The 55,439-nt window shown below is 62.4% G+C and carries 53 protein-coding genes and 1 tRNA gene (2 of these 54 only partly in view); 23 read left to right on the top strand and 31 right to left on the bottom strand.

Annotated features, from left to right (window positions below; all coding sequences use genetic code 11):
* Window positions 1-726, bottom strand: the 5' portion of a protein-coding gene (locus tag QMG84_RS06890; protein ID WP_434085977.1) for a zinc-dependent alcohol dehydrogenase. The gene continues 282 nt to the left of window position 1, outside the view; only the first 726 of its 1,008 coding nucleotides appear in the window; the start codon lies at window positions 724-726; the stop codon falls past the left edge of the window.
* Window positions 727-815: 89 nt separating this feature from the next.
* On the opposite strand from QMG84_RS06890, the gene mdoH reads away from it, so the two are divergent.
* Together mdoH and QMG84_RS06880 are read left to right on the top strand one after the other, a co-directional pair.
* On the top strand, window positions 816-2,594 hold the full coding sequence (gene mdoH, locus QMG84_RS06885; protein ID WP_281931361.1) for a glucans biosynthesis glucosyltransferase MdoH: 1,779 nt from the start codon (window positions 816-818) through the stop codon (window positions 2,592-2,594).
* 692 nt (window positions 2,595-3,286) lie between these two features.
* A complete protein-coding gene (locus QMG84_RS06880) occupies window positions 3,287-4,099 on the top strand; it encodes an IS5 family transposase (protein WP_202074029.1) in 813 nt (270 codons plus the stop codon).
* 304 nt (window positions 4,100-4,403) lie between these two features.
* Here QMG84_RS06880 and fae read toward each other — a convergent pair whose 3' ends face one another.
* Window positions 4,404-4,913, bottom strand: coding sequence for a formaldehyde-activating enzyme (fae, locus tag QMG84_RS06875; RefSeq protein WP_202072520.1), 510 nt, complete (start codon window positions 4,911-4,913; stop codon window positions 4,404-4,406).
* Between the two features lie 859 nt (window positions 4,914-5,772).
* Here fae and QMG84_RS06870 point away from each other — a divergent pair.
* The 3 genes from QMG84_RS06870 (at window position 5,773) to dusA (ending at window position 9,790) form a co-directional block, all read left to right on the top strand.
* Entirely contained in the window at window positions 5,773-8,100 is a 2,328-nt protein-coding gene (locus QMG84_RS06870) for a TonB-dependent receptor (protein ID WP_281931359.1), read from the top strand.
* A gap of 49 nt (window positions 8,101-8,149) precedes the next feature.
* On the top strand, window positions 8,150-8,395 hold the full coding sequence (locus QMG84_RS06865; RefSeq protein ID WP_281931357.1) for a hypothetical protein: 246 nt from the start codon (window positions 8,150-8,152) through the stop codon (window positions 8,393-8,395).
* A 429-nt stretch (window positions 8,396-8,824) separates the two neighbouring features.
* Window positions 8,825-9,790 carry a tRNA dihydrouridine(20/20a) synthase DusA gene (gene dusA, locus QMG84_RS06860; protein ID WP_281931939.1) on the top strand — a complete coding sequence of 322 codons (966 nt, stop codon included), beginning with the start codon at window positions 8,825-8,827 and terminating at the stop codon, window positions 9,788-9,790.
* A 3-nt stretch (window positions 9,791-9,793) separates the two neighbouring features.
* On the opposite strand, the gene cobS is transcribed toward dusA, so the two are convergent.
* The 10 genes from cobS to QMG84_RS06810 all read right to left on the bottom strand — a co-directional run bounded on the left by cobS (window position 9,794) and on the right by QMG84_RS06810 (window position 19,546).
* Window positions 9,794-10,567 (bottom strand): adenosylcobinamide-GDP ribazoletransferase, encoded by a 774-nt coding sequence (cobS, locus tag QMG84_RS06855; RefSeq protein ID WP_281931355.1) that lies wholly within the window; start codon window positions 10,565-10,567, stop codon window positions 9,794-9,796.
* A gap of 55 nt (window positions 10,568-10,622) precedes the next feature.
* Window positions 10,623-11,600, bottom strand: coding sequence for a type II secretion system F family protein (locus QMG84_RS06850; protein WP_202072516.1), 978 nt, complete (start codon window positions 11,598-11,600; stop codon window positions 10,623-10,625).
* A gap of 41 nt (window positions 11,601-11,641) precedes the next feature.
* The gene (locus QMG84_RS06845; RefSeq protein ID WP_281931351.1) at window positions 11,642-12,616 is read right to left on the bottom strand and encodes a type II secretion system F family protein; all 975 of its coding nucleotides are present in this window, start codon (window positions 12,614-12,616) and stop codon (window positions 11,642-11,644) included.
* Between the two features lie 18 nt (window positions 12,617-12,634).
* The gene (locus QMG84_RS06840; protein WP_281931349.1) at window positions 12,635-14,077 is read right to left on the bottom strand and encodes a TadA family conjugal transfer-associated ATPase; all 1,443 of its coding nucleotides are present in this window, start codon (window positions 14,075-14,077) and stop codon (window positions 12,635-12,637) included.
* Window positions 14,078-14,120: 43 nt separating this feature from the next.
* Complete coding sequence (locus QMG84_RS06835; RefSeq protein WP_281931348.1) at window positions 14,121-15,371, bottom strand: CpaE/TadZ family protein; 1,251 nt, start codon at window positions 15,369-15,371, stop codon at window positions 14,121-14,123.
* 2 nt (window positions 15,372-15,373) lie between these two features.
* Window positions 15,374-16,141 carry a CpaD family pilus assembly protein gene (locus tag QMG84_RS06830; protein ID WP_281931347.1) on the bottom strand — a complete coding sequence of 256 codons (768 nt, stop codon included), beginning with the start codon at window positions 16,139-16,141 and terminating at the stop codon, window positions 15,374-15,376.
* Between the two features lie 30 nt (window positions 16,142-16,171).
* Window positions 16,172-17,653 (bottom strand): type II and III secretion system protein family protein, encoded by a 1,482-nt coding sequence (locus QMG84_RS06825; RefSeq protein WP_281931346.1) that lies wholly within the window; start codon window positions 17,651-17,653, stop codon window positions 16,172-16,174.
* A 53-nt stretch (window positions 17,654-17,706) separates the two neighbouring features.
* Window positions 17,707-18,513, bottom strand: coding sequence for a Flp pilus assembly protein CpaB (cpaB, locus tag QMG84_RS06820; RefSeq protein ID WP_281931345.1), 807 nt, complete (start codon window positions 18,511-18,513; stop codon window positions 17,707-17,709).
* A gap of 194 nt (window positions 18,514-18,707) precedes the next feature.
* On the bottom strand, window positions 18,708-19,214 hold the full coding sequence (locus tag QMG84_RS06815) for an A24 family peptidase (RefSeq protein WP_281931343.1): 507 nt from the start codon (window positions 19,212-19,214) through the stop codon (window positions 18,708-18,710).
* A 167-nt stretch (window positions 19,215-19,381) separates the two neighbouring features.
* Window positions 19,382-19,546 (bottom strand): Flp family type IVb pilin, encoded by a 165-nt coding sequence (locus QMG84_RS06810; protein WP_281931341.1) that lies wholly within the window; start codon window positions 19,544-19,546, stop codon window positions 19,382-19,384.
* Between the two features lie 387 nt (window positions 19,547-19,933).
* Between QMG84_RS06810 and QMG84_RS06805 the strand changes: the two genes are divergently transcribed.
* The 4 genes from QMG84_RS06805 to QMG84_RS06790 all read left to right on the top strand — a co-directional run bounded on the left by QMG84_RS06805 (window position 19,934) and on the right by QMG84_RS06790 (window position 24,574).
* On the top strand, window positions 19,934-20,425 hold the full coding sequence (locus QMG84_RS06805; protein WP_281931340.1) for a pilus assembly protein N-terminal domain-containing protein: 492 nt from the start codon (window positions 19,934-19,936) through the stop codon (window positions 20,423-20,425).
* 140 nt (window positions 20,426-20,565) lie between these two features.
* Window positions 20,566-21,099, top strand: a complete 534-nt coding sequence (locus QMG84_RS06800) for a TadE/TadG family type IV pilus assembly protein (protein ID WP_281931338.1) — start codon at window positions 20,566-20,568, stop codon at window positions 21,097-21,099.
* Window positions 21,096-21,827, top strand: a complete 732-nt coding sequence (locus QMG84_RS06795; protein WP_281931337.1) for a TadE family protein — start codon at window positions 21,096-21,098, stop codon at window positions 21,825-21,827. The genes QMG84_RS06800 and QMG84_RS06795 overlap by 4 nt, the downstream gene beginning before the upstream one ends.
* A 494-nt stretch (window positions 21,828-22,321) precedes the next feature.
* Window positions 22,322-24,574, top strand: a complete 2,253-nt coding sequence (locus tag QMG84_RS06790) for a TonB-dependent receptor (RefSeq protein ID WP_281931937.1) — start codon at window positions 22,322-22,324, stop codon at window positions 24,572-24,574.
* A gap of 191 nt (window positions 24,575-24,765) precedes the next feature.
* On the opposite strand, the gene QMG84_RS06785 is transcribed toward QMG84_RS06790, so the two are convergent.
* The 4 genes from QMG84_RS06785 to QMG84_RS06770 all read right to left on the bottom strand — a co-directional run bounded on the left by QMG84_RS06785 (window position 24,766) and on the right by QMG84_RS06770 (window position 30,829).
* Complete coding sequence (locus QMG84_RS06785; RefSeq protein WP_281931335.1) at window positions 24,766-26,265, bottom strand: phosphomannomutase/phosphoglucomutase; 1,500 nt, start codon at window positions 26,263-26,265, stop codon at window positions 24,766-24,768.
* A 93-nt stretch (window positions 26,266-26,358) separates the two neighbouring features.
* Window positions 26,359-26,901, bottom strand: coding sequence for a retropepsin-like aspartic protease family protein (locus tag QMG84_RS06780; protein WP_281931333.1), 543 nt, complete (start codon window positions 26,899-26,901; stop codon window positions 26,359-26,361).
* A gap of 85 nt (window positions 26,902-26,986) precedes the next feature.
* The gene (gene hrpB / locus QMG84_RS06775; protein ID WP_281931332.1) at window positions 26,987-29,551 is read right to left on the bottom strand and encodes an ATP-dependent helicase HrpB; all 2,565 of its coding nucleotides are present in this window, start codon (window positions 29,549-29,551) and stop codon (window positions 26,987-26,989) included.
* Window positions 29,552-29,827: 276 nt separating this feature from the next.
* Window positions 29,828-30,829 carry a Tim44 domain-containing protein gene (locus tag QMG84_RS06770; RefSeq protein ID WP_281931331.1) on the bottom strand — a complete coding sequence of 334 codons (1,002 nt, stop codon included), beginning with the start codon at window positions 30,827-30,829 and terminating at the stop codon, window positions 29,828-29,830.
* Window positions 30,830-31,148: 319 nt separating this feature from the next.
* Here QMG84_RS06770 and QMG84_RS06765 point away from each other — a divergent pair, with 319 nt between their 5' ends.
* The 6 genes from QMG84_RS06765 (at window position 31,149) to QMG84_RS06740 (ending at window position 34,068) form a co-directional block, all read left to right on the top strand.
* Window positions 31,149-31,955, top strand: coding sequence for a thymidylate synthase (locus QMG84_RS06765; RefSeq protein ID WP_281931329.1), 807 nt, complete (start codon window positions 31,149-31,151; stop codon window positions 31,953-31,955).
* Window positions 31,956-31,986: 31 nt separating this feature from the next.
* Complete coding sequence (locus QMG84_RS06760) at window positions 31,987-32,400, top strand: HEPN domain-containing protein (protein ID WP_202072500.1); 414 nt, start codon at window positions 31,987-31,989, stop codon at window positions 32,398-32,400.
* Entirely contained in the window at window positions 32,379-32,777 is a 399-nt protein-coding gene (locus QMG84_RS06755) for a hypothetical protein (RefSeq protein WP_202072499.1), read from the top strand. The genes QMG84_RS06760 and QMG84_RS06755 overlap by 22 nt, the downstream gene beginning before the upstream one ends.
* Entirely contained in the window at window positions 32,774-33,292 is a 519-nt protein-coding gene (locus QMG84_RS06750) for a dihydrofolate reductase (protein WP_281931328.1), read from the top strand. The genes QMG84_RS06755 and QMG84_RS06750 overlap by 4 nt, the downstream gene beginning before the upstream one ends.
* A gap of 85 nt (window positions 33,293-33,377) precedes the next feature.
* Window positions 33,378-33,454, top strand: a tRNA-Pro gene (locus tag QMG84_RS06745).
* Window positions 33,455-33,885: 431 nt separating this feature from the next.
* A complete protein-coding gene (locus QMG84_RS06740; RefSeq protein WP_281931327.1) occupies window positions 33,886-34,068 on the top strand; it encodes a hypothetical protein in 183 nt (60 codons plus the stop codon).
* A gap of 43 nt (window positions 34,069-34,111) precedes the next feature.
* On the opposite strand, the gene QMG84_RS06735 is transcribed toward QMG84_RS06740, so the two are convergent.
* Window positions 34,112-34,300, bottom strand: a complete 189-nt coding sequence (locus QMG84_RS06735) for a hypothetical protein (RefSeq protein ID WP_281931326.1) — start codon at window positions 34,298-34,300, stop codon at window positions 34,112-34,114.
* 129 nt (window positions 34,301-34,429) lie between these two features.
* Between QMG84_RS06735 and QMG84_RS06730 the strand changes: the two genes are divergently transcribed.
* Window positions 34,430-34,843 (top strand): DUF4326 domain-containing protein, encoded by a 414-nt coding sequence (locus QMG84_RS06730; RefSeq protein WP_281931325.1) that lies wholly within the window; start codon window positions 34,430-34,432, stop codon window positions 34,841-34,843.
* 310 nt (window positions 34,844-35,153) lie between these two features.
* Here the strand turns inward: QMG84_RS06730 and QMG84_RS06725 are convergent, their stop codons facing one another.
* The 3 genes from QMG84_RS06725 to QMG84_RS06715 are packed head-to-tail and all read right to left on the bottom strand — an operon-like array spanning window position 35,154 to window position 37,490.
* Window positions 35,154-35,882 (bottom strand): SDR family NAD(P)-dependent oxidoreductase, encoded by a 729-nt coding sequence (locus QMG84_RS06725; protein ID WP_281931323.1) that lies wholly within the window; start codon window positions 35,880-35,882, stop codon window positions 35,154-35,156.
* Window positions 35,879-37,258 (bottom strand): class I adenylate-forming enzyme family protein, encoded by a 1,380-nt coding sequence (locus QMG84_RS06720; protein WP_281931321.1) that lies wholly within the window; start codon window positions 37,256-37,258, stop codon window positions 35,879-35,881. The genes QMG84_RS06725 and QMG84_RS06720 overlap by 4 nt, the downstream gene beginning before the upstream one ends.
* Complete coding sequence (locus tag QMG84_RS06715; RefSeq protein WP_202072492.1) at window positions 37,242-37,490, bottom strand: phosphopantetheine-binding protein; 249 nt, start codon at window positions 37,488-37,490, stop codon at window positions 37,242-37,244. Before QMG84_RS06715 ends, QMG84_RS06720 begins: the two co-directional genes overlap by 17 nt.
* A gap of 141 nt (window positions 37,491-37,631) precedes the next feature.
* Here QMG84_RS06715 and QMG84_RS06710 point away from each other — a divergent pair, with 141 nt between their 5' ends.
* Window positions 37,632-38,465: a GNAT family N-acetyltransferase gene (locus QMG84_RS06710; RefSeq protein WP_281931319.1), complete on the top strand. Its 834-nt coding sequence runs from the start codon at window positions 37,632-37,634 to the stop codon at window positions 38,463-38,465.
* A gap of 7 nt (window positions 38,466-38,472) precedes the next feature.
* Window positions 38,473-40,146, top strand: a complete 1,674-nt coding sequence (locus QMG84_RS06705) for a thiamine pyrophosphate-binding protein (protein WP_281931318.1) — start codon at window positions 38,473-38,475, stop codon at window positions 40,144-40,146.
* Window positions 40,147-40,173: 27 nt separating this feature from the next.
* Here the strand turns inward: QMG84_RS06705 and QMG84_RS06700 are convergent, their stop codons facing one another.
* The 4 genes from QMG84_RS06700 to QMG84_RS06685 are packed head-to-tail and all read right to left on the bottom strand — an operon-like array spanning window position 40,174 to window position 43,721.
* Window positions 40,174-41,070 carry a branched-chain amino acid aminotransferase gene (locus QMG84_RS06700; protein WP_281931316.1) on the bottom strand — a complete coding sequence of 299 codons (897 nt, stop codon included), beginning with the start codon at window positions 41,068-41,070 and terminating at the stop codon, window positions 40,174-40,176.
* A 16-nt stretch (window positions 41,071-41,086) separates the two neighbouring features.
* Complete coding sequence (locus tag QMG84_RS06695) at window positions 41,087-41,548, bottom strand: cupin domain-containing protein (RefSeq protein WP_281931315.1); 462 nt, start codon at window positions 41,546-41,548, stop codon at window positions 41,087-41,089.
* Between the two features lie 20 nt (window positions 41,549-41,568).
* The gene (locus QMG84_RS06690; protein ID WP_281931314.1) at window positions 41,569-42,492 is read right to left on the bottom strand and encodes an amino acid--[acyl-carrier-protein] ligase; all 924 of its coding nucleotides are present in this window, start codon (window positions 42,490-42,492) and stop codon (window positions 41,569-41,571) included.
* Window positions 42,493-42,518: 26 nt separating this feature from the next.
* On the bottom strand, window positions 42,519-43,721 hold the full coding sequence (locus tag QMG84_RS06685; RefSeq protein ID WP_281931312.1) for an acyl-CoA dehydrogenase family protein: 1,203 nt from the start codon (window positions 43,719-43,721) through the stop codon (window positions 42,519-42,521).
* Between the two features lie 198 nt (window positions 43,722-43,919).
* On the opposite strand from QMG84_RS06685, the gene QMG84_RS06680 reads away from it, so the two are divergent.
* Window positions 43,920-44,168 carry a phosphopantetheine-binding protein gene (locus tag QMG84_RS06680; protein ID WP_202072486.1) on the top strand — a complete coding sequence of 83 codons (249 nt, stop codon included), beginning with the start codon at window positions 43,920-43,922 and terminating at the stop codon, window positions 44,166-44,168.
* 38 nt (window positions 44,169-44,206) lie between these two features.
* Here the strand turns inward: QMG84_RS06680 and QMG84_RS06675 are convergent, their stop codons facing one another.
* Together QMG84_RS06675 and QMG84_RS06670 are read right to left on the bottom strand one after the other, a co-directional pair.
* Window positions 44,207-45,154: a homoserine O-acetyltransferase/O-succinyltransferase family protein gene (locus QMG84_RS06675; protein ID WP_281931310.1), complete on the bottom strand. Its 948-nt coding sequence runs from the start codon at window positions 45,152-45,154 to the stop codon at window positions 44,207-44,209.
* Window positions 45,151-46,449 carry an O-acetylhomoserine aminocarboxypropyltransferase/cysteine synthase family protein gene (locus QMG84_RS06670; RefSeq protein WP_281931309.1) on the bottom strand — a complete coding sequence of 433 codons (1,299 nt, stop codon included), beginning with the start codon at window positions 46,447-46,449 and terminating at the stop codon, window positions 45,151-45,153. Before QMG84_RS06670 ends, QMG84_RS06675 begins: the two co-directional genes overlap by 4 nt.
* 238 nt (window positions 46,450-46,687) lie before the next feature.
* On the opposite strand from QMG84_RS06670, the gene QMG84_RS06665 reads away from it, so the two are divergent.
* A complete protein-coding gene (locus QMG84_RS06665) occupies window positions 46,688-48,469 on the top strand; it encodes a long-chain-acyl-CoA synthetase (RefSeq protein ID WP_281931306.1) in 1,782 nt (593 codons plus the stop codon).
* Window positions 48,470-48,539: 70 nt separating this feature from the next.
* Window positions 48,540-49,706: an amidase gene (locus QMG84_RS06660; RefSeq protein WP_281931304.1), complete on the top strand. Its 1,167-nt coding sequence runs from the start codon at window positions 48,540-48,542 to the stop codon at window positions 49,704-49,706.
* 23 nt (window positions 49,707-49,729) lie between these two features.
* Here the strand turns inward: QMG84_RS06660 and QMG84_RS06655 are convergent, their stop codons facing one another.
* A complete protein-coding gene (locus QMG84_RS06655) occupies window positions 49,730-50,107 on the bottom strand; it encodes a winged helix-turn-helix transcriptional regulator (RefSeq protein ID WP_281931303.1) in 378 nt (125 codons plus the stop codon).
* Between the two features lie 117 nt (window positions 50,108-50,224).
* Here QMG84_RS06655 and QMG84_RS06650 point away from each other — a divergent pair, with 117 nt between their 5' ends.
* On the top strand, window positions 50,225-50,638 hold the full coding sequence (locus QMG84_RS06650; RefSeq protein WP_281931301.1) for an MAPEG family protein: 414 nt from the start codon (window positions 50,225-50,227) through the stop codon (window positions 50,636-50,638).
* A gap of 196 nt (window positions 50,639-50,834) precedes the next feature.
* Here QMG84_RS06650 and QMG84_RS06645 read toward each other — a convergent pair whose 3' ends face one another.
* The 4 genes from QMG84_RS06645 to QMG84_RS06630 form a co-directional block, all read right to left on the bottom strand.
* Entirely contained in the window at window positions 50,835-51,272 is a 438-nt protein-coding gene (locus tag QMG84_RS06645) for an arsenate-mycothiol transferase ArsC (RefSeq protein ID WP_281931299.1), read from the bottom strand.
* Between the two features lie 63 nt (window positions 51,273-51,335).
* Window positions 51,336-51,815 carry a UPF0262 family protein gene (locus tag QMG84_RS06640; RefSeq protein WP_202073762.1) on the bottom strand — a complete coding sequence of 160 codons (480 nt, stop codon included), beginning with the start codon at window positions 51,813-51,815 and terminating at the stop codon, window positions 51,336-51,338.
* 4 nt (window positions 51,816-51,819) lie between these two features.
* The gene (gene hisD / locus QMG84_RS06635) at window positions 51,820-53,121 is read right to left on the bottom strand and encodes a histidinol dehydrogenase (protein ID WP_281931296.1); all 1,302 of its coding nucleotides are present in this window, start codon (window positions 53,119-53,121) and stop codon (window positions 51,820-51,822) included.
* A gap of 519 nt (window positions 53,122-53,640) precedes the next feature.
* Window positions 53,641-54,114 (bottom strand): DUF2948 family protein, encoded by a 474-nt coding sequence (locus QMG84_RS06630; RefSeq protein ID WP_202073764.1) that lies wholly within the window; start codon window positions 54,112-54,114, stop codon window positions 53,641-53,643.
* Between the two features lie 360 nt (window positions 54,115-54,474).
* Here QMG84_RS06630 and QMG84_RS06625 point away from each other — a divergent pair, with 360 nt between their 5' ends.
* A protein-coding gene (locus QMG84_RS06625) for an undecaprenyl-phosphate glucose phosphotransferase (protein WP_281931294.1) crosses the window boundary here: on the top strand, window positions 54,475-55,439 show its 5' portion. It continues 367 nt past the right edge of the window; the window shows 965 of its 1,332 coding nt (coding positions 1-965); the start codon lies at window positions 54,475-54,477; its stop codon lies off the right edge, out of view.

Raw genomic sequence — 55,439 nt, 5'->3', positions numbered from 1 at the left:
CACGACCGCCGCCTCGAGCCCCGCGCTTTCGAGCGCGAGCGCCAAGCCTTGCGCGCTCGCACTCGTGTGAAAAACGACATCCGCCTGTATTTTCGAGTCGCGTAGCTGGCTCGGCGAGATAAACGTGGCGCCAAGGCGGCTCGCAATGCCTTCGCGCGACGGCTCGACATCCACAACGCTAACCTCCGCGCCTGGAAGCCGCGCGGCGACGGCCGAAATCAACAGGCCGAGAACGCCGGCGCCAATGACAATGATGCGATCGCCCGGCCCTGCGCCCGAGTCCCAGATGGCGTTCAGCGCCGTTTCCATGTTCGCAGCAAGCGTTGCGCGTCGCGCCGGCGTTGAAGCCGGCACGGATCGCAGCATTGCAGTCGGCGCGACGAAGCGGTCTTGGTGCGGATGCAGGCAGAACACGATCTTGCCGAGCCAATCCGCCGGGCCCTCTTCCACCTGGCCGACGGCGCAATAGCCGTATTTCACCGGAAAAGGGAAATTGCCTTCCTGCATCGGCGCACGCATGCGGTCATATTCGGAAGGCGGGACGCGGCCTTCGAAAACCAGACGCTCCGTGCCTCGGCTGATGCCGCTCCATAGCGTCGCGACGAGGGCCTCATCTGCGCGGGGGGCGCGTATCGGCGCGGCGCGAATCCGCGCGACCCGCGCTTCTTCAGCCCACAAGGCTCTCGCACTTTTCCGACTTTGTGAGTAGGGAATTCCCTCGACCATCGCGCACTCAATCGTTACTGTACAGCTAAATCTAGCCGATCCCTGCCAGTCTTGCCAGCACGTATCCGCTTCATCCAGTAGGAAATCGCATGGTTGTACAGGACACTCCCGCCAGGCTCCAAAGCCCCGTAGAACTCTTTCGGCGCCGTCTATTTGTCGCTGTGCTTAATTTGATCGTCTATGTGGGGCTTCTGCTCTGGCTTGGATGGATCCTGTCCCACGGCGGATGGGACGCCCCCAAACTGGCCATTCTGATAGCATTCGCAGTTGCGGCGCCGTGGACTGTTCTTGGCGCTTGCAACGCCGCGCTCGGTTATTGGCTCCTCCACCTGCGTCGTGACGGGTTAGAACAGGCTGCACCGTTTGTCGCGGCTTCACGGAATGGACAGCCTTTGAAGAATCGCGTCGCCGTACTGATGACGATCCGCAATGAGGACGCCAACAGAGCGATCGTGCGTTTGCGCGCTGTGAAGGCGAGCGTCGACCGCACGGGAAGCGGAGATCTGTTCGATTGGTTCATACTCAGCGATAGCTGTGAGCCGTCAATTATCTCGCGGGAAGAGGAAGCGTTTGCGGCATGGCGCGCCGATTCCGGCGTCGACGCCGATCGGTTGCATTATCGACGTCGCCTTCAAAACCTCGGTTACAAGGCGGGAAACATCCGCGATTTCTGCGAGCGCTTTGGCGCCGCCTTCGAGTTCATGATCCCCCTCGATGCTGACAGCCTCATGGATGGCGAGACAATCCTGCTGATGTTGCGAATCTGCGAGGCCTATCCTGCTATCGGCATTCTTCAAAGCCTCGTCGTCGGCGCGCCGTCACGCTCGGCTTTCGCGCGAATTTTCCAGTTCGGCATGCGTCACGGCATGCGAAGCTACACGATGGGCGCGAGCTGGTGGGGCGCCGATTGCGGGCCCTATTGGGGGCACAACGCTGTAGTGCGGGTCGCGCCCTTTACCCGTTACTGCGAGCTGCCGAAGCTGAATAACGGCGGCAATATTCTGTCCCACGATCAGATCGAGGCCGCCTTCATGCGCCGCGCAGGATTTGAAGTGCGCGTGCTGCCGATCGAAGGCGGCAGCTTCGAGGAAAACCCACCGACCCTTTCTGATTTCGTCGCGCGCGAATTGCGGTGGTGCAGAGGCAATATGCAATATGTCCGTCTCTGGGGACTGCGCGGCCTTCTGCCGGTGAGTCGTTTCCAGCTCTTTTGGGCGGTCAGCATGTTCATCGGAGCTCCCGCCTGGACAGCAATTATATCGCTTGCGCCAGTCGCAGCGGCCGGAGCAGCCGATGGATTCCCGAGCGGGTCTTTGAAAGCGTTTTACGCCTTGTTTCTGACGTTGCATTTTGCCCCGAAACTTGCCGGTTTCCTGGATGTCGCCATGACGCGCGGAAGCGGAGGTCTGAGGCGCTATGGCGGGGCGTTTCGATTCCTTCTGGCGGCCGTCGTCGAGACTTTCAGCTCCTTCGTCATCGGTGCTGTAACGTCATTGAATGTTAGCTTGCTCCTGATTGCCTTGCCTTTCGGGCATTCATACGACTGGAGCGGACAACGGCGAGACGCCTACGGTCTATCATTCAGCGATGCAACGCGGGCATTTTGGCCGCATACGCTGTTCGGCGTCGTATTATTTGCCGTTGGGGCGCATCTAGCGCCGACGCTCCTGCTTTGGTCTTTGCCAGTCACGCTTGGCTATGTGGCGGCTGTGCCTTTTGCGATGGTCACGGCCTCCACAAGCCTTGGCGCTTTCTTTGTCCGAACTGGATTGTTTTCGATCCCCGAAGAACTCGTCGATGATCCTGAGCCGGCTCTCGATCTGGATGGGGCTCCGGAACGGTCCGAAGCTTCAGTTCCTGCCGAATAAAAGGCTTTCTATTTCCTACTATTTTGGTATAGTTATGCTGATGAGGCCGCCGACGGGGATGCCGGGCATGAGACCAAACGATCGTTCAAGCCATTCCCGAGGCACTGTGATTTGGATGGCGGCCGCCCACCGACACTGCCCCGAGCCGCCATCTTTAACTCTGCAAATAATGGCGACGGCGGGATTTGCGGCTTCAGCAGTCCTTCTTGTCTATATGCTTACCGAAGCCATTGTCGCTTGGGTGGGCAATGATCGTGGCATCGCTTTGGCCTTTCTCGTGTCGCTTTGATCTTCGCAACCGCGATAGGCGGGCTCGGCCCTGCGAAGCTGCGCCAGACCCAGACGACAGCGTTTCGCGACGAAGGGGACGAAACCGTTTCTGTTTGGTATTTCGATCTTCGGTAGCGAGCGCGCTCGACGGCATGGCGCGGCGCACGTAGTCGAAAAACGTCGTCGAGGTACGGCCAATAGCTGCCAAGTGGTTCGACCGCAGGCTGGTCTCTTTTGAGCGTGCCGAAGCCACCGACGAGCTTGGTCATTTGGCTTTCCGGCGCCCTTCTCGCCATAGCAGCAAGGCATTTGGCTTCATAGATGGATTTGCCCAAGCAATGCCGTTGCGCTACCTAGCGGAAGGCCTGAGCCGTCTAGAGGGTGTTATGTACTTTGGTAGTTGATTATCTTAATGGAATCGGATGTCTCCGATTCGCAAACCGTATCCGTCTGATGTCAGCGACGAGGAATGGTCGCTGGTTGCGCCGTATCTGACGCTGATGGACGAGGGCGCTCCGCAACGTCAGCATTTGCTTCGTGAGCTATTCAACGGCCTGCGCTACGTTCTGCGTTACGGCATAGCATGGCGCGCCATGCCCAACGATCTGCCGCCCTGGTCCGCAGTGTATCAGCAATCGCAGCGCTGGCTGGCGGCGGGCGTGTTCGAAGAGCTTGCGCAGGACCTGCGCGCCTTGTTGCGCGTCGCCTCCGGTCGCGCCGAGGAGCCAACCGCGGCGATCATCGACAGCCGCACGCTGCGTTCGACGCCGGAAAGCGGTCCACGGGCCGGCTATGACGGCGCCAAGCGCAAGCGCGGCTCCAAGCTGCACATGGCGGTCGACACGCTGGGGCACTTGCTGGCGCTGCACGTTACGCCAGCGAATGTCGACGACCGCGCCGAGGTCGGCAAGCTCGCCGCCGCTGTGCAGGACGCCACAGGCGAGAACGTCGAGCTTATTTATGTCGATCAAGGTTATACCGGCGAGAAAGCCACGGAGGCGGCCAAAGCGCAGGGCGTCGAACTCTGCGTGGTCAAACTCTCCGAAGCGAAAAAAGGCTTCGTGCTGTTGCCCAAACGCTGGGTTGTCGAACGATCCTTCGCTTGGGCGACCCGATGCAGGCGGCTGGTCAAAGACTACGAACGCTACGCCGACACACTCGCTGGCCTCCACGTCGTCGCTTTTGCCTGCCTCATGCTCAAACGCGCAGCCGACTTCGTAATACAGAGTGCATAACACCCTCTAGCATGACGCTGATAGGGCGCGATCACTTCGAACATAGGCGACAGCCAGCCCAGGGCTCTCGGCGGCGACCGGGGCAGCGGCTAAGAATGATGATGCGGCGAAGAAGAGACGCCTAGGCGTAGACATGCGTCACCTCGCCTCTATCGCCGACTTTCCAATTCGTGATGGTTGAAATGATAAAGCGCGCGCGCCCCGCCGGGCGAGCAGCGCCGCGCGCGTCGTGGCATTATTGTCTCGGATGTTGGGCGACTGCCAGCTTGGAGAACACCAGCAGTCGCCCGCCGCCGCGGGGTGGTCAGTTCGCGGCGAAAGGATGCTTTACCTCGTTGCGGCTGGCGACGACGTCGGACGCTTTGGGTTCGCCTGCCACGGCGCGCGCGATGGCCTCTTTCGTAGCCTGATAGTTGTAGTCTTGAATCTTCTTGTCGTCGTTGGCTTCCCAATGGATAAAAACGCCGACCGAAATGAAGAGATCGTCGGCCTCCTCGATCGGAATGACGCCCTCGGCGACAGAGTCCGCGACAGCTTTTGCGACGCCATGCTGGGCGGGACCAAAGAGCTGGACAGCTTGCTTTGCGCCCTTGATCGTCACCTTGTTGAAGAGGATGGTATTCGGTTTCGCCAGAAGATTCGGCGCGATAACCGCGAGCAGGGTCGTGAAGCCATCCTTATTGTTGACAAGCGCATTGGCGAAAGCCAGTTCCGCCGCCGAGCCGCGCGGCCCGATGATCAGATCGATATGCGCGACTTCATTGCCTTCGCCCACCAGCGACTCGCCGACCAGAAGCTTTGTGATCTTCGCCATGTGTCTTTCCTATTCGTCGGGATCTCCGCGGGTTTAGGAAGAGCCCGCACAGGCATACTACTCCATATATCCTACCGAACAAGTGGATTATTAGCCGGATCGATCCGGAGGCGTTGCTGCAGCACAGAGCATTCCGCCCGTGAGGATAAGCGATGGCCCTTGGCGCATTTCAGAATCTGGCGCTCGGGGTTCGTAACCGTCATGCCACGTTGATTGAAAGCGGTCGCGTTATCCCCTTCCAAAAGATGTCGCACGCGCCGCGCTTTCTTTGAGCTCATTGAGTGCGCGTCGGCATCCGAGAATGGCGGCGCGCGCTTTCTTTGAAGCTCATTGAGTGGCTGGCGCGAAGAACCGATGGCGCCTGGTAAGGCATAACCATACCATACAAATAGCTTAATAACAGAATCAGACAGCCGCTTGAGCTGGTCAGGCTGTTCGGCGCGAATCTACCCGAAGGCCGCCATGACTAACAACACAACGTACCAAATCGTTTTACAATCATATAGATGAATTGCACCGACACCGTCAGCCGCCACTCGGCTCATCCCCACCACCCGTGGCTGAACGCCAACCTCTTCAAATTCGATTGACCTATAAACTCTACCTATTTTATATATTTATATGGACGATGCTGAACCCGCGCTCGATGCGCATCCGGGTGTTAACGAGAGGGTCCGACATGGTGGGGCAAGTTTCTATTAGATCGCGCCTGTTCTCTGGAGCGTCTCTGGCGTCAATCCTGGTCAGCTTGTCGATAAGCATCCCGCGTAATGAAGCGCTTGCTCAATCCCCAAAATCGACGCCATCCCAACACTCAGGCGCTCAAAATCCGAGCGAGGCGCCGAATGAAACATTGCATGTGAATGATATCCAGGTGAGCGGCCCCAATGGCGCCGGTGAAAAACTACAGGAGAAAGTGCTGACGCGAACCCCGCGCTCCGGCAGCGTCGTCACGGGGACGACGATCGAAGAGCAGCAGGTCGACAATGTGACCGACCTCTCGAGGCGGGTGCCAAATTATCGTCCGAACATCGCGCAGCCCCGCCAGTCGCGTATGGCGATCAGAGGCGTCGGCGTCGCGGCAGGGTCAGCAGGAACCGGCTCGCCGTCCGACACCGGGTATATTGTCGATAACGTCTATTGGAGCTTCGCTGGCTTCCAATGGGGCGACCTCGTGGATCTGAGCTCGGTCGAACTTCTTCTCGGTCCGACCGGCACTGCCGGCGGCAAAAACACGAACGTCGGTTCTATAATATTTCATACTCAGCCGCCCTCATTCGAGCCGAAGACCACGGTGCGGACGACTTACGGGAACTACAATCACTTCAAGCAGACATTCAACTCTACGGGCACGCTCATTGAAGATCAGCTCGCCTATCGCGCCTCTGTTTATCTCGATCGTGGCGACGGCTGGATCAAGGACGCGAAAACCGGATCGACCTATCTCGACACGAATCGTCTCGGACTGCACTTTCAGCTTCTCGGCGTCGGCGACGGATGGAGCGACCGTGTCAGTTTCATCTACAATGCGTCGAATGAGCACAATGATTATCTCACCGGAACGATCGGCGATACGAGCCTGATATATGCCAATGGCGCACGACTCACGCCGACATTCTTTCAGCAGGTATGGTCGAAACTCAAAAAGCCCATCTGGACCATCGACCCGAATACGCCGTACATCGCCCGAAACGGTCGCGACCCCACGCATGTGCTGATGCTCTCGAACGAGCTGAACTACCAGTTCGGCGACAATATGCTGACCTCGATCTCTGCGATCGGCTACGGTTCGTTCCGCAACAACGGGTTCTCCGATAACCAATTGCTGCAGCTCGGGTTCGGCTCCGGCGGCATGGACACTTATGTGTTGCAGAGTTCGCAAGAGCTGCGGCTGTCGTCGCCCAAGGAACAGGATTTCGAATGGACGACTGGCCTTTACGGTTATTATGAGATCGCGCAGGATCGCATGCACCACGAAACCTTCGGCGTCGACTCGGCGGCTTGGCTCGGGAGGCCGGCGGCGTTGCCCGGTCTCACCACTTGGTGGCTCAACAATGCCGGGGATTTCCAAATCGCGGCATATGGACAAGGAACCTGGCACATCGACGAGCAGGCGTCGATCACGTTCGGCCTGCGCGACAGTTACGATATCCGTTATGGCTCGAATAAATTTCGCCCGAATTATTTCTATGGCGTGCCCTACAGCGTCCTTCAGCAGGACGCCGCTCTCGTCTCGGCGTCGGGTGGATATGGTTGGTCCGACACAGGCGGCGCAACGAACCATCACAATGGCGTCATCGGAATTATCAATCCGCAGTATCAGCTCAACGAGAACATTTTGCTTTACGGCCTGCTTGGGCGCGGGGACAAGCAGCCGGCTGTAAACACGCAGAACACGCCAATTTACATCGGCGGCGTTGCGCAGGGCTTCAAACCCCCGTTCAATAAGCCCGAAACCTCATGGGACTATGAGATCGGGGCAAAAACGAACTGGTTCGATGGCTCGCTGATATCTAACGTCAACTTGTATTGGAACGACCTCTATGACTTCCAGATCAGCCAGCAGAAAACCTATGCTGACAGCAATGGCGTCACATCGAATGTGACCTATCTTGGCAATGCGCCGCATGTGCGCCTTCGAGGCATCGAGTTCGTGCAGCGCTGGGTTCCCTTCGAGGGCCTCGCTCTAAACCTCTCGGGGGCATATACGGAAGCGCGCTACGTCAACTACAAGGACGCGCCCGCGCCGCCGGATTGGAGCTACAAAGGGGGGCCTTCGACGATGTCCCTCAGCAATACGCGCATCACCGGCTTGCCCTGGTGGCAAATCAATGGCGGGTTCAACTACGAGCGCCCGCTTGGCGGCGCTTTCGCGAGTTCGACCGATTGGAAAGGCAAGCCGCTGAACGGATTTATTTATGCAAACGCGGCCTGGTTCAGCAAGGCGCAATATACGAACCCGCTTTCCTTGATCCAATATTGGCAGAGCGCCTATGTGATGTTCGACGCCGGCCTTGGCGTGCGCACGGATGATCGCAAATACAGTTTGACCCTATGGGGCAAGAACCTTTTCAACAATCGTCCCTGGACGACGTGGGCTCAAGGAAGCTCTACGGCCCCGACAACAGTGGGCATCTCGACTCAGGGACCGCGAACTTTCGGCGTCACCTCGTCGATTACGTTTTAAGCCGGACCTGCCGCGGCTCCGACGCGCCATCTTTTGAGGAGAAAACGCAGTGAAAATACGAATGCTCATCTTCTCGCTCGCTAGTCTGCCTGCTATGTCGGGCTGCAATTCCACCAGCTCGGCCAACCCCGCCAATTCGCTGGATCCCGCCGTCTACACCAAGCTCGGCGGCGTTCACGCTCATCACACGCCGGAACAACATGCGGCGTTCCTCAAGCGCGTCGGGCAATTGCCTACCGACGAAGACGCGACTAACGGCCCCGGTCTGAGCGGTGGCGGGGGACACCACCATTAAAGATCCATTTTCGGCTTCTCAGATGAGCAGCTCGTGGCCGCTCCACCACGGATGACCTCGGGCAAAATGTGAATTTTGCGGTCAAAATTTATGGCGCCCGGCCTTTCAAGCTCGCGCTCGCGCTTTTCGAGCCACGCTGATGCGGCCTGATTGCGATCGAAGGTCTTTGTCTCAGGATGCACATGGCCGTCGCGTCGCATCGAGATTTGGGCCATATAGCCAGTCGAGCCGTCCTTGCGCCTTCGCGGAATGATGGTTCCCATTTACAGCATGAGCACCAAAGTTACAGCAATGCTGTAGCCTGGGGCTCAAAATGATGCAGAATCGGAATAAAACCGGAACAAATTGGATGATTTCCGAGAGAGACAAGTGACTGAAGCAAAACAAAAAAAAATTAAAAACAGCGACATCCGCTTCTCTGTCGCGCCGATGATGGATTGGACGGATCGCCATTGCCGCTTCTTCCATCGGCTGCTGACGCGCCGCGCGCGCCTTTACACCGAAATGCTGACGACCGGCGCCGTCATCCACGGCGATCGCGCGCGTCTCATGCGTTTCGACCCCTTCGAGCAGCCGGTCGCCTTTCAGCTCGGCGGCTCCGATCCGGCGGAGCTGGCGCGCGCGGCGAAGATTGTCGAAGACTTCGGCTACTGCGAGGTCAATCTCAACGTCGGGTGCCCATCCGATCGCGTGCAGAACGGAGCCTTCGGCGCCTGCCTCATGCTGCGCCCTGCCCTCGTCGCCGATTGCGTGAAGGCGATGAAAGACGTCATCGCCGCGCCAGTGACCGTGAAATGCCGCATTGGCGTCGACGACCAGGAACCAGAGCCCGCGCTCTTCGCGATGGCGCGACACTGCATCGAGGCAGGCGTCGACGCGCTTGTCGTCCATGCGCGCAAAGCCTGGCTCAAGGGGCTCTCACCCAAAGAGAACCGCGACGTTCCGCCGCTCGATTACGCCCTCGTGCACAAGCTCAAGCGCGCATTCCCCCAGACGCCCATGGCGATCAATGGCGGATTGACCACGCTTCCCCAGATGCACGCGCAGCTCGAGAGAATGGATGGCGTGATGATCGGCCGCGCCGCTTATCACGACCCTGGCCTCCTCCTGCGAGTCGATCCCGAGTTCTTCCAGGAGGACGCGCCCTATCCGGATATGTTCGCGGCCGTCGACGCCTATATCCCCTACATCGAGCGCGAGCTCGGCAAAGGAGAAAAGCTGTCGAATATGACCCGCCACATGCTCGGTCTTTTCACCGGTCTTCCCGGCGCCCGCGCCTTCCGCCGACGCCTGGCGCTGGAAGCCGTGCGGCCGGGAGCCGGCGTCGAAGTTCTGACCGGCGCGATTTCTGAAGTCCGAAGCGCCATGGCGCGACTGCGCGACGCCGCGGCCTGATTTTCAAGCCGCCGAAACAGCGATGAGCAGCGCGATTTCTGCAACCTGTTGCGATGCGCCCAGCACGTCGCCCGTATAGCCGCCAATCTGCCGCCGGGCCAGATTCGACACGCCGAGCGCCCCCGCCATCGCGGCCGTTTGCGCGACGACCGTCTGCGCCAAAGAGGCGCCGCAAAGCCATGGCGCAAGCGCGATCACGCCCCCGATGATAAGCGCCAGACGCATGGCCGAGGGCGACGGCGTCGGAGCCGATGCGCCGGCGCCGTCGCCGCGTGCGGGCAGAAGCATCATCATCGGAATGAGCCCCACGGCCCGCGAGAGCGCCGACGCCGAGACGATGGCGAGAGCCGCCAGCAGAACGCTTCTCTCGAACGTCGCCGCCACCGCCGCGACGCGCAGCAACGCCGTGAGGCAGAGCGCGAGCGCGCCATAGGCGCCGAGGCGACTGTCGCGCATGATGGCGAGTTTCTGTTCACGCGTTGCGCCGCCGCCGAAACCATCGGCGAGATCCGCGAGACCGTCCTCATGCAACCCGCCCGTCGCCAGAGTCAGCGCGCCCACTGCACAGGCCGCAACGACGAAGCTCGGCAGATGCAAAAAGCCCCCGATCAAGACGACGCCGGCGCCGATCGCGCCGATGACGCCGCCCGCCAGAGGCGCCGCCCAGCTCACACGCGCGAAATCAGGCATCGCATGGCCGTCGTCTCCCGGCGGAACCGGAAGACGGGAATAGAACCGCAGACAAGCGCGAATATCGCGGGCAAAGGTCGAGACCATGAGGGCTTCATGGACGAGGCGCCGCGCTTTGTCGAGCGCCTCACGTTGTCGAACGTCAACCGGTGGTCTGCATCACCTGAATGGCGGCGGGCGCCAGAACGACAACCATCAGCACCGGCAGAAAGAAGATGATCATCGGCACGGTCAGCTTGGGCGGCAAGGCTGCGGCTTTCTTCTCGGCCTCCATCAGGCGATTGTCGCGGCTTTCCTGCGCCGTGATGCGCAGCGCCTGACCGAGCGGCGTGCCATATTTCTCGGCTTGGATCAGAACGGTCGAGATCTGCTTCACGCCGTCGAGGCCCGTGCGCGCCGCAAGATTGATATAGGCGGTGCGCCGGTCGGGAAGATAAGAAAGCTCGGCCGTCGCCAGCGCGAACTCCTCGGCGAGCGGAAGCGACTGAACGCCGATCTCCTGGCCGACCTTGCGAAATGCATGCTCGATCGACATGCCCGATTCGACGCAGATCAGCATCAAATCGAGGGCGTCCGGAAAGGCCCTTTGCATCGACTGCTGACGGTTGGCGATCGTATTGCTGATGAACACTTCGGGCGCCTTGATGCCGAGATAGGTCGCGGCGATCACGGCGCCGGCCTTGAACAGCATGCCCGTCTCAGGGTCGCTGAAAACAACAACCCAGAGAAGCGCAGCAAGGAAAAATCCGATCGGCGTCACCAATCGGAAGAACAGAAAAGCAATTTCCGCCTGCGGCCCACGGAAGCCCGCCGACGCGAGCTTCATTTTCGCGTCCTCCGTGTTCAGCCACGTCGACAACGAAAATTTCTCGACGATATTCTTCATATAGGTCTTCGACTCGTGGCGAAGCCCCTTGACCTGCTGCTGGCTTTTTGCGAGCGCGCGTTCACGCTGACGAATTCTCTCGCGCTCGCTGGAGACGCTTTTCATTCGCTTGGCGAGGGAGTCGTCGCTCAACAGCGGCATAGCCAGCGTTATGATCGTCGCGATCACGGCAATCGCGGTCAATGCGCTGACGACGAAATGCGTGTTTGTGATCTTCTCTACTAGCTCGTCCATTTCGCCGGCCTCGCCAACCCCGCCTTTACCGCTCAGTATTTCTATATGTCGAAGTTGATCATCTTACGCATGATGAACACGCCGATCGCCATCCACAAAAGGCATCCGGCGATAATGATCTTGCCGAGCGTCGAGGTGAACAGGATCATCATGTAGGAGGGGGTGGTGAAAAACACTGCGCCGCCGACGAGGAAAGGCAGACTGCCGATGATGCCGGCGGACGCCTTTGCTTCGGAGGACATCGCCTGCACCTTTCCCTTCATCTTTTTGCGGTCACGAAGAACCGCCGAAAGATTGGACAAAGCTTCGGAAAGATTGCCGCCGGATTTCTGCTGAATGTTGATCACGATGGAAAAGAACGAAACCTCGGGCACCGGCACGCGCTCGGCGAAGCGCTCGGACGCTTCGCCGATCGAAAGGCCGATCGCCTGCGATTCGACGATACGTTTGAATTCGCCGCGCACAGGCTCCTGCCCTTCCGCAGCGATCACGCGAAAGCAATCTCCGACCGGCAAGCCAGCCTTGACGCCGCGGATGATCACTTCGATGGCGCCCGGAAATTCGTCGATGAACTTTGCGATACGACGCTTGCGTAAGAAAGACAAAATCCAGTTCGGCAATCCGAACATGCCGACAGCAGCGGCGCCTAACGCCACCAGCATGTCGCCGTTGACGACGAAGACGAGAAATCCAATAAACAGCCCGAACCCCACCGAGGCCCCGAGAAAGGCCTCCTTGGACCAGGTCAATCCGGCTTGAGCGATGCTCTGCTCGAGCGTGACCCGCTGCTTTTTGTTCTTTTCCTCGACTTCCTTCAGGCTGTCCGCGATGGCTTTGCGACGCTTCGCCGGATCGCCGCCTCTCGCATTGCTCGACCGTTCGGCGGGACCAGTCATCAGCGCCGCTTGGCGCTTCTGGGCTTTGATGTCGCCCGAGAGATAGGGATAGACGAAGACGTACATCAGCGCCGCAACAGCGAGCACGATCAACGCCACGACAATAATCTGCCGATCCATACCCTGGCCCTCGACCTCTTATTTTTCCAGATCGCCCACATCCGCGGCGTCGAGCGCTGCAGCGAGACGCTCGTCTTCGCCATAGTAGCGCGCACGCTCCCAGAATCTTGGACGGCCGATGCCGGTCGAACGGTGCCGGCCGACGATCTTCCCATTCGCATCCTCGCCGAGGATCTCGTAAACAAAGAGATCCTGCATGGTCACGACATCGCCTTCGAGTCCGAGAACTTCACTAATGTGCGTGATCCGGCGAGAGCCGTCGCGCAGGCGGGCGGCCTGAATGATTACGTCGATCGACGACACGATCATGTCGCGGATGGTTTTCCCCGGCAGCGCGAAACCGCCCATGGTGATCATCGACTCGAGGCGGCCGAGCGCTTCGCGCGGCGAGTTGGCGTGGAGCGTCCCCATCGAGCCGTCGTGGCCGGTGTTCATCGCCTGCAACAGATCGAAAGCCTCCGGTCCGCGCACCTCGCCCACGATGATGCGTTCCGGACGCATACGCAGGCAGTTCTTGACCAAATCGCGCATCGTCACCGCGCCCTGCCCCTCGAGGTTCGGCGGTCGCGTTTCAAGACGCACGACGTGCGGTTGTTGGAGTTGCAGCTCCGCCGCGTCCTCACAGGTAATGACCCGCTCGTCGACGTCGATGTAATTGGTAAGGCAGTTCAGCAGAGTCGTTTTACCCGAGCCGGTGCCGCCAGAGATGAGCACGTTGCAGCGAACGCGGCCGATAATCTTGAGCACCTCGCCGCCCTCTGGCGAAATCGCGCCAAAGCGCATTAGCTGGTCGAGGGTCAGCTTGTCCTTCTTGAACTTACGAATGGTGAGCGCCGGACCGTCGATCGCAAGCGGCGGCGCAATCACATTGACGCGCGAGCCGTCGAGCAGACGCGCATCACAGATCGGCGACGCCTCGTCGACGCGACGGCCGACCTGGGACACGATACGCTGACAGATGTTCATCAGTTGCGCATTGTCCCGGAAGCGAATGTTCGTAAGCTGAATCTTGCCGCCGACTTCGATATAGGTCTTGAACGCGCCATTGACCATGATGTCCGCAATATCGTCGCGCGCGAGCAAAGGCTCGAGCGGGCCATATCCGAGAACGTCGTTACAGATATCGTCGAGCAGCTCCTCCTGCTCGGCGATCGACATCACGACATTTTTGATGGCGACGATTTCGTTGACGATGTCGCGAATTTCTTCGCGGGCGTTTTCGGGGTCGAGCTTCGAGAGCTGCGCGAGGTCGATCGCCTCGATCAGCGCGCCGAAGATGACGCTCTTCGTCAGATAATATTCTTCGGACTTCTTTTGCTCGGGCGCTGGCGCCGGCGCCGGGACCGCTGGCTCGTAACTCGGCGCCACAGGCAAAGGCAGTTGCGGCTTGACCATGGTCGCTGCAGCCGGTCCCCGGGGCCGCTGCGCCATATCGCCGACACTCGTACGCTTTCCGAACATTGCCGATTATCCCTGGCCGATGCGGTAGATGCTGCGACGGTCTTCAGCTCGCCTTCTTACGCACGAAATGATCGAGGAGCGGCGAAAGCAGAGTCTTCTTGGCGCGCCGCACCACGACGCGCCCCATCAATTGCCGCGCGATGTCGTCGAGCGCTTCGACGATCTTGGAGCCCGCCTCCACCTCCGCGAGCATCTGACCGTTATTCGCCGCGGTCCCGAACAGCTTCGGCTCGAATGGCACGACTCCGACAGGCTCCACCTCGATCGCCTTCGCAAATTCTGGAAGGGCGATTTCCGGGCGGCGCGGCACGCCGACCATGTTGAGCACGAGCCGAGGCGCCGGATCATTGACGCGCTGGGCGCGAAGCGCATCCATCAGCGTCTTCGCGTTTCGCAAATTGGCGAGATCAGGCGAAGCGACCAAAACCACCTCGTCGGCCGCGACCAGGACGCGCTTCGTCCAGGCCGTCCATTGATGGGGGACATCCAAAATGGAGCACGGCGTCGTGGAGCGTAGAATGTCGAGCGTTGCGTCGAAAGCCTGCTCCTGAAGATCGTAAAGCCGCTCCACCGTCGCCGGCGCGGCAAGAATGCTGAGGGTGTCGCTGCATTTCGACAGAAGGCGATCGACGAAAGCCGTGTCCAATCGCTCGGGCGAGAAGACTGCGTCCGCGACGCCCTGCGGCGGGTCCTGGTTGAAATCGAGACCCGCTGTGCCGAACGGCAGATCGAGATCGACGATCACCGTCTGGCACTCGAGCTGGCGCGAGATCGACCAGGCAAGGTTGTGGCAGATCGTCGAAGCGCCGACGCCGCCCTTGGCGCCGACCACCGCGATCAATTTGCCGATCACCTCGGCGTGCGGACCATTATAAAGGTGAGACACCTGCCCGATGAAAGTGAGAACGTCGAGCGGCGCGACGACATAATCGCTGACGCCGCGCGCCGTCAACTCGCGATAGAGCGCGATGTCGTTTTCATGGCCGATGACCATCACCTTGGTCCCCGAGTCGCAAAACTCGGCCAGACTATCGAGCTGCTCCATCAGCACCGTCCGATCCGCATAGGTCTCGAGGACGATGAGATTAGGCGTCGGCGCGGTACGATAGGCTTCGACGGCCGCGGCAATCCCGCCCATGTGAACCTTCACATGCGCCTTGCTCATGCGCCGGTCTGTTGCCGCGTTTTCGATCACCTGCGCGACGTCCTGAGACTCGCAGAAGCCCTGCACCGAAATCCGTGGAACCGGCGCGATCTGAACCGCAGCATCGCGTTCGCCGTGCTTGTCGGACATGATCAGCTTCCCCCGACCTGGCTGATGTCGCTCGCCTTGAGCCGCCACATCGTGCTCGGTTCTTCGCCGCGACGCATTTTGTTGATATTGCGCATGCGCAGCTCGATGTCGGACGGCGTTTCGCCGCGCGGATTCGCAAGGTCACGCGGATCGGCGACCTGCGCGGACAGCGTCGCCTGCGAGGCGCAGCCAAAATTCCAATAGGTCTGATTCTCCCAGCCATCGACGGACGAGCCGGAGGCAAGGTCCCTCGGCCATTCGCCGCAGCGACCAGCCACTTTCGCCTTCAAGGATTGGAAAGACAGACGAATGGGCGCGGCGAGCTTGGGATCGGTTACCGGATACGTTCCGCCGATGATGTTTCCGCCAATTCCGGCATAGGCAAGCGCACGGCGCACGGCATTCGCCTCCGCGGCGCTCGCCGCAGCAGCCGGGCTTCCAACCGGGGTCAACATGGTGATCTGGCCGTGGCCAAATTCCCTGTAACGCGCCACAAACTCGTTGATGCGTCCCTGCGTGTCGTTGTCGATGCGCCCGCGAAAAGACGACGGGAACACATCGAGCACCTGCGGCGCGTCGCTCAGCACGACCGGGTGGCGATCATGATAGTCGTGAGGCGTCGCGGGCGGCGGCAGAGTTCTCTGGACGCCGCATGCTCCGAGCGGCGCCAGGAGAGCTGCGGCCAAAACTCTGGCGAGACGTCGCGTTCGGGGCCTGGTTTTCTTTGCGAAGACGCCGAGCGGCTCCGCTATCTGCATTTGCGTGGGCATATTTCTCATCCTTCGCGGCCGTCGCGCGCGTCAGTCGTGAATGAATCCGATACGACCTTTGAAGTTCTGCATCATTTGCGGATTGCTGCGGGTCGAATAAATGCGGTTCACGCGCCCCAGCAACCAGGCCTGCGGGTCCGAAGCGTCCGCGAAGCCGTCATCAGGCCGCGAAATCTCCTGTTGCGTGAGCGCTCGCGCCGCATAAGGCGTGACGATGATGAGCAGCTCCGACTCGTTGCGCTGATAGTCCCGCGATCTGAACAAGGAGCCGAGAATCGGCAGATTGAGCAGACCCGGAACGCCGTTGATTGCTTGCTGGGTCGTATGCGTGAGCAATCCCGCCGTGGCGATCGAGCCTCCCGAGGGAAGCTCGACCGTCGTTTCGTTCTTGCGGCTCTTGAAGCCGGGAACGGTCACATTGGCGTAAGTGTAGGAATTCTGCTTGTCGACCTCGGTGACTTCGGTCGACAGGCGCAACGAGATGCGGCCCTCGGATAGAACGACCGGAATGAAGTTCAACGAGACGCCATATGGCTTGAACACGATGCCCGGGTTCACGCAAAAGCCGCTCGACGTCGCGCCGCAGGAACCTGGCACGGGGATTTCGCCGCCGACAAGCATCTTCGCCTGCTCGCCCGAAATGGCCGTGACCGTTGGTTCAGCGAGCACGCGCGAAACGCCGTACCGTTCGAAAGCCTTCAGCGTCGCGGCGGTGTTGTTGGGACCGTTGATCGTGAGCGCAGTGGCGCTCAATCCCCCGTTCACGGCGAAGGGATTTTCCTGGACGAATTTACCCCAGCCGCCGTTCAACAGCAGATCGCCGCCAGACTGCGGAGAGAAACCGAGCTGCTTGATGATGTTTCGGTCGACTTCCGCGACCGTGACCTTCAGCATCACCTGTTCTTCGCCGCGGATCGTCATCGCGTTGACGACATATCCATCGGCGCCCGCGGCGCCGCCCTGCGCGCTGGTCGAAGCTGCGCCCCCCGCGCCCGCGGAATTCATGACTCGCGAGGCGAAGCCCTTGGCGATGTCCACGGCGCGCTGAGCCTCGCCAGCGGAGCTGACATTGCCGGTGAGGATAATGACGTCATTGACCGTGCGGGCGATGATGTTCGATTTCGGCAGCGCGGCTCTCAGAAGCGGCATCAATTCGCCGACGTCGCGGCCGACGCTGATTTCGAGATTGGCGACCTGCCGCCCATTCGCATCGAGCCCGATAACAGTTGTCTGGCCGTTCTCGCCGCCGATCAAATAAAGCTTGCGCGGCGTGCGAACGACAGCGTCGGCGACCTTCGGATTGCCGATGATCACTTCGGAGACGTCGCGCGGCAAATCGACGATCATGGATTTGCCGACGCCCATCATGATGCGTCGAGCAAGCGTCGCGCTGGCGTCCGCTTCGATTCCGCCGGGGAATGGCCCCTGCGCCTTGGCCGGCGCGGTCACCGCGGCGGCGATCGCAAGCGCCGCCACGGCCGCGCCGATCAGATTATGGGTCAAACGGCTCATGGGCGGCCTTCGGAAAAACGGGGGAAACAGGGTCGCGGATCGCATCGAGGCGCTCACTTCGTTCGAAGATTTGCGGGCACGCCATGCTTGACGACGGTCAGCGTGTCCTCGCCGGAACCGTCATTGGGCGCCTCGGCGGAGGCATCCTTTGCGATCGCGTCGGTGATGGGTCGCAGGGAAAGGACGAGCTGTCCGGTGCGCTGGGCGAGAACGATGAGTTCGGCTTGACGGGGATCGAGCTCGAGAGTGGCGGTCGAACCGGTCACAACGGGCTCCGCGCCTTTTTTCTCGATCGTCTGCCCCATCGCGAGGACGCGCACATTCGAAAGAACGACCTCGGAGCCATAGACCTCATGCCCGAGATCTTTCGTGGCCTCCGGATCGCGGTACGTGCGAATGACGTCGACGCGATCGTTGGGAAGGATGAATCCGCCCGCCGTGTTGTTGAGCGTCACATCGATGGCGACAGCGCGTTTGCCCGGCGACACCATGGTCGACATCAGGCCGGCGGTAACGCCCTTGACCAAGCGTTCCTTACGCACTGGCTCATTCGCGGAAATCGGGATGCGCACATATGAGGACTTCACGTCCTCTTTGGCGTTTGGCGCCGTGCTCTTCGTCAGCGCCCCCGGCGGAAGCGCTGCGGACGGCCAATCGACCCAATTCGTGTCGGCGTCGGCGATCTCCGTGCCGTAAGGAAGATCACGGGCGGCGACGAGCACCTGATCGACATTGACCGGCGGCTGAGGCGCTGCGACCTCTACGGGCGAGGGCGGCGGACTGGATGTGTTCATCATCAAGAACGCAGCGCCGCCAGCGGCGACCGCAACGCCCAGAACTGCCATTTGTGCTTTATTCATCGTGCCCGAATCCAAGGCCCGCCACACGGCGGTCGATCGAAATTCAAGCGCAGAAAAGTCAAATTAGGGTTAATTAGTTCTTACAAGTAATGTATTTTCATAAGGTGCAGCCGCGCCCGCAACGATCTGCCCCTACCTTCGGCAGATTGTGCGAGGTTGCTTTTCATTATCGTTCCCGCGCGGGTCGCGGTCGGTCAGAGCCCGCCGAGGCGGCTCCAGAGGCCCGTCTGCGGGTAGATGAGCAGACCGGCGATCGCCAACGCAATTCCATAAGGCACGCCATTCGTCTTCTCGGCGAGACGCGCGATGAATTTTACGGAGAGCAAGCGGCTGGGCAACTCGTTCCAACGCATCATCAGGATCACGAGGGTGAGCGCGCCGCCGGCGATGGACGCGACCAGGCCGTAATCGAGGAGATTCTCCCAGCCGAGCCAAAGCGCTGTCGCAGAGGCGAGCTTGGCGTCGCCGCCGCCGACCCAGCCGCGTTGGAAAAGCACGAAAGTCAGCGCAAGAACGGCGAGCCCGCAGGAGACATGCGTTACAATCACGTTCCAGGAAAGCGGGATATAGGCCGCGAGCGCGAAAAAGACGACAATGAGAATGAGCGAGACGCGGTTGGGTATCGTCATCGTGAAAAGATCGGAGAAGGCCGCAAAAACCATGGCGGCCGGGAAGACGATGAGCGCGGCTGACTCGATCATTTAAGATGCTGCCTGGAAAAGCATGGGAGGGCGCATAAAGGCGCTAGTTGGCTAATTAAAATGAAACGATTAACCCGCCGTTAAGCAGGCGCGCTGAAATATCCGCTTGGAAACGAGGACGGCCCCATCGAGGGGCCGTCTCCAGGCTTCCATAAGAAGGAGGTCGGTCAGATCAGGTTGCCGGCAACCTTTGAAAAAGTTCCCGAGAGCTTGGTGCCGAGGGCCGTTATCGCCGCGATGATGGCGATGCCGATGAGCGACGCAATCAGGCCGTATTCGATCGCGGTGGCGCCGGATTCGTCTCTCACGAAACGCGCGAAGATCTGGTTCATATTCCTGCTCCGAATTGAGTTCACGATCCGTCGAGCCGCTCCGTGTGTCTTGGCTCAAGCGAATGTCCGCAAACTAACGCCCAAACCTTTCAAGTTCGTTGACCGTTTTCGCAGCGTAGCTTGATGTTTTTATTCGCGTCATCCGCCGCGAAGGCGGCCGATCCATTCGCTTGTATGTTCGAGAAAATTCTACCTTTTCCCGTTGCCGCTCCTCTGGCCCATCCTCTCTGAACCCCAAATCATACGCCAGAGATTCGAGACATTTTTAGCGATCCCTTCACCATTGGCTGCTTTAGTCGGTCAGCGGAGCAGCCACGCTTTTTTCGTCCACCCGAAACGCTCGGCAAGCCTCCAGCCCGCGGGAACTCGCCGCATCAGGCGCGCTGCATGGTGAACCGAATGAATCTGTCTCTGCCTCTTTTCCGCGAGGCTTTGCTTGTAATTGCCAGCGTCGCTGGATTTCACGCGGCGGCGGCATCGGCCGCGCCCGCCGACGACCGCGCAATCCGCGTGGATATCGACTATGCGCGTATCGTGAAGATTCCGCAGGGCGCGCAGACGCTCGTGATCGGCAATCCGCTCGTCGCCGACGTGACGATGCTCAAGAACAGCCAGCTCATGGTCATCACGGGGAAGAGCTTCGGGTCGACGAATTTGATCGTTCTGGATCGAAGCGGCGCGCAAGTTGGCGAGTCGATCGTCACCGTCGTCCCGTCAGAAAGCAAGGTCGTCGTTCAGCGCGGCTTTCATCGCGAATCGCTTTCCTGCAATCCCAAATGCGCGAAAGCCGTCGATCTGGCGGACGACGTGCAATATATGAACACCACCATCGACGCTGCCAAGGCCTACGACTCGGCCGCCTCGTCGGCGCGACGCTAGCTCCCGGGGTCTCCGGCCAGCTTGTTTCGCGAACAGTAAGAATACAGCTCGAATCGAACATGGCGGCTCGCGTGACGAACAGACTGCGACGATTCGTAAAGCAACTGACGCCAAGACGCTTCCTCGCGGATCGCAACGGCGTGACCGCCGTCGAATTTGCGATGATCAGCGTGCCCTTCATCGGGCTCATCGGCGCCATCTTCGAAACCGGCACGGTATATTTTCGCTCGGCTCAACTGCAGATGGCGACGGAAATGGCGAGCCGCGCTGTGCTGACACACAGCACCGACGCCAATCTGACCTATCAGCAATTCGTCGATAAGTATCTTTGTACGTGGCAGGCCAGTGGCGCGGTCCAGCGGGGCACTTTATCGACCATGTTCGACTGCTCGCAACTTTTGGTCGACATCAGCAGCCCCTCGGATTGGACGTCGGCGAGCACTGGCAACTCCTTTACGGCGGCCCCTCGCGCGACCAACATCGCCATGCCGGCGGCGGGTAAAATTGCGATCGTCCGTGTCGCCTACCCGACTTCCGTGATCATGGGCTTCCTGGGCGGCAGCACGCTCGCGGGCGGCAGCGGCTTCTCGCAAGTCCGCAGTGGGCAGACCCAGAATAACGGCGCCTGGAGCTATATGATCATGGGCATTGCCGCCTTTCGTGTGGAGCCATGAGAACGACGATGCGCTTTGTCGGACACAGCGGCCGGCCGTATCTCGACGACAGAGGCATGGCGGCCGTCGAATTTGCGTTGATCTTGCCTCTGATGCTCGTGATTTATATGGGGCTCGTCGAATTGTCTCGCGGCATGCGGACGTCGCAGAGGCTCGATCTCGTCGCGCACACGCTCGCCGATCTGACGGCGCAAAAGATCGACTGCCCCAATCCTCCAGCGGGCGTCTCCTCTACCAAATGCGCAACCGGGCAAGCGGGGTTGAGCGAAGCGGAGATCACGTCCATCTTTTCAGCGGCGAATGTGCTGATGGGGCTGCCGACCACAGACACGTCGATGAAAATGACCATTTCCGAGGTGAACATCACAGCGGTGACGGCAACTTCGTGGCAGGCGAAAACAAGCTGGTCGGTCACCCGCAACGGCGCATCGGCGCGCCCCTGCCAAGTTCTCACGCCCTCGGATGCGACGCCGGTGTCGGTCACAACGATCCCCATGAGCTATGTCAACATCACGAATGGCGTCAATCCGCCCACGGGGCCGATGATCATCGCCGACGTCGTCTACAACTACACGCCGGGCTTCCATTTCGAAATGTTCAAATGGAGCTCGTCGCCGACCTGGAGCATGCAGCGGACGAGCTATGCCCCGGTCCGCAACACATATTCGCCTCCCCATATTCAATATTACATGACCTCTGGAGCGAATTGTAACGGCTCTACGCCGTGATCATCGAGCGTTCGAGTAATCCGATACGTCTCAAGCAAATCGCTGCTGCGACAGGGGCTAAGCCCGACGGCGACGACTTCTAAAATATGCCTCACCTTATCGGTCTCCCGCATAAACTGGAGGCAGACGCCGCAGCGCCTGTCTGATCGTTCGGGAATATTCATACCGTTTCCGTTTGAATAGCTCGCATTGGCGCTTGTCATTCCCGACGGGCCAAAGGCCCGATCGGGGATCCAGAGTCACAAAAGCGCAGGTTTTGCTCTGGATTCCCAATCACTCGCTGCGCGAGCGTCGGGGAACCAATCCAGCGGATCTCGTATCATTCGCCTCCAACGCCTCTGCTGCGGCCCATGTGTGGCTGTAGCGCAACAGCGGTCGGAAAGTTCGTTCGGCCGCGACATCCCGTATTGATCCAACCGAAGACTGTAATGTTATAACATAGGCGCAAATCCGGCGCGGAGGCTTCGGTGAGATCAAAGGGCTTGGGCGAATCGATGGGCGCTTCCGCGCTGGTTGTCGGCATTTGCGCAATGTCCGCGCCAGCCGCCGCGCAACAGACGCTCCCGACGATCGAGGTCGGCGCTACAAGCCCCATCAAGCGGCGTCCGAGCGCGCCGGTGGCGCAAGCCCGCGCTCCAGGCGCCCCGCCTATCCGGCGGAGCGCGCCCACGCCGGACGAGCCTGCCTCGGCTGCGGCCGCGCAGACGGCTCCGCGCGGCGTATTGGCAATCGCGCCGGATCAATTCGCCGCCGTCACGGTCGTCACGAATGAGGAACTGCGGTCCACCACCGGGACAACTCTGGGAGACGTCGTCTTTTCCCGTCCGGGCCTCACGAGCTCGAGCTTTGCACCCGGCGCGGCCAGCCGGCCGATCGTGCGCGGCCTCAACAACTACCGCGTGCGCATACAAGAGAACGGCGTCGGCGCGAGCGGCGTCTCGGAAATGGGCGAGGATCACGCCGTGCCGCTCGACCCGATCGGCGCGAGCCAGATGGAGGTCGTGCGCGGCCCCGCCACGCTCCGCTGGGGCTCGCAGGCGATCGGCGGCGTGGTGAACGTCGCCAACAACCGCATTCCCGAGGCGCCGCCCTGCGCGCTCGACGCCGCATTCCGCGAAACCGGCTGCGCGCGGGTCGAGACGCGCGCCGCTGTCGCGACTGTCGACAATCTGCTCGAAAACGCGACGCTGCTCGACGCGGGGCGCGGCAATGTTGTCGTGCATGCCGACGCGCATGGCCGTCGCGCGAGCGACTATCGTATTCCCGGCTACCCCTATCTCGACGTCGATCCCTTCGCCGCGGAGCCGCCGCCCTATTTTGCCGGCCGCCAGCCCAATTCGTCGAACCGCTCCGGCGGCGCCTCGCTCGGCGCGAGCTATCTGATCCCCACCGGCGGCTTCGTCGGCTTCGCGGTGACGCAATACAACAGTCGCTACCGCGTTCCGGGCGTCGAGCCGACGGCGACCGACACCCGCATCGAGATGCGTCAGACCCGGGTCACCGGTAAGGGCGAGCTCCACATCGGCTCGGCCTATGTCGACGCCATACGCTTCTGGGCGGGGCTCACCGACTACAAGCACCACGAACGCGCCGACGAGGGTGGTTTCAACGGCGTGCAGCAGTCCTTCACCAACAAGGATCTCGAGGTGCGGGTCGAGATGCAGTTCATGCCGATCGCGCTTCCGTTCGGCGTGTTGACGAGCGCCGCCGGCGTGCAGGGCAATCATCAATTCCTCACCTCCCCGGGGCTGGAAGGCGGGCTCTACGATCCGAACCGGACCCAAGCCGTTGCGGGCTATCTCTTCAACGAACTCAAACTGACGGACGCTCTCAAGGCGCAGCTTGCCGAGCGGATCGAGAATGTGCAGGTGACAGGCTCCTTGCCCGATCTCTTCCTCGATCCGACAACGCCAATCGGCCGCTACAGGAACTTCACGCCGGTCAGCGGCGCTTTCGGCCTGCTCCACGATCTGCCATATGGACTCGTCGCCAGCCTCTCCGCGCAATATGTCGAGCGCGCGCCGCGCGCGCCGGAACTGCTCTCGCGCGGCATCCACGAAGCCACCGGCACCTTCGATGTCGGCAACCCGAATTTGCGGATCGAGAAAGCGAAGACGCTCGAGCTGGGCCTACGTCGTGCGGAGGGTCCGTTGCGCTTCGAGGCTGCGCTTTACATCACGCGCTTCGACGGCTTCATCTTCCGCAATCTCACCGGCCCGGTCTGTCAGAGGGATTTCGCAAGTTGCGCCATCGGTGGCGCGGGCGATCTGGCGCTTGCGCTTTATTCGCAACGCAACGCCGTCTTCCGTGGCGCGGAGTTCCAGAGCCAGCTCGACGTCGCCCCGCTGATGGGCGGAACGATCGGCGTCGAAAACCAGTTCGACGTCGTGCGCGCGAGCTTTACGAGCGGCGGCAATGTGCCCCGCATCCCACCTGTCCGGCTCGGCGGCGGTCTCTACTGGCGCGACGCCAATTGGCTCGCGCGCGCCAATCTGCTCCATGCCTTCGCCCAGAACGATATTGCGCAGACCGGCGAAACGCCGACCAAGGGCTACAATCTGCTGCGCGCCGAGCTGAGCTACCGCATGAAATTTGCGCCGAGCAATCCTTGGGGAAGCGAGATGACCCTTGGCCTCGTCGGCAATAATCTTCTGAACGACGACATCCGTAACAGCGTCTCTTTCCGAAAGGATGAGGTGCTGCTGCCCGGCGCCAATCTGCGCGCCTTTGCGACTATCGTGTTCTGATCATCCTCGCGGCGCGTGTCATTCCCGGCGGGCTGAAAGCCCGACCCTGAATGCAGAGCCACAAAAGCGCTGATTTTATTCACCGCCGTCATTGCGAGCAAAGCGAAGCAATCCAGGGCGGCGATGCGGCGCTGGATTGCTTCGTCGGCTCCGCCTCCTCGCAAGGACGGCGGTGATTTCCTATGCGTTCATCAGATCGTCTGATTATAGGCGCCGACTTCAGGATTTTCGCGCAGGATCGCGTCCACTGCGCCGAACATCTCGCGCAGGCGCGCTTCTGACACCGGACTCTCGACGACGACGACCAGCTCGGGCTTGTTGGACGAGGCGCGCACCAGCCCCCATGTGCCGTCGGCGACGGTCACGCGCACGCCATTGACCGTCACGACGTCGCGGATCGGCTGACCGATGAGTGTTTCGCCGCGCGTTTTCATGCCCTCGATGCGCGCGATCACCTTCTTCACGACCTCATATTTCTTTTCGTCGTCGCAATGCGGCGACATGGTCGGCGAGCCCCATGTCTTCGGCAGATCATTGTAGAGATCGGCCATGCTCTTCTGGGGATTGCGATCCAGCATTTCCAGAACATGCACCGCCGTCAGCAGGCCGTCGTCATAGCCGCGCCCGATCGGCGCGTTGAAGAAGAAGTGACCCGACTTCTCGAATCCTGCGAGCGCGTTGAGGTCGTTCACGCGGCGCTTGATATAAGAGTGGCCGGTCTTCCAATAATCCGTATGAACGCCGCGCGAGACCAGCTCGGGGTCGGTTGCGAAGAGACCCGTCGACTTCACGTCCACGACGAATTTCGCGCCCGGATAGACCTTGGAGAGATCGCGCGCGAGCATCACGCCGATCTTGTCGGCGAAAATCTCCTCGCCATTGTTGTCGACGACGCCGCAGCGGTCGCCATCGCCGTCGAAGCCAAGCCCGACGTCGGCGCCCGTCTCGCGCACCTTATGCGCGATGGCGTGCAGCATCTCCAGATCTTCGGGATTCGGGTTGTAGCGCGGGAAATTATAGTCGGGCTCGACGTCGAGCGGGATCACCTCGCAGCTGAGACGCTCGAGCATCTGCGGCGCGAAGGCGCCGGCCGTGCCGTTTCCGCAAGCCGCGACGACCTTCATCTTGCGCCCAAAGGCCGGGCGGCGGGTCAGATCGTCGAGATAGCGCGCGCCGAAATTCTCGATGAAGTGATACGCGCCGCCGCCGGCCTGGCGGTATTTGCCGGACAGCACGATCTCTTTCAGGCGGCTCATTTCGTCGGGCCCGAAGGTCACGGGCCGCTGCGCGCCCATCTTCACGCCGGTCCAGCCATTGTCGTTATGCGACGCCGTGACCATGGCGACGGCGGGGGCGTCGAGCTCGAATTGCGCGAAATAGGCCATGGGCGACAGGGCGAGGCCGATGTCGCGCACGCGCACGCCAGAGGCCATGAGGCCGGCGACCAGAGCGAGCTTGATGGAGGAAGAATAGGCGCGATAATCATGGCCGGTGACAATGTCCGGCGCGACGCCCATTTCATGGATCAGCGTGCCCAGACCCATGCCGAGCGCCTGCACGCCCATCAGATTGAGTTCCGGCCCAAAGAGCCAACGCGCGTCATATTCGCGAAAGCCCGTCGGCTTCACGAGCGGCTTTTGTTCATACTCGAAAGTATTGGGAGTCAATATTGAAACGGGCTTGGGCAGCATGGGCGGTCCTTGCGAGCTAAACGACGGGCTCCCTTTACACCGTCCCGCCGCGCCGGCCAAATTTGCCTCGACCGCTAAACCACGCAAGCTATCCTATTGTTTCAGCACGAGGGCTCCCGATTCCACCGAGAAGCGCGACAGCTTCGAGAGGAAAGCCATGCCCAAGAGGCTCCCCGACAGCGCGCCGCGCTCGCCGACCACCGCCTCGACATTGTGAACGACAATATTGCCGATCCGCACGTCGTTGAGCGTCGCGCGCGCGACATGGGCGACGCCATTGGCGGTGTTGACCTGATACTTATAGTCCGCCGGCGCCGGAAAGAGACCGGCAGCCGAGGCGTCCTCATAAGAAAGCGCCACAAGCGTCGCGCCCGTATCGACCAGCATGCCCGAGATGCGGGCGCCGTTGATTTCAGCGTCGGTCGAGAATTGTCCCCTCTGATCGGCGGAAATACGCGTCTCCCCCATGCGCGCAGGGAGCGCCGCGCGCACAGGCGCAACAGGCTGCGCGGCGGGCCGGATCTGCGCGGTCTGTGGCGCAGCGTCGGGACGCGGCGCAAGGCGCATGAGCTCTTTCGCGGCGATCACGCTGACGACCACGGCGATCACTGCAAATGAGATTTGCTTTCCGAGCATGACGCTTCCTGGCATGCGGCCCCGGCGCGATCCTCGCGAGAAAAGTTTGCGGGGATCTTAAGGCACACTCGGAAAACCAGCTAACTCACCCTCGCGGCTTCGCTCGCGTGGTTGGCAAGGCTTTGGCCGGCTCGTCCGGCCAGAGGTGGCGTGGATAGCGACCCTTCATCTCTTTTTTGACGTCGTTCCAGGAGCCTGACCAAAAGCTCGGCAGGTCGCGGGTGGTCTGGATCGGCCGATGCGCCGGCGAGAGCAGCTCCAACGTCAGCGGAACCTTGCCGCGCGCCAGCGCCGGATGCTGCGAAAGGCCGTAAAGCTCCTGCACCCGCACGGAGAGCAGCGGCCCGTTGGGCGCGGCGTAATCGAGCGCATGGCGGGAGCCGGCCGGCGTTTCGAAATGCGTGGGCGCCTCGGCGTCGAGGCGGCGCATGAGGTCGTAGGGCAAGAGATGGGCGAGCGCCGCGTCGAGATCGCCCGGGGCGATGTCGCCCAGCCTGGCGCGGCCGACAATATAAGGCGCGAGCCACTCCTCGACGCTTTCGGCCAGCGCCGCGTCGGAGAGATCGGGCCATTCATCGCCCTCCGCCCGGCGCAGGAAAGCCGCGCGGTCGCGAAGCTGCGCCTGGCCCTTGGTCCAGGGCAGGCGCGCGACGCCGAGCGCGGCGATCCCCCGCGCCAGCGCCTGCGCGCTCTCCGCGTCGGCCTCGACGGAGAGGTTTTGCTCGCTCAGGCGGATCGCGCCGAGGCGCCGAAAGCGCCGGCGCCGCAGGCTGACGGTCGCGGGGTCGAAAACAGTCTCATCGCGCGCCTCGATCCGCGCGCCGGCGATTCTCTCCACTTCCTCGGCGGCGAGGGCGCAGGCCGCTAGAATGCGCGCCTGCGCCGCGCGGCCCGTCAGCTCCGCGACGGCGAGAAAGGGGGCGCGCGACAGCGGGTCTTCCACAGGAAGGCTCGCGGCGCGGCCATTGGCCATGAGGAAGTCGCCATTGGCCCCGCGCGATTTGGCGATGCGGTCGGGATAAGCGAGCGCGATGAGGGCGCCGTCGGAGAGCCCCCTCCCCAGCCCTCCCCCGCTGCGCGGGAGAGGGGGCAGAGCGTGGCCTTCATCGGCAATGCTGATCGCGAGCGTCCCCTCTCCCGCTTTAGCGGGGGAGGGACAGGGAGGGGGCAACGCCGCCATCGCCATCCTCGCCCAATTCCCCGCCAGCCTCCTCGCATCCTTCGCCCGCTTCGACCCATCCGACTGCAGCCGGTCCAGCCGATGCGACAGATCCGCGTCATTCCCCCCAAGTCCGCGCTCGGAAAGCAGCATGGCAAGCTCCGCCGCCCGCTCCGCTTCCCCGCAGCGCGCGGCCTCCAGCACCATGCGGGCGAGACGCGGCGGCAGCGGAAGCGCGCGCAACGCTCTGCCTTCTTCCGTGAGCCGCCCATCGGCGCCCAGCGCCCCGAGTTCCTGGTCCAGCGCCACGGCCTCCTTCCAGGCCGGCGCCGGCGGCGGGTCGAGCCAGGCGAGCTGGCCAGGATCGGTTACGCCCCAGGCGGCAAGATCGAGCGCAAGGCTCGACAAGTCCGCCGCCAATATCTCCGGCGCCGCGAAAGCGGGGAGCGACGCCGTCTGCGGCTCGTCCCAAAGGCGGTAACAGACGCCGGGCTCCGTGCGCCCGGCGCGGCCGCGCCGCTGGTCGACGCTCGCCCGCGCGGCGCGCACCGTCTCGAGGCGCGAGAGGCCCAGATCCGGCTCGTAAAGCTGCACGCGCGACAGGCCGCTATCGACCACGACGCGCACGCCTTCGATGGTCAGCGACGTCTCGGCGATGGAGGTCGCGAGCACCACCTTGCGGCGCCCCTGTGGCGCGGGCGAAATAGCGCGGTCCTGCTCGCCGCGATCGAGCGCGCCATAGAGCGGCGCAATATCGACGCCCTCCAATCGCGCCTCTGCAAGGCGGGAGGCGGTCCGCAGGATTTCGCCCTGCCCCGGCAGAAAGGCCAGCACCGAGCCTTTCTCCTCGCGCAGGGCGCGCAGCACGGCGCGGGCGACGGCGTCCTCTATGCGCTCATTGGGGTCGCGGCCGAGATAGCGGGTTTCGACATCGAAGGCGCGGCCCTCGGAGACGACCGTCCGCGCGTCGCCCATCAAAGCCGAGACGCGCGCGCCGTCGAGCGTCGCCGACATGGCGATAAGGCGCAGATCGTCGCGCAGCCCCGATTGGGCGTCGAGCGCCAGAGCGAGGCCGAGGTCCGCGTCGAGCGAACGCTCGTGATATTCGTCGAAGAGCACGCCCGCGACGCCATCGAGCGCCGGATCGTCGAGGATCATGCGCGCGAAGACGCCCTCGGTGACGACCTCGATGCGGGTCCTGGCCGAGACCCTGGACTCGAGCCGCATGCGCAGACCCACCGTCTCGCCGATCTGCTCGCCAAGCGTTGTCGCCATGCGGCTCGCGGCGGCGCGGGCGGCAAGGCGGCGCGGCTCCAGCAGGATGAGCTTGCCGCCCCTCGCCCACGGTGCATCCAGCAGCGCGAGCGGTACGCGCGTCGTCTTGCCGGCGCCGGGCGGCGCGACGATCACGAGATTGGGAGAAGCCGAGAGCGCCGCCTGGATGTCGGGCAGCACGGCGTCGATGGGGAGGGCGTCCTGTGGGCGTGTCAACTTTGCTCAAACCGAAGCAGCCGGGCGGACGCCGGGCGCGAGCCCATCCCTCCCCTTTACGGGGAGGGTGGCGCGCGCGGCGCGACGGGTGGGGTCCGTCCCAACCCGAGTCATAGCGGCGAGAGCCCCACCCGTCGGTCTTCGACCGCCGACCTCCCCGTAAAGGGGAGGTATATCAGTGGCTCACGCCGCCGAACTGCTACTCGCCCGATCTCAGATCGCAAAAAAGGCGCCCCCTCCTCACGGAGGGAGCGCCTCTCAATAGCAGGCTTCGCGTTACGCCGCCTGCTGAATCGCCGAAAGCTTCCAGGCGTCGGGGCCAGCTCCCGCCGGGCGGCGGAACGTCCAGACCTCGGTCGCCTCGCTTGCCCCAGCGGAGCCGGGCGCCGGCTTGCCGGTGGCGCGGTCCTCCAGGACGTCGTTCAGCGAGAAGCGCATGGCGACGCTCGCATATTCGTCCGAGCCCTCGCGCCAGGCTTCCGAAAGGTCGCCCTGCAGAAGCTTGACGTCGGTCACGCGGTTGACGACGCCCTTGCGGCGGTTCGTCTCCAGCTCCTCGTCGAAATGGCGGACCATTTCCGGCGTGGCCACCTGACCCAGCGCGCTGACGTCCTCGCGGCTATAGGCGGCCTGCGACTGGCCGAGCAGGCGCTCGAAGGCGTTGAAGTCCCCGGCTGCGATCTGGATCGGCGTCGCGCGCGGACGCTGCGGCGCCTCGCCGCCGAAGCCCATGGGCCCGGCCCCGAAGCCGCCTGTCGGACGCCCGCCGAAGGGCGCGCCGCCCGTGAAGCCGAAGGTCGAGCCCTGAGGGCCGACGCCGGCCGGCGCATTGCGACGCTGCCACCAGACGAAGGCCATGCGGGCCAGGAAAACGACCAGCGCGATCTGCAGCAGGAAGCCGATGATCGACATGAAGCCGCCAATGCCGCCGAAGAAGCCGTTGCCGGTCAGCAGCCCGAAAAGCCCCGCGCCGAGCAGGCCGCCGGCGAGACCGCCGAGCAGGCCGCGGCCAAAGGAAGAGCCGCCGAAGGCAGGCCGATTGAAGCCCGGCTGGCTCGGATTAAAGCTTGGACGCGCCGTCTCGCTGCGCTCGAATGGCGAGGCCGTTCCGGGCGCCGTGCGGGTCGACGGCGGCGCCGACCAGGTCCTGGAGCCGCGCGAGCCGAAGCTCCCGCCGCCGCCCATGCGCGCCTCGGCGATCGCCGGCGCGAGCGCCAACAGCGCCGCGAGAGCCAATGAAATCAGCGATCCGCGCTTTTGCGCAAGAAACCGCAGCATATGAGTTTTCCCTCTTTCGCGGAGAGCGTCGCTCCCCTCGGGGAGAGAATATAGGGAGAGGATGACGGGGCTGCAAAGGCAGGGGCGAGGGAATCGGGGGACCGCCCTCATCCGACCGCCTTCGACGGCCACCTTCTCCCGCAAGCGGGAGAAGGAGTCGCTGCGGCGAATTTCTGGATTAATCGGCAACCAAGGGGCTCTTTCCTTCTCCCGCGCGCGATCGCACTTGCGGGAGAAGGTGGCCCTCGCGTAAGCGAGGGTCGGATGAGGGCGCGGCGCAAATCGCCCGCAACTCCATGACTCCCGCCCCGAGAGCCCCATGCGCCAATATCTCGACCTTCTCGACAAAATCCTGCGCGAGGGCGTCCGCAAGGAGGACCGCACGGGGACGGGCACGCTCTCCATCTTCGGCCATCAGATGCGCTTCGATCTCTCGGAGGGCTTCCCGCTCGTCACCACCAAGCGGGTGCATCTGAAATCCGTGATCCACGAGCTGCTCTGGTTCCTCGCGGGCGAGACCAATATCCGCTATCTCAAGGAAAACGGCGTCACCATCTGGGACGAATGGGCCGATGAGAAGGGCGATCTCGGGCCCGTCTATGGCGCGCAGTGGCGCGCCTGGCCCGCGCCCGGCGGGGAAACGATCGACCAGATCGGCTGGCTGATCGAGGAAATAAAGCGAAACCCCTTCTCGCGCCGCCTCGTCGTCACGGCCTGGAACCCAGCCGAGATCGACAAAATGGCGCTCGCGCCCTGCCACTGCCTTTTCCAATTCCATGTGGCGGAGGTGGACGGACGAAAGCGCCTGTCCTGCCAGCTCTATCAGCGCTCGGGGGACGTGTTCCTCGGCGTGCCCTTCAATATTGCGAGCTATGCTCTGCTGACTCACATGGTGGCGCAGGCCACCGGCTGCGTCGCCGGCGATTTCATCCACAGTCTCGGCGACGCGCATCTCTATCTGAACCACATCGAGCAGGCCCGCCTCCAGCTCTCGCGCGCGCCCCGGCCCCTGCCTCGCCTCGCGCTGAACCCCGATGCAGCCTCGCTGCTCGATTTCCGCTATGAAGACATTGCGGTCGAAGGCTACGACCCCTGGCCGGCCATCGCCGCGCCCATTGCGGTTTGATTGTTTTTCACTCTGGCTATTTGAGGTGAACATGCGGCTCGAGGAGCTGGAAGCGCTCGCCGAGGAACGGTTGCGAGAAGCGCTGGCGCTATTGGGCGTTCAGAGGTGGTCCGGCGCTTTCTACCTTTCCGGATATGCAATCGAGCTCGCGCTTAAAGCCGTTATCGCCGGTCAGTTCAGGGCGAACGAAATCCCGGACAAGAACTTGGTAAAGAATATCTACACCCACGACCTCGAGGACCTTTTGAGCTTGGCGCAGCTCAAGCCAGCTTTGCAGGAGCGGTCCAGGCGTTCTTCTCAGTTCGTGGCCAACTGGAACACTGTAATGGGCTGGAATGAGTCGGCGCGTTATAGGAGAATTGAAGAGACAGAGGCTCGAGCGCTACTCGAGGCCATAAGCGACCCGACAGAAGGGATTTTCGCATGGATCCGGTCACAACCATAGGGGGCGCCGAGGGGCTCCGCAGGATCGCGGAAGCGCTTAGGGCGGAAGGCATCGGAGTTGAGGGCGTCTACCTGATCAAGGTCGTTTCCGATGAGGACGATGTCGATTGGGTCATTCGGATCGTGACAAGCCGAAAAAGCCGAGAAGTCGTGCTCAAGGTCTTCGATCTTCGCCGAGCTGGCAGGATTCCCGATTTCGGAGGCAAAGTGCGAGTTGACCCCGTTCCGGCGACGCATCCGGAGGCCTCGCGGATCATCGCCTATGCCCGGCGCTTTGCTGAGCTGCCTGTCGAGATCGAGACGGTGATCCTCGATCGGATGCTCATCGAATACGCCCTCGTCGCAGACATCGAGAGAGTAGGTGCCGCCGCAGCATGACCCCCAAACTCGTCGCCGTCGTCGCCCGGGCCCAGAACGGCGTCATCGGGGTCGGCAATGGCCTGCCCTGGCGTCTCTCCAGCGATCTCAAGCGCTATAAGGCGCGCACCTGGGGCCGGCCCATGATCATGGGCCGGCGCACCTGGGAATCGATCGGCCGCCCTTTGCCCGGCCGCGAGAGCGTCGTCGTCACGCGAAGCCCCGGCTATGCCGCGCCCGGCGCCCATGTCGCGACGAGCCTGACCGAATCGCTCGCCATCGCCCAGCGGCTCGCCGCCGAAATGGCGGCGCCAGAAATTATTGTCGCCGGCGGCGCCGAAATCTATCGGGCGCTGCTCGACGAGACGCAAATGATCGAGCTCACTGAAGTCGGGCTCGACATTCCGGGAGACGCCCATTTCCCCGAGCTTTCGCCGCTGGAATGGGAGGAAATCGCCCGCGAGACGCCGCCGCGCGGCGACAGGGACGAGGCAGATTTTTCCTTCGTGACGCTGCGCCGCCGCCACGGTGGATAAGCGACAAATAAACGGCGAAACCAGTTGCGGGCCCGGCCTACTATGGCTATAAGGCCCTCGAAAGCGGCCGACACGGCCGTTGGATCGGAGTGTAGCGCAGCCTGGTAGCGCACCTCGTTCGGGACGAGGGGGTCGGAGGTTCGAATCCTCTCACTCCGACCAGTTTAAATCCCGCAAAATAGAAGCATCAGAAATGGCCCCTTTGGGGCCTTTTTCGCGTTGGAAGATAATCCGGGGCGGTTCCCGACATGGCGCAGCCACACCGCCTGGCCGATCCTTCTCATGATACGAGAGGTTCGGCGCCATCCCCGACGCTCGCGCCGTTTGGACGCACAGGGACTCACCGCCGTCATTGCGAGGAGGCGGAGCCGACGAAGCAATCCAGGGCCGCATCGCCTGCCTGGATTGCGTCGCGTCGCTCGCAATGACGGGCGCTGAACCAGCGCTCTTGCGGATTCCCGGTCGAGCTTTCAGCCCGCCGGTCTACGCCGCGCGTCTGCTTTTCCGGCAGACGGAACAGAGTCCGCTCAAGTTCGTTGCAATAGGGCGTCGACGCGACTTTGGCGTCGATCCACCCAAGCGGAGCCGTCGAAATGGAAGAACTCGACATCCAGGACTATGCGCGACGGCTGTTCGATGCGCATGGCGACAAGGCCGTCGCCGAGGCGGCGCAAAAGGCTGCCTCGTTGGAGCAAAGCGGCGAGGCTGAGCAGGCGAAGAACTGGCGACGAATCGAAGCCGCCCTCTATCAAATGCTTGGGCCGCACCAAAGCTGAGCCGTTTTGGGCACGGCCGTTGGCCGAGCAATTTGCCGTCGTTTCAGAATGTGTCTTGGAACGGCGCAGCCTTCTTTTGTTGCCGCGAGCGCCGCTGCGGAGCGTGGATTTTCAGAGCGTCCCTATTGTCCAAGGGCACGAAACGCGCACGCGGCCTCGCGGCGCCAATGTCCTGTGCGCCGCGTATCTTGATGAGAAAGTCCAGCCTGGCGATATAGAGCAAGTCGATCATGGCGCGCTCTTCGGCGAGAGATAATTGATCAAGGTGACCTGCGCCCCCCGGCCTATCAAGTTGCGTAAAATACGTAGGCTCAAATTCGCGGGAGCCAATCAGCCTTTTGCGGCGCAGGAGAATGCATCTTTGGACGATCTCTTCAAATCCAACGCGCTTCCGACAGACTATGCGGCCCGTATCCGCATTGTCTCGAAACGCAAGGGCGGGCTCCAGGCGGCGCCGGACGAAGCAATCATCGACGTGGATCGCAGCAATCCGGTTCTCGGCAATCCGCACATTCTGCGCGACCATCGGGACATGCAGGAGCGGCTGCGCGTGATCGCGGCCTATGAGCGCGATCTCGATCGCGATCTCGCCGAGCGCGGCCCGAAGACGCGCGAAATCGAGAAGATCGCCGATCGGCTACGCAGAGGCGAAAAAATTGCTCTGCGCTGCTGGTGCGCTGAGCCGCCCACGCGACCGCAGCGGCCGTGCCACGGAGATCGGATCAGGCTCGAGGTTCTGCGTCTGTGCGCAGAGCCCTCGACGCCGACAGGATGATGAAAAGGAGCGGCCCGCGCCTTTACATCCGAGGTCGCGGGCCGCCACGAAGAAAGACAGCGTATCCGGAACTGCTCAAAGCAATCGAAGCGGCTGACTGAACCAGGTTGCAACGGGATGGTTAACAGATCGTTAACACTCCCATTAAACAGCTTGCATTAGAGCATGCCATTCTCGGCGTCTGACAGCGCGACCGGGAATCCAGAGCCTCCCGTCATTGCGAGCGAAGCGAAGCAATCCAGAGCCGCTATAGCTGCCCTGGATTGCTTCGTCGCACAGCTCCTCGCAATGACGGCAAGCACGCATTACGTCACGCCGTCGCCCCCGCATCCACTGTCATCACCGTCCCGGTAATATTGCGCGCCTTGTCGTCGAGGAGATAAGAAACCGCGTTCGCCACATCCTCCGGCGCCGCCAACCGCCGCAAAGCCGCGCGCGCAGCAATTTTGGCGCGCTCCTCCTCGCCGAGCGACGCCGTCATCTCCGTCTCGATAAAACCCGGCGCCACCGCGTTGACGGTGACGCCCATCCGGCCGACTTCGCGCGACAGAGACTTGGTGAAGCCGATGAGCGCCGCTTTCGTCGCGCCATAGACGGAAAGCGCATTATATCCGGTCGAGGCGATAATCGACGACATATTCACGATGCGGCCGCCCTGGCCCGCAGACATCATATTGCGCACCACATATTTTGTCAGAACGATCGGCGCGGTCACATTCACGCGCGTGAGCTGATCGATCTGCGAATTGTGCATGGTGGCGAGCAGCCCTTCCGTGCCGAGCCCGGCATTGTTGACGAGCCCGTAAGGCGCGCCGAACTCCTTTTTGAGCCGCAGCACGAAATCAGCGATCGCGTCGATCTGGGAAAGATCGAGCGCAGCGAAGGCAAGCGCGCCGGAGGCCCGGGCGATCTCCTCGTCGAGCGCGTCGCTCGGCTTGCGCGCGACAGCGATGACGCGAAAGCCGTCGGCGACGAGGCGTCGCGAGATCGCGAGGCCCAGACCGCGACTGCCGCCCGTGACGATGACATTGCGCCTCATGCTTTTCCCCGCAGCAGCTTGCCCCCGGCCGACATGGCGAGCGACGGCACGAAGTCGATCGAAACCGGAACCTTGTGCCTTTCGAGCCGCGCGCGGCATGCGGCAAGAATTTCATCCTTCACCGCGCGCTTTTGCTCCGCAGAGACGTCGTGTTCCCTGAGCACTACTTCCGCCACGATGAGATCGCCCATGATCGGATTGCGCCGCGCCTTCACCAGCGACATGCGCACGGCGTCATGCGGATTGATGATCTGCTCGACCTCCTCCGGGTGAACTTTCAACCCGCCGACATTAATGGTCCCGGCGCGCCTGCCCTTGAAGAAAAAGCGCTCTCCCACTCTTTCGACAAGATCATCCGTATCGACAAAGCCATCCGCATCCGCAAGCGCGAGATCATCGCGGCCGACATAGCGATCCGCCGTGCGGCGCGAGCGCAGACGCAACGACCCGTCGACGACGCGCATCTCGACGCCGCCAACGCCATCCAGATAAGCGGCGGGAAACCCTTCCCTCCCGTCCGTCACCTCGAAGCCTACTCCCGCTTCCGTGGAAGCATAGGCGTGAACTATCTTTGCGTTGGGGTAGAAGGCGGCCAAATTGGCGAGAACGGCGCGGTCTGCGATCTCGCCGGAAAGGCGCACATATTTGGGCGCGATCCGCGTAGCTTCGGGACTCATCAGCAGACGGCGCCAATGCGACGGCGTGCCGGAGAGATGCGTGACGCCGGCCGCCGCCATGCGCGTTACATGATCGGCGAGCGGCTCGCTCGCCTCGGTCAGCAACAGCGTCGCGCCGCTCGTCGCCGCGCGCAGGAAGATCTGCATCCCGCCATAGCGACGAATATCGTAGAAGGTCGCCCAAACGGGCGCCGCCTCGCCTGCGGCGCGCGGGCGAACCGCACCAAGCAGCCCCGCGAGACGATGCGCGACGAGCTTAGGCGCCCCGGTCGTGCCGGAGGTGGGAAGAACCCATTCCGTTTCGGTCGCAGCGGGGCGCGGCTCCGTCTCGGGCGCGAGCGCCGAAACACGAACGCGCGTGACGTCGACGCCGAAATCCTTAACGTCGTCGTCGCAAATGATCGCCTCGACTTGCGCCTGCGCGATCGCCGAGGCGAGACGCTCGCTCGTGAAGTCTGGCGGCGTAATCACCATGCGCGCCACAACCCCATCGAGCTCCAGCATGGCGAGCGCCGCGTCGAACTGCGACGATACGCCGATTAAGACCGATTTTCCGGCAAGCGAAGCGCGACGACCGCCCAAGATCGTCCCTTGAACCGCGTCGCGCCAAAGCGCCTGCCTCTTCGGCGCATGCAGGCCGGCGGCGCCGCCCGAAACAGCGTCGCCCGCGAGCCCGCGCAGATCAAGCGGCGGCGGCATTTTCATAGAGCGCGACGAAATCGCCGAAGGTTACGGGAAAATAGACCTCTTCCGAAGCCGTGAAGGGATCGACCCCGAGCGTGTCTTCGAGACGCGCGACGATGATCGCGAAGCACAGAGAATCCAAACCGGAGTTGGCGAGGACCGTATCATTCGCGAGCGGCGTGAGTGTTTTTTCCTGCTCCGCAGCCACATTTTCCACGACGGAAAGCACTGTTAACCTTATGCTCATCGAAACGCGCCCTTTTCATCTCCGGCTAAGAAGAACTTCCTATCGTGCTTCCCTAAGCAATTCCCTGCACACGTGGCCAAGATCCATGACGAAGGTTAAGCGCAGATGACCGAGCCGGCGACGCCGCGCATTCGATGCAGAATGATCGCAGAGGCCGACGCGCCAGCGCTCGTTCGATTGCTGGCCAAGGGATTTCCCGAGCGCACCGCCGACTATTGGAGTCACGCGCTCGAAACGCTCGCGCACCGCGATGCGCCCGAAGGCTATCCCCGTATGGGTTATCTGCTGGAGCACGACGGCGCGCCGGTCGGCGTGATCCTGATGATCTTCACGCGTGTGGGCGCAGACAAGATTCGTTGCAACATCTCGAGCTGGTATGTCGAAGACGCCTATCGTGGCTACGCCTCGCTGCTCATCGCCGCGGCGGTGCGGCTCAAGGACGTCACCTATATCAACACTTCGCCGGCGCCGCATACGTGGCGCGTGATCGAAGCGCAGGGATTTCGCCGTTATTGCAACGGCCAAATGCTCGCCATCCCCGCCCTCGCCCCTTGGACCGCCAACGCCCGCGTGAAAATCTTCGACGCGGATCGCGACTATGGCGGCTCTCTCTCATCGCAGGAATGCGCGCTCCTCGTGGCCCACGCGGAGCGCGGCTGCCTGTCGCTGATTGTGCATGAAAAGCGCGAGGCCCATCCCTTCGTGTTTCTGCCGCGCCGCGTGCTGAAGGGGCTCGTGCCCACGCAGCAGATGATCTATTGTCGCAGCCTTGCCGATTTCCAACGCTTTGCGGGCCCTTTGGGCCGCGAGCTGCTGCGCCGCGGCCATCCCACTTTGCTTCTCGACGCCACAGAGAAAATCCCGGGGCTCTTCGGGATCTATCTCCACGATCGCGGACCCAAATATTTCAAGGGCCCCGAGCGTCCGCGACTGGGCGACCTCGCCTTCAGCGAAAGCGTCTTGTTCGGACCATGAGCCTCGCATGACAACACTTGCCGACATCACCGCAGCGCAAGCATTGGTCGATCAGCTTATCATCAATGGCGTCGACCATATTTTCTGCGTGCCGGGCGAAAGCTATCTCGCCGTGCTCGACGCCTGCTACGAGCGCAACGTCAAACTCACCGTCTGCCGCAACGAGGCCGGCGCGGCGATGATGGCGGACGCCTATGGCAAGGCCACCGGGCGCCCCGGCATTTGCTTCGTGACACGCGGCCCGGGCGCAGCAAACGCCTTTGCCGGCGTTCATATCGCGCAGCACGACTCGACGCCCATGATCTTGTTCATCGGCCAGATCGAGCGATCGCATCGTGACCGCGGCGCGTTTCAGGAAGTCGATTACCGCGCGATGTTCGGCGGACAGACAAAATGGACGGCCGAAATCGACGATGGCGCCCGCATGGCGGAATATGTCTCGCGGGCATTTCATGTCGCGCTTGGCGGGCGGCCGGGCCCCGTCGCCCTCGCTTTGCCGAAAGACATGCTCGACGAGCGCGTCCTGCCGCGCCCCTGCCCCGCCGCCGCCGTCGTGGAGACATCGCCGGGGCCAGACGACATGGACGCCCTCGCCGCAATGATCGCGCAAGCGAAGCGCCCGTTGTTCGTCCTGGGCGGCACGCGTTGGGACGAGACGGCGTCCCGTCGCATGATGGATTGGGCGCGCGCTTTCGACATGCCTGTCGCAACGAGCTACCGACGGTTGCCGCTCTTCGATCCGCTGCATGACTGCTATGCCGGCGACCTCGGCCTTGCCGCCAATCCGAAGCTCGTCGCGCGCGCGAAGGCCAGCGATCTCTTCGTCCTCATCGGCGGGCGGCTGGGGGAAATCCCCTCTCAGGGCTATAAGCTCTTCGACATACCGCAGCCGCAGACGCACTTCGTGCATGTTTATCCGCAGGCCGAGGAATTCGGCCGCGTCTATGCGCCAACGCTCGCCATTCACGCGTCGCCCATGCCTTTCGTCGAGATGCTGGCAAAACAAAATCCGCCGGCGCACCGCCCCTGGCATGACGATACGCGCGTGGCGCATCAGGATTATCTCGACTTTTCGCGCAGCTTTACGCCCTCCGCCGACGTCGATCTGGCTCAAATGATGATCTGGCTTTCGGACCATCTTCCCGACGACGCCGTCATCTGCAATGGCGCAGGAAATTACGCGTCGTGGATTCACCGTTATTTCCGCTTCCGCCGCTATGGCTCACACTTTGCGCCGACATCGGCAACGATGGGCTATGGCGTGCCAGCCGCCGTCGCCATCAAACGGCTCTATCCCGAGCGGCTCGTCGTCTCTATCAATGGGGACGGCGATTTTCTGATGAATGGCCAGGAATTCGCGACAGCCGTGCAGTATGAGCTGCCGATCATCGTCGTCGTTTGCGACAACGCCTCCTATGGCACGATCCGCATGCATCAGGAGCGCAGCTATCCCGCACGAGTCATCGGCACGGATCTACGCAATCCGGACTTCGCCGCCTATGCCCGCGCCTTCGGCGGTTACGGCGCGCGCGTCGAGCGGACAAAGGACTTCCCCGAAGCTTTCGACGCGGCACGCGCGTCACGCCTTCCCTCTATCATCCATGTGATGATGGACCCGGATCGCGTTACGCCGAGCGTAAATCTCTCTGTGATACGCTCCGAAGCGCTGGCGGGCGCGTGAAAAGGCGCCGAAACCGGCGCCTTCCGTTCACGAAGCCACTCGAAGCTGCGGCTTAGAATGCGCGAAGTCCCAATAAAGCGCACGCGCGCGCTTATACATTGGGCCCGCCTCCAATGGACGATCGTCGATGTGCGACATCGGCGCGACTTTCTGGAAGTTGCCTGTCGAGAAAATCTCGTCAGCGCAAAGAAAGTCGTCATAGCTAAGCGTAGTCTCGATCACCTCGACGCCATCTGCGCGCAGCAGGCCGATGACGCGTTGGCGCGTGATGCCGTTCAAAAACGTCCCATTCGCCGCCGGCGTAAAAACCGAGCCATCCTTGGCGAGAAAGGCGTTGGAATTGGCGAACTCCGCGATATTGCCGAGCATGTCGCGCATGAGGCAATTGTCGAAGCCGCGCTTTGCTGCCTCGATCAACGCGCGCGCGCCATTGGCGTAATGGCAACTGGCCTTCGCGCCAACCGGCGCAGTTTCCGCCGAGGGCCGGCGGAAAGGCGAAAGCGTCACGGCGCCGCCCTTGGGAGCCGGCATGGGCGCCTCATAGATCGTCAGGCACCAATTGGTGGAAGAAGGCTCAAAGCGAACGCCGCCGCCCAAGCCATCCTCGGCCCAATACATCGGCCGAATATAGAGCTGCGCATCAGGCGCAAATCTTTTCAAGCCTTCGCCAACAAGCGTGCGCCATTCCTCGACGCTCAGCAAAGGCTCCAGCAGCATCTCACGCGCGGAATTATTGACGCGCGCAAGATGCAGATCGAGATCGGGCGTCACGCCTTCGAAGGCGCGCGCCCCGTCGAACACCATCGAGCCAAGCCAGGCCCCATGCGTTCTCGGGCCCAAAATCAGCGCGTTGCCGTCGCGCCATTCGCCCTGAAAGAACGTCCAAGTCTGCGAGACAGGACGCAGTGGAACTGGAGAAGCCATGGCCGAACCTCGCTCCTTATGCGCCACTGAACATCGCCGGGGCGTCCGATGCAGGCGCGAGCTTCAGCATGCGCGCCAGCTTGCGCATCACTCGCACCAGGAACATCACGGACGCAGGCAGGGGCGTGCGACAGAAGGCCACTTTGCGAACGTATTTCTCGACGGTCCAAACCGCATGGGAGCCAGCGCGGAACAGGATGTGGTCGCCCGGCCCGAGATGATGTTCCACGCCATTATCCTCGCGCACGACGACCGATCCCTCCAGCACATAAACGGTCTCGTCGATGTCATAATGCCAATTGAACACGCCCTTCGTGCAATCCCACAGAAGCGTCGTGGCCGAATTGTCGAGGCTGCGTGACAAGATGAAATTCCGCGCAACCGGAGCGCCGTCGATCACCCAAGCCGGATTGATTGGGCACGGCTGCATCTCGACATTCTTGCCCTCGTAGAAAACTATTTTTTCATCGCCGCTCATTGCGATTTCCTCCCCGTCAATCAATCCAAACGCAAAACGTCGCGGACGTCGCGCGGCCAATCCTCGACGTAAAGGCCGTGCGTCGCAAAAAGCGCGAGCGCCAGCCGGTCGATGCCGAAGGCCACGCAACCCGAATGCGCCATTTCACCCTTCTGATCCACAAGCCCCCATGTCTTGCCGAAATGCTCGCGATGATAGTTGAAGCTCATGCAAGCGGTCGGCGCGCCCTGCGCGCGCACGGGAATCAGAAGCTCGAACTTCAACGCATGCTCGATCTGATTGGCGGCCATCAACACGCCGACGCGGCCAAAGAACGGATCGCTGGCGCGATCGAAGGCAAAGGGCAGTTGCAACGACTCGGCGATCGCCTGCGCGGTTTTCATCCACCGCTCACGGAAGACGGCAATCTGCGCCGGCGCGCCAATGCGCACGAACTCGCGCATCCGGAAAGACTGCAATCTGTCCAAATCTTTCGAGGGCTCGTGCCGGAAGCAGTCCGCCGCAACGTCGAAGGTCAAACCCTCTTCGGGAACCGGGCCATTTTCCGCGGCAATCGGATAGATCGGGTAACAGGCCGCCGGGCTCAACACGAGACCGGCCGATGTCGCGCCGCGTGTCCAATCTTCCCCTTGCTTGGCTCTGTCCACCGCGGCGGCGACATCCGCCTCCGACCCGTGCAGGGCGCAGACACAGCCGAGCAGTTGAGGAAAACTGTTGAGGTATCCCTGTTTCTCGAGCTGTCTCAGACTCATCACCGGCGGAAAACGGAACACGGACGCTTCTTGCGGACGATGTCTTGTAATCAGCCATTGAAGCGCATCGACGACGTCCTCATAACGCCGCGTGCGCGCGTAAACGCCGTCGACGCCCATGGGGCGAAAGAGATGATCGAGGATCGTCTCATCGCTGCGAGCCTCCGTCTCTGTGCACGCCATCTCGCTCATTGCGCGTTCATCCCCATGCTGCTCCATTATCGTGGCTTCACGATCGATTCCGGCACGCCGCCAATGAGGCAGGACGTCGCCACATTCGAAAGAATGCGGTTGTTGTTGATCATGACGGAGGAAGAGAGAATATCCCTCAGCGGGCGCGAGACGCTGAATTCGCTGTCGTTGCGATAGCCGGCGATCCCGCAGGCGTTGAACGCATGCATCACCGTCGTGATCGCCATTTCCGAGGCGCTGACCTTCAGCAGGTTGAGCGATGTCTGGAAGGACATCTCGTCGAGCGACTCAGGATTTCCCACCCTGCCAAGATAATCCGCGGTGGCCGAGTCGACGAGGTTGACGAGCTGCATCAGCGACAGTGACGCCTGCGTCGCAAATGGCGCGCCTGGCGGAAGAGCGCCCTTCTGTGCGCGGGAGATTTTACGCGTGAAATTCTGCGCGCGCTCGACCGCGCCAGCCGCGACGCCCGCCCAGCAGGAAGCCCAAAGCAGATGGGTCACCGGCACCATCGAGCGGCGATGAATTTTGTCGTAGGGCTCCGCGAGAACCTGTTCGGCTTCGCCCTTCGCAATGAGATGAAAGCCTTCGCTGCACGTGCCGCGCATGCCCATGACGTCCCATTTGGACGTGCGCTCGAGCGTGTAGTCTTCCTTGAAAAAGAGCGCGAGCACCTGATCGCTGGGAAGTGACTCCGGCGACCGACGCGCGGTGGTCACGATAGCGTCGGCCGCGGCCCCATAGGAGACAACCGAGGCGTCTCGATCGAGCGAAATCCCGCCATCCAAAGCGACGATCGCCGAGGCGCTGGAGCGCACATTGGCGCCGTTTGTTCCTTCGGTCGTCGACGACGCAAGCAGCATCTGCTCTTCGCCGATGCGACGCAGATAGGACTGGAACCTTTCGCTGCGCCCGGCATGGTTCATGACGCATGCGACATTGGCCGCGTGCATTGCGTAAATCATGGCCGTCGAGGAACAGACGCGGCCAAGCGCATAACAAAGCTGCGCGGCGTCCGCCACATTGCGGTCCTCTCCGCCACACCCTTCCGGCAGCAATATCCCGAGCAGACGCTGCGCTTTCAGCTCGTCGAACGCCTCTTTCGGGAAGCGGGCCGTTTCATCGACCGCCTCGGCGAATTTCGCAGCAACGGCGACGGCCGAATCGATCCGCGCAGAAAAATCCTCTTGCGCTCTCACTTGCGGCTTTGAAATTTCAGCAGCCAACATCTTCGCCTCGTCAACCTATCCTCGCCTGATCGAGCCGAGGCTAGGTTCCAGTTCTGAATATTCAGTTTTGTCGCGCAAATTGTCGACGTCAGCCTTAATGAATTGGATTTTAGCAATCCGCCGCAGCTTCTTTTTATAGATCGCGGCTAGAACACTGATTGTCAGTTCGATAAAGCTCTGTGCTCTGGAGGTTGCAGCGTGGACGTCTCAACGATTCAATCCATCGATCGCATCAACGCCGTCGTCGCCCAATTCATAAAGAACGCCCACCAAATTCCCCCCCAACAGGATTTGGAGGAGCTCGGCATGACCTCAATGGAGATGGTGAACTTGATGCTGTCGATCGAGGCGGAGTTCGACTTGACGATTCCGAGCTCGAAACTCGTTCCAGCAAATTTCCGGACAATACAGAATATCGACGCCTTGGTGCGCGATCTCGCGCATTGAAACCGAGGGCGGCGCTCTTCCAAGGCGCCGCCTCGCCGTCAGGCGCTGTGGCGCAAGGCTTCGATCCTGTCCGATACATTCCTGATCCAGGCGCGATAAAGTCGCGCCGCATCATCGGCCCAGGGCCGAGCGCATTTCTCGGGGGAAAGAGTTTCCGCCAGAGCCTGTTCAGCATGGCGCTCCGTCCTTTCGAGCACGCGGCTACGTAACTGCCTCAGCCTCTGCGACGTCTCGGCGCTGAAATAATTCTCGGGCTGATCCGGATAGTCGACGCGTTCGCCTGAAAGATAGCGCAGCGCGTCGCGGCGATACTCCTTGAGCAGCGTCTCCGCCTCATATTCCGGATGCCCCTGAAGGAAGACGAAAAGGCTCGGCTCTTCACGCCAGAACATATCGACGCCGACGTCCGGCGACCATGCGGCGATCTTGAACCCATGGCGCGCAAGCGCTTCGGCGTCGAGCGCGTTGTAGCGTGAATGCGGCGTCAACATCGCGCCGCCGGTTCTTTCCCCGGTCCAATCCTCGCCGAGACGCCGAAAGGAATAAACGCCGCTGACCTTTTTGGCCATGCGTCGGCGCTCGATCCCGGCAAGATGAAGCGTCGCGGCATGGGCCGCGAGGCAGGACCAGAGAGTCGAAAAAGTGTGCGTGCGCGCCCAATCGGCGAGCGTCTGGAGCTGCGGCCAATAAGGCTCGTGATCGAGACGGGCGGCGCGGGGCTCGCTGCCCGAGACGATCAGCGCATCGGCGCCGCGCCGATACAACGCCTCAATGCCTTCGTGATCGCGCGCCAAATAGCGGCGCGCCGTTTCGCTGCGCTCCAGGCCCGGCAGCGTATAGCAGCGCCAGCGAATCTCGCGTCCCTCGGCGCCCGCGCGCACGAGGCGCTCGAATTGCGCCCGCGTCGCCGCGAGCGCCTGGTCGGGCATGTTGTTCACGAACGCGATTTCCAACGCATCGCGCGCGCGTAAAGGATGCAGCGTCATTCCGCCGCCTCGGCGAAGGCGCCATTCGCTGCGGCAAGCGCGCTGCCGAGATCCGCGATGATGTCGTCAACATGCTCGATGCCGACGCTGATGCGCAGCATCTCCGGCAAGACACCCGCCTTTTCCTGCTCGGCCGGCGTCATCTGGCGGTGCGTCGTCGACGCGGGATGGCAGGCGAGCGACTTGGCGTCGCCAATATTCACGAGGCGCTTGATGATGCGCAGCGAGTCATAGACGCGCTTGCCGGCCTCGAGCCCGCCCTTCACGCCGAAAGTGAGGAGCGATGGGGCGCGGCCGCCCAAATATTTCTGCGCGAGCGGATAATAGGGACTCTCCGGGAGCCCCGCGTAATTCACCCAGGCGACGCGCGGATCGTCACGCAAAAACGCCGCGACCTTTTGTGCGTTCTCGACATGGCGCTCGACGCGCAACGCCACCGTTTCCAATCCCTGCAACAGTAGGAAAGCGTTCAGCGGCGCCAACACCGCCCCGGTCGTGCGCTGATACACGCTGCGCGCGCGGGCGATAAAGGCGCTGTCGCCGAAGCGGTCGACATAGACGAGGCCATGATAGGAAACGTCCGGCTCGTTGAAGGTCGGGAACCGCTCGGGGTATTTGCGCCAGGGAAAACGCCCGCTGTCGACGATGATCCCGCCGAGCGTCGCGCCGTGGCCGCCCATGAATTTCGTCATGGAGTGAACGACGATGTCGGCGCCATGTTCGATGGGCCGCCACAGGATCGGCGTCGCCACCGTATTATCGACGATGAGCGGAACGCCATGGGCGTGCGCGGCCTCTGCAATCGCCGCGATGTCGCAAATATTGCCGGCGGGGTTGCCGACGGTCTCGCAGAAGACCGCTTTTGTGTCGGCGTCGATCGCCGCCGCCATGTCGCTCGCAGAGTCGCTCGCGGCAAAGCGGACCTTCACGCCCTGGCGCGCCATCACATGCTGAAGCAGCGTATGCGTCGTGCCGTAAAGTGTGGGCGCGGCGACGATATTGCCGCCGCTATCGGCGACATTGGCGAAGGCGTAATAGAGCGCCGCCTGCCCCGTCGACACCGCCAAGGCGCCAATCCCGCCCTCGAGCTGCGCAACGCGCTTCTCGAGCACGGCGACGGTCGGATTGGCGATGCGGCTGTAGCGGAAGCCTTCCTCTTCGAGGTCGAAGAGCGCCGCCGCGTGATCGGCGCTGTCGAACTCATAGGCGACGGTCTGATAGATCGGCACGGCGACGGCGCGCGTCGTCGGATCGCCGTCATAGCCGCCATGCACCGCTATCGTTTCGTTCCGCATTGGATCTGCCTCCTGCAGCGCGCCCGCCCGCATCGTTGAAAGGGCGAAGCTGAGCCGTCTTTGCAGGGAAAACGCCTAAAGATTTATGCGGTTTTTGCGGGCGCAGCGACGAAAAGCGGCTGGTAGGCTTAACAAGGTTCATCCGCATTTGTAGAGATTTGGCAGGGAATTTCCGATAGGTTCACAAAGGACGGCGCGACGACCGCGCATTAACCATTCTTCCAGGCGACGACGAGAGATGACGGCGCATAGTGTGGAGCGAGGGCCTTCCAGAAGCGAGCACACCGAAGGCGCGGGACGCTCGGTGAGCAAGGATTGGCTGCGGGCGCTGAAACTATCCGCATCAATCGAGCGCGATCCCGGCCGCACGCTTGCGGTCGCCTTCGATGAAATTGCGCAGATGCGCGGCGACGCGCCGGCGATCCTTTTCGGCGGCGGCTGGTTCAGCTTTCGCGAATTATCCGAGCGTTCGGGCCGCTACGCCCGCTGGGCGCAGGCGCGTGGGCTGCGCAAGGGCGACGCCGTCGCGCTCGTCATGGAGAGCCGGCCCGATTACGTCGCCATCTGGCTCGGGCTCACGCGCATCGGCGTCGTGGTCGCGCTCATCAATCATCATCTTGCCGGGACCGCATTGGCGCATTGCATCCGGATCGCTTCGCCGCGCCTGATCCTGGCTTCGGTCGCCAATTACCCCAAATGCGCAGAAGCGGTAGGCGACGAAGGCGAGCTCGTCCGTTGCGACGACTCGCTCGAAAGCGCGCTCGCCGCGCAATCGCGCGCGGCCCTTGATCTCGACGCGGCCGCGCTGCCCACGCTTTCTGACCCTGCGCTCTACATCTACACCTCCGGCACCACCGGCCTGCCGAAGGCGGCGATCGTCTCGCATCGTCGCATCATGAATTGGGCGTTATGGTTTTGCGGTCTGCTCGACGTGACGCCTGACGACAGAATGTATGTTTGCCTGCCGCTCTATCACTCGGTCGGCGGCGTCGTCGCCATCTGGGCCACGCTGCTGGGCGGCGGCTCCGTCGTGCTGCGCGAGCGTTTCTCGGCCAGCGCCTTTTGGACCGACGTCGTCGAACATGGCTGCACGCTCTTCCAATATATTGGCGAGCTTTGCCGCTACCTCGCCCATGCGGCGCCCTGCGAAGCGGAGACGAAACATCGGCTGCGCCTCGTCGTCGGCAATGGCCTGCGACCGGAAGTCTGGCCGGTGTTCCAGAAGCGCTTCGCCATTCCGCGCATTCTCGAATTCTATGCGGCGACGGAAAGCAATTTCTCGCTCTACAATGTCGAAGGCGAACCGGGCGCCATCGGCCGCATCCCCTCCTTCCTCGCCGCGAGCCGGACGATCCAGCTCGTGCGATACGACGCCGAGACGGACGCGCCGCTGCGCAATGCGGAAGGCTTCTGCATCGCCTGCGGCCCGGATGAACCCGGCGAAGCCATTGCGCGCATCGTCAATGATTTCGAGGGCTATCTCGACCGCGCCGCTTCGGAAAAGAAAATCCTGCGTGACGTCTTCGCGCCCGGAGACGCGTGGATGCGCAGCGGCGATCTCATGCGCCGCGACGCGCGTGGCTTCTTCTATTTCGTCGACCGCGTCGGCGACACTTTCCGCTGGAAAGGCGAGAATGTTGCGACCGCCGAGGTCGCGCAGGCGATCGCCGCCTACCCCGGAGTCATCGACGTCACCGTTTATGGGGTGGAAGTCCCCCGCCGCGATGGCCGCGCCGGCATGGCGGCGATCGTGGCGAACGAGAGCTTCGATATAGCGGGCCTCTATGCGCATCTGTCGGCGCAACTGCCCGCCTATGCGCGTCCGCTCTTCCTGCGCCTGTCGCATGGATTGCAGGTCACGGAGACATTCAAGCACCGCAAAGGCGCGCTTGCCGCCGAGGGGTTCGATCCGCGCAAGATCGGCGCGCCTGTCTTTTTCGCGTCTTCCGAGCGATCTATATATGCCGCCTTGGATTTGGCGCTTTACGAGAAGATTCTCGCCGGCGCCGTTCCTCTCTAGGCGTCACGTCCAAAGACCCGCTTTCGACCGGAATGACGCGAAACCAAGGTTCAGCGGGAAAGGGCGCCGGATGAAAGTCGATGTCGGGGCGTTGTCGGTCGTCCTCAACGAAGGCGCAGGGGGGGCTGGTCCCCTATCGGGCGCGACCTTCGTCGTCAAGGAGAACATCGACGTCAAAGGCCAGGTGTCGACCAATGGCCATCCGCAATGGGCGACCACTCATGCGCCGGCGCCGGCCAACGCCGCGGTGGTGGACAGGCTGCTCGCCGCCGGCGCATGTCTCGTGGGCAAGACCCATATGGACGAGATGGCCTATAGCCTGCTCGGCGCCAATCCGCATTTCGGCGCCCCGATAAACCCCGCGGCGCCGGACAGGCATCCGGGCGGCTCCTCCTCGGGCTCCGCCGTCGCGGTGGCGGCCGCTCTCGTCAATTTCGCCATCGGCACGGATACGGCCGGCTCCTGCCGCGCGCCCGCGGCCTTCTGCGGCGTCTTCGGTTTTCGCCCCTCGCATGGCGCGATTCCCATGGCGGGCGTCGTGCCGCTGGCGCCCTCGCTCGACGTTATCGGCTGGTTCGCGCGCGACCTCGCTCGAATGGCGGAGGTCGGCAAAGTGCTGCTGCCCGAAGATACGGATCAGGGCGTGTTGGAAGAGGCGGTGTTTCTCGGCGACGCTTTTCATGGCGTCGAAACCGAACTGGCCGCCGCCGCGGCGGCCGCCGTCGATATGTTGAAAAGCGGGCCGTGGCGCGAAGGTCGGCTGGACGAGGATTTCTTCAAGACGGCTCTTGCGCATTTCCGCAATCTGCAGGCGCATGAGGCCTGGGCCTCGCATGGGGCGTGGATCGCGGCGCATCATCCGACATTCAGCAAAGGCGTCGAGGAGCGCTTCGCCATCGCGTCCAAAGTCACGCTCGAACAGAAAAATGCGGCGCTGGCCTTTCGCGAGGAGGCGAAGAAGCGCATCGAGGCGCTATTCGGCGACAAAGGCTTTCTCGTCATGCCGACAACGCCCTTCCGTTCGCCGCTGCTCACCGAAAGCGAGGAGCAGCTCGACGCCAAGCGCTACCAGATGATGCGGCTCTTCCTCATCGCGAGCTATTTCGGCCTGCCACAGATCAGCCTGCCATTGCCCACCACTGACGCGCCAGTGGCGCTTTCCTTTGTCGGGCGGCGCGGAACCGACCGCAAGCTGCTGGCGCTGGCGCAGCGCTTCTGCTCGAAGATGAAGAAGTAAGGCGCGCGCCGAACCAGCGTTGGTTACGGCAAACAACGCGTTGACGCGTAACCCTCCTGGACTTCCTCGCCTTCTGCAGGAAGCGCATTCGCTTCGCCCCACTTCTTCAGCTCGATCAGCAGCGGCGCGAGCGTGCGGCCTTTTTCCGTGAGGCTGTATTCCACACGCGGCGGCACTTGCGGGAAAATCTCGCGCGACACCATGCCGTCGCGTTCGAGATCGCGTAGTTGCTGGGTGAGCGTGCGCTGGGTGATCTTGGTCAGGCGCTTTTGGAAATCGCTGAAGCGCTTCTTGTCGTCGAGCAGGAGGAAGAGGATCGAGCCCTTCCATTTGCCGCCGATGATGTCCATCGCCGCCTCGATGGGGCATTGGTCGTATTGCGGGTGACGTTGCTTGCGCATGGTATCCTATTTTGCCCTATGGGCGGCATTCCTGCCTATTGGCGATATTACTGCGTTCTTCACAGCGATCTATACTGTCGTTAGCGTCGCGGCCCTGACGTCTCGAAGGAGAAGACCATGACCGACGCGATGACTCCCGAATTTCACTATGCCATTCTAACGGCGGCTTTCACTTCCCTGCTCTGGGCGCCGCATGTGGCGCAGCGCCTGCTCGAAATGGGCCTCGTCGGCGGCTTCCGCGATCCGCTGCACGATGCGCCGACACAGGCGCCCTGGGCGCAGCGCTCGATCCGCGCCCACGCCAACGCCATCGAGAATCTCGCCGTCTTCGGCCTGCTCGCGACCGCCATTCAAATAACCGGCCATACGACATCCGCCTCGGCGCTAGCTGCGGCGGTCTATTTCGCCGTCCGCATCGCCCATTATTTGATCTACGTTGTCGGCCTGCCGTGGGCGCGCGCGCCGATGTTTCTGATCGGCTGGGCCTGCCAATGGGTTCTCATCGCCGCCCTCTTCGGCTGGGTCAAATGAATGCAGCCGAGCTATCTCGGCTCTGGATTCCCGGTCGCGCTTCGCGCGCCGGGAATGACAGACGCCCCCTTAGCGCCCTCTTCGACCATTCAAGTAGAGCGACGCTGACGCAGCCTGTCATCCCCGACAGGCCGAAGGCCTGATCGGGGATCCAGAGCAACGCCGACAATGGTTGCGCCGGGAACACAACCAACCCTTAAGCCCCCGTCGGCCCCCGCCCGAGCAGCGTCTTGATCCGCGCCGTCAGCCGGTCGCGCACGTCGCGATAGGCCGACAGGATCGCCTCCCGCGACCCCTGCGCCGCCGTGGCGTCCGGCGTCGGCCAATAGACGACGTCGACCGCCATGGCGCGGGTGAACTCCAACGCTCTGTGATGCGCTTCCGGAGACAGCGTGACGATGAGGTCGAAGTTCGAGTCTTCCAGATCCTCGAAAGTATGCGGCTTGTGACGGCTCATGTCGACGCCGATCTCCTCCATTGCCGCCACGGCGAAGGGATCGGCCTCGCCGCGCTTGATCCCGGCGGAGGCGAAATAGATCTCGCGGCCGAAATAATGCCGCGCGATCGCTTCCGCCATGGGCGAGCGAACCGTATTCAACGTGCAGGCGAAAAGGACGGATTGCGGGCGCGCCATGTCGCTACCCGATTTTCATCGCCGAACCGGCCTGTGCTTCGGCGGAAAATGCTGCCATCCGCCTCAGCCCTTCCAGTGCAGGGCCGTGATCAGCGTGAAGAGGCGGCGCGACGTGTCCGCGTCGGTTTCGATTTTTCCCTTCAAACGCTCGGCAAGCAGTTGCGCGCCTTCGTTGTGCAGGCCGCGCCGGCCCATGTCGATCGCTTCGATCCGGCTCGGCGTCGCCGTGCGGATGGCGGCGTAATAGCTTTCGCAAATGAAGAAATAATCTTTGAGGATGCGCCGGAAGGGCGTCAGCGACAGAATATGCGTGACCACGACGTTTCCGTTTTGGTCTCGAATATCGAAGACGAGCTTGGCGTCCATCAAAGAGATATTGAGCGCATAGGGCCCGCCGGCATAGCCGACGAGCGCGAAGCTGTTGTCCTCGATCAGATCGTAAACCGCGATGGCGCGCTCATGCTCCTGATCGGCGGAGCCGCGCCCGATCGAATTCTCATCGAGCGTGACTGAGATCAGCCGGTTCTGCGCGCTCGCGTCCACCCGTTTAAGCCCCTAGAGAATTCAAACGGATCGAGACCGAACGGGCATGGGCCGTGAGCCCTTCGGCGTCACCCAGCGTCACCGCCGCGCCGCCGATGGCGCGCAGCGACTCGGCGTCGCATTTCAGGATCGAGGTGCGCTTCACGAAATCGAGCACGCTGAGGCCCGACGAGAATCGCGCCGAGCGCGCCGTCGGCAGGACGTGATTGCTGCCGCCGACATAATCGCCCACCGCCTCCGGCGTATAGGCGCCGATGAAAATGGCGCCGGCGTTGGAGACGCGCGCGGCCAGCGCCTCGGCGTCCTCGGAGATGATCTCCAGATGTTCCGCGGCGATGCGGTCGGCGAGCGGCAGCGAATCGGAGAGCTTCTTCACCAGGATCACCGCGCCATAGTCGCGCCAGGACTTAGCTGCGATCTCGACGCGCGAAAGCGTCGAAAGATGCCGCTCGACCGCCGCGACGGTCGCGTCGGCGATCTCGACGCTGTCGGTTATGAGGATGGATTGGGCGGATTCGTCATGCTCGGCCTGCGCCAGCAGATCGGCGGCGATCCAATCGGGATTGGCTGTCTTGTCGGCGAGCACCAGCACTTCCGAGGGGCCGGCAATCATGTCGATGCCGACCTGGCCGAAGACGCGGCGCTTGGCGGCGGCCACCCAGGCGTTGCCGGGGCCGACGATCTTGGCGACCGGCGCAATGGTCTTGGTGCCATAGGCGAGCGCCGCGACCGCCTGCGCGCCGCCGACGCGGTAGATTTCATTGATCCCCGAGCGCTTGGCGGCGGCGAGCACCAGCGGCTCGACATGGCCGCCCGGCGTCGGCACGACCATCACGATGCGCTTCACGCCGGCGACCTTGGCGGGCACGACATTCATCAGCACGGATGACGGATAGGCCGCCGTGCCGCCCGGCACATAGAGCCCGACCGAATCGAGCGGCGACCAGCGCCAGCCGAGTTCGACGCCCGCCGGGTCGCGATAGCGCGTGTCCTCGGGCTTCTGCTTTTCGTGATAGGCGGTGATGCGCTCGAGAGCGAGATCAAGCGCGGCGAGCTGCTCTTTCGAGCATTTCCCTTCCGCCGCGGCGACCTCGGCGGCCGAGACGGCGATGCCCGTCTCCGCAAGATCAATGCGGTCGAAACGCTTGGAATAGTCGATCAACGCCTCGTCGCCGCGGGCGACGACATCCTCGATGATGGCGCGGACGGTGGCGTCGACGTCCTGGGAGGACTCCCGCTTCATGGCGAGCAGCGAGACGAAACGCTGTTCGAAATCGGGGGCGGCGGCGTCCAGGCGCAGGGTCATTTCCATCTCCAACCGGGGTTTCCGGCTGTCATGACCTTGTGGGGGCGCTTTCGTCAAGTTTGATGCGTGTCGGGAGGCGGCGCCAATGGGGAAGCGGCCAGGCTTCAAGCTCTTGAAAACGCCCATTTCCGCTTGCGCGACGCGTCGAGCGAGAAGATGTGATTGCTGATTGATTTTCCTGCGCGCCGGGGGCATATTCCCCTTCGGGAAGGATGGCGGGGCCTCCCCCGCCATCCCCCCTCCGGGTTAGCAGGAGATGGAAAGGGTCAGTTTCCATCTCCGCCACCGGAGTTCGATTTTGAGCGTTATGCTCATCTTCGGACTCCAGTCGTCGCGCGGAATTGCACGACCCGATGTTTATACTTCAAAAGGTCGAGCACGAGCCAGTACATTGCAGCTCGATATGGTTGAGCGCGTCTTGGCTGCCCTGAGAGCGCCTGCGCGCCGCCACAGCAGTTGGCGTGAGCGCACGACAACGCCTGAATATCTCAACGGAAACGCCTGAAGAGCGCCGCGCCCTCAGCGGGACGAGGCCGCCGCCGCCTCTTGATGCATCGGCCGCGCCGCCGTTTTCCACCGCGGTCCAATGTCGCAAAGCTGCGCCTCGACGCACTCCACGTCGAGGCAAATCACTGCGCCTCCGGCGAAAGTCAGGCGGATGGTTCCTCCCGGCGGCTCGGGTCCGGGCTCGAAAGTGACGGCCAGGAGATCGAGGATCGCATCCGGCTGGTCGCGCGAAACATGCTGGCAGCGCACCCGCTCGACGCCCTCGAAATGCAAGCCCGAGCGACAGCGCTCGAGCCGCCCCTCCATCTCCGCCGACCAATCGAAGCGCGAGCCGACGAGCGCGAAGCGGCGCTTGGCGGGGAGGTAGACAATGTCGCCGACGCGCACCAGCGCATCCTGCAGATGCGCCGAAAGAAGCGCCAGATCTTCGCTGTCCAACGCATGCAGCCGCAGCGCGGGCGCATTCTCGAGCAGATTCACGGCCATGCAATTCCTCCCTCGCCGGGATATGGCGAGACAGGCGAAGACGCGCAAGCCCAAGCGAACGTCGTAAAAGTCCTTATCGAGCTGGCGCAAACCGGACGGAACGCCACGGCCGCCGCAGCCCGGCCCCAGTGGCGGGTTGTTTACGACTTTGCGCCATGATCGACGCCAAGAGATTTGGCTTGAAGGAACAAGACGATGGGCGAGGCAACGGCGCATTCCTTGGCCGGATTGGCAAACGGGCGGCGCGAACTCTCCTGCGGACGGGCTCCGGTCGTCCCTCCCGATCAGCTTATCAGGCAACCCGCTGTAATCGCAGGCGTTCTACTCTTTGATCTGTTCAGCGTCGCCGCAATTGGCGCTATGACCCATTTCGCTGTCTTCGACGGCGATCCCTATGGCTCCAGCGCGCTTCTTCTGGCGCTGGCCGGGGTGGCAGTTGGCGCCGCGGCCATTTTGAAGATGCGGTGGGCCTATACGGTCGCATCCCTTTCCCATGGACTGGCGCAAGTCGCGAATGTCGGATTGGCGCTCTCACTCGCGCTCGGCGGACTGATCGTCGCCGAGGCGCTGTTCGGAACACATCTCGAGCAAATGCGTCGCTGGGTTCCCTATTGGCTCGCCTTTGGTTGGGCCGCCGGTTCTGCGGCGCGTCTTTTCACGGCGCGCGCCCTCGGGCGCTGGTCGCGAGAGGGGCGTCTGGCGCGCCGCGCCGTGATCGTCGGCGGCGGAGACGCCGCCGCGGAGCTCATCGACCGGCTCGACCGCTCCGGGGGAACAGCCATTCAGATTCTCGGCCTTTTCGACGATCGCGATAAAATGCGCTCGCCCGAAACCGTGGGCCGCTATCGCAAGCTCGGCCGCTTCGACGACCTCGAGGCCTTCTGCCGCGAGCAGCGCGTCGATCTTCTCATCATCGCTTTGCCCCCGACCGCCGAGGAGCGCATCCTTTACATCCTCAAGAAACTGTGGGTTCTGCCGATCGACGTGCGCATCGCAGCGTTCAACAGCAAGCTGAAATTGCGCTCGCGCGCCTATAATTACATCGGCGACACGCCTTTCCTCCCCGTCTTCGACAAGCCGATGTCGGATTCGAGCGTCGCTCTCAAGGCGATCGAGGACCGCGTGCTCGCGGCGATCGGCATTTTCCTGCTCGCGCCGCTGCTCGCGCTCATCGCCCTCGCCGTGAAGCTCGATTCGCGCGGGCCGGTGTTTTTCAAGCAGACGCGCCACGGCTTCAACAATGAGCCGATCGGCGTGCTCAAGTTCAGATCGATGTATGTCGATAAATGCGACGTCTCGGGCCAGAAGCAGGTCACGCGCGGCGA

It is taken from the genome of Methylocystis iwaonis, from assembly GCF_027925385.1.
Lineage (GTDB): Bacteria > Pseudomonadota > Alphaproteobacteria > Rhizobiales > Beijerinckiaceae > Methylocystis > Methylocystis iwaonis.
The sequence above is the reverse complement of the archived record's forward strand: the minus strand, read 5'-3'. Positions and strand labels throughout refer to the sequence as shown.

What these genes read in the sequence shown, in the direction of transcription:
- QMG84_RS06670 (WP_281931309.1), bottom strand. Translation starts at nt 46,449, where the DNA reads ATGCGGAACGAAACGATAGCGGTGCATGGCGGCTATGACGGCGATCCG.
- QMG84_RS06645 (WP_281931299.1), bottom strand. Translation starts at nt 51,272, where the DNA reads ATGGCGCGCCCGCAATCCGTCCTTTTCGCCTGCACGTTGAATACGGTT.
- QMG84_RS06715 (WP_202072492.1), bottom strand. Translation starts at nt 37,490, where the DNA reads ATGAGCATAAGGTTAACAGTGCTTTCCGTCGTGGAAAATGTGGCTGCG.
- QMG84_RS06815 (WP_281931343.1), bottom strand. Translation starts at nt 19,214, where the DNA reads ATGATCGAGTCAGCCGCGCTCATCGTCTTCCCGGCCGCCATGGTTTTT.
- QMG84_RS06790 (WP_281931937.1), top strand. Translation starts at nt 22,322, where the DNA reads ATGGGCGCTTCCGCGCTGGTTGTCGGCATTTGCGCAATGTCCGCGCCA.
- QMG84_RS06705 (WP_281931318.1), top strand. Translation starts at nt 38,473, where the DNA reads ATGACAACACTTGCCGACATCACCGCAGCGCAAGCATTGGTCGATCAG.
- QMG84_RS06765 (WP_281931329.1), top strand. Translation starts at nt 31,149, where the DNA reads ATGCGCCAATATCTCGACCTTCTCGACAAAATCCTGCGCGAGGGCGTC.
- QMG84_RS06830 (WP_281931347.1), bottom strand. Translation starts at nt 16,141, where the DNA reads ATGCCCACGCAAATGCAGATAGCGGAGCCGCTCGGCGTCTTCGCAAAG.
- QMG84_RS06840 (WP_281931349.1), bottom strand. Translation starts at nt 14,077, where the DNA reads ATGTTCGGAAAGCGTACGAGTGTCGGCGATATGGCGCAGCGGCCCCGG.
- QMG84_RS06845 (WP_281931351.1), bottom strand. Translation starts at nt 12,616, where the DNA reads ATGGATCGGCAGATTATTGTCGTGGCGTTGATCGTGCTCGCTGTTGCG.
- QMG84_RS06685 (WP_281931312.1), bottom strand. Translation starts at nt 43,721, where the DNA reads ATGTTGGCTGCTGAAATTTCAAAGCCGCAAGTGAGAGCGCAAGAGGAT.
- QMG84_RS06795 (WP_281931337.1), top strand. Translation starts at nt 21,096, where the DNA reads ATGAGAACGACGATGCGCTTTGTCGGACACAGCGGCCGGCCGTATCTC.
- QMG84_RS06665 (WP_281931306.1), top strand. Translation starts at nt 46,688, where the DNA reads ATGACGGCGCATAGTGTGGAGCGAGGGCCTTCCAGAAGCGAGCACACC.
- QMG84_RS06805 (WP_281931340.1), top strand. Translation starts at nt 19,934, where the DNA reads ATGGTGAACCGAATGAATCTGTCTCTGCCTCTTTTCCGCGAGGCTTTG.
- QMG84_RS06695 (WP_281931315.1), bottom strand. Translation starts at nt 41,548, where the DNA reads ATGAGCGGCGATGAAAAAATAGTTTTCTACGAGGGCAAGAATGTCGAG.
- QMG84_RS06690 (WP_281931314.1), bottom strand. Translation starts at nt 42,492, where the DNA reads ATGAGCGAGATGGCGTGCACAGAGACGGAGGCTCGCAGCGATGAGACG.
- QMG84_RS06785 (WP_281931335.1), bottom strand. Translation starts at nt 26,265, where the DNA reads ATGCTGCCCAAGCCCGTTTCAATATTGACTCCCAATACTTTCGAGTAT.
- QMG84_RS06780 (WP_281931333.1), bottom strand. Translation starts at nt 26,901, where the DNA reads ATGCTCGGAAAGCAAATCTCATTTGCAGTGATCGCCGTGGTCGTCAGC.
- cpaB (WP_281931345.1), bottom strand. Translation starts at nt 18,513, where the DNA reads ATGAATAAAGCACAAATGGCAGTTCTGGGCGTTGCGGTCGCCGCTGGC.
- QMG84_RS06660 (WP_281931304.1), top strand. Translation starts at nt 48,540, where the DNA reads ATGAAAGTCGATGTCGGGGCGTTGTCGGTCGTCCTCAACGAAGGCGCA.
- QMG84_RS06630 (WP_202073764.1), bottom strand. Translation starts at nt 54,114, where the DNA reads ATGGCCGTGAATCTGCTCGAGAATGCGCCCGCGCTGCGGCTGCATGCG.
- QMG84_RS06735 (WP_281931326.1), bottom strand. Translation starts at nt 34,300, where the DNA reads ATGATCGACTTGCTCTATATCGCCAGGCTGGACTTTCTCATCAAGATA.
- QMG84_RS06810 (WP_281931341.1), bottom strand. Translation starts at nt 19,546, where the DNA reads ATGAACCAGATCTTCGCGCGTTTCGTGAGAGACGAATCCGGCGCCACC.
- hisD (WP_281931296.1), bottom strand. Translation starts at nt 53,121, where the DNA reads ATGACCCTGCGCCTGGACGCCGCCGCCCCCGATTTCGAACAGCGTTTC.
- cobS (WP_281931355.1), bottom strand. Translation starts at nt 10,567, where the DNA reads ATGGTCTCGACCTTTGCCCGCGATATTCGCGCTTGTCTGCGGTTCTAT.
- QMG84_RS06710 (WP_281931319.1), top strand. Translation starts at nt 37,632, where the DNA reads ATGATCGCAGAGGCCGACGCGCCAGCGCTCGTTCGATTGCTGGCCAAG.
- dusA (WP_281931939.1), top strand. Translation starts at nt 8,825, where the DNA reads ATGATGGATTGGACGGATCGCCATTGCCGCTTCTTCCATCGGCTGCTG.
- QMG84_RS06880 (WP_202074029.1), top strand. Translation starts at nt 3,287, where the DNA reads ATGTCTCCGATTCGCAAACCGTATCCGTCTGATGTCAGCGACGAGGAA.
- mdoH (WP_281931361.1), top strand. Translation starts at nt 816, where the DNA reads ATGGTTGTACAGGACACTCCCGCCAGGCTCCAAAGCCCCGTAGAACTC.
- QMG84_RS06700 (WP_281931316.1), bottom strand. Translation starts at nt 41,070, where the DNA reads ATGGCTTCTCCAGTTCCACTGCGTCCTGTCTCGCAGACTTGGACGTTC.
- QMG84_RS06770 (WP_281931331.1), bottom strand. Translation starts at nt 30,829, where the DNA reads ATGCTGCGGTTTCTTGCGCAAAAGCGCGGATCGCTGATTTCATTGGCT.
- QMG84_RS06655 (WP_281931303.1), bottom strand. Translation starts at nt 50,107, where the DNA reads ATGCGCAAGCAACGTCACCCGCAATACGACCAATGCCCCATCGAGGCG.
- QMG84_RS06675 (WP_281931310.1), bottom strand. Translation starts at nt 45,154, where the DNA reads ATGACGCTGCATCCTTTACGCGCGCGCGATGCGTTGGAAATCGCGTTC.
- QMG84_RS06835 (WP_281931348.1), bottom strand. Translation starts at nt 15,371, where the DNA reads ATGTCCGACAAGCACGGCGAACGCGATGCTGCGGTTCAGATCGCGCCG.
- QMG84_RS06650 (WP_281931301.1), top strand. Translation starts at nt 50,225, where the DNA reads ATGACCGACGCGATGACTCCCGAATTTCACTATGCCATTCTAACGGCG.
- fae (WP_202072520.1), bottom strand. Translation starts at nt 4,913, where the DNA reads ATGGCGAAGATCACAAAGCTTCTGGTCGGCGAGTCGCTGGTGGGCGAA.
- QMG84_RS06720 (WP_281931321.1), bottom strand. Translation starts at nt 37,258, where the DNA reads ATGCCGCCGCCGCTTGATCTGCGCGGGCTCGCGGGCGACGCTGTTTCG.
- QMG84_RS06740 (WP_281931327.1), top strand. Translation starts at nt 33,886, where the DNA reads ATGGAAGAACTCGACATCCAGGACTATGCGCGACGGCTGTTCGATGCG.
- QMG84_RS06825 (WP_281931346.1), bottom strand. Translation starts at nt 17,653, where the DNA reads ATGAGCCGTTTGACCCATAATCTGATCGGCGCGGCCGTGGCGGCGCTT.
- QMG84_RS06760 (WP_202072500.1), top strand. Translation starts at nt 31,987, where the DNA reads ATGCGGCTCGAGGAGCTGGAAGCGCTCGCCGAGGAACGGTTGCGAGAA.
- QMG84_RS06725 (WP_281931323.1), bottom strand. Translation starts at nt 35,882, where the DNA reads ATGAGGCGCAATGTCATCGTCACGGGCGGCAGTCGCGGTCTGGGCCTC.
- QMG84_RS06750 (WP_281931328.1), top strand. Translation starts at nt 32,774, where the DNA reads ATGACCCCCAAACTCGTCGCCGTCGTCGCCCGGGCCCAGAACGGCGTC.
- QMG84_RS06850 (WP_202072516.1), bottom strand. Translation starts at nt 11,600, where the DNA reads ATGGACGAGCTAGTAGAGAAGATCACAAACACGCATTTCGTCGTCAGC.
- QMG84_RS06755 (WP_202072499.1), top strand. Translation starts at nt 32,379, where the DNA reads ATGGATCCGGTCACAACCATAGGGGGCGCCGAGGGGCTCCGCAGGATC.